At 54.7% G+C, this 57036-nt stretch carries 52 protein-coding genes, 1 tRNA gene and 1 pseudogene (1 of these 54 only partly in view); 29 read left to right on the top strand and 25 right to left on the bottom strand.

All coding sequences use genetic code 11. From position 1 onward, the window contains the following. The 3 genes from ACT3UM_RS20930 to ACT3UM_RS20920 form a co-directional block, all read right to left on the bottom strand. A protein-coding gene (locus tag ACT3UM_RS20930) for an AAA family ATPase (protein WP_498902002.1) crosses the window boundary here: on the bottom strand, positions 1 to 5 show its 5' end (the start). 3061 nt of this gene lie to the left of the window's left edge; the window shows 5 of its 3066 coding nt (coding positions 1-5); it begins with the start codon at positions 3 to 5; the stop codon falls past the left edge of the window. After that, on the bottom strand, positions 2 to 1147 hold the full coding sequence (locus tag ACT3UM_RS20925; RefSeq protein ID WP_498902001.1) for an exonuclease SbcCD subunit D: 1146 nt from the start codon (positions 1145 to 1147) through the stop codon (positions 2 to 4). Before ACT3UM_RS20925 ends, ACT3UM_RS20930 begins: the two co-directional genes overlap by 4 nt. A 126-nt stretch (positions 1148 to 1273) precedes the next feature. Then, positions 1274 to 2923 (bottom strand): DASS family sodium-coupled anion symporter, encoded by a 1650-nt coding sequence (locus tag ACT3UM_RS20920; protein ID WP_498902000.1) that lies wholly within the window; start codon positions 2921 to 2923, stop codon positions 1274 to 1276. A gap of 545 nt (positions 2924 to 3468) precedes the next feature. Here ACT3UM_RS20920 and ACT3UM_RS20915 point away from each other — a divergent pair. Continuing rightward, on the top strand, positions 3469 to 12072 hold the full coding sequence (locus ACT3UM_RS20915) for a GH36-type glycosyl hydrolase domain-containing protein (protein WP_498901999.1): 8604 nt from the start codon (positions 3469 to 3471) through the stop codon (positions 12070 to 12072). A 145-nt stretch (positions 12073 to 12217) separates the two neighbouring features. Further along, positions 12218 to 12538, top strand: coding sequence for a hypothetical protein (locus ACT3UM_RS20910; protein WP_498901998.1), 321 nt, complete (start codon positions 12218 to 12220; stop codon positions 12536 to 12538). Positions 12539 to 12655: 117 nt separating this feature from the next. Here ACT3UM_RS20910 and ACT3UM_RS20905 read toward each other — a convergent pair whose 3' ends face one another. After that, positions 12656 to 12985, bottom strand: a complete 330-nt coding sequence (locus ACT3UM_RS20905; protein ID WP_498901997.1) for a hypothetical protein — start codon at positions 12983 to 12985, stop codon at positions 12656 to 12658. Positions 12986 to 13203: 218 nt separating this feature from the next. Between ACT3UM_RS20905 and sstT the strand changes: the two genes are divergently transcribed. Next, a complete protein-coding gene (gene sstT, locus ACT3UM_RS20900) occupies positions 13204 to 14427 on the top strand; it encodes a serine/threonine transporter SstT (protein WP_498901996.1) in 1224 nt (407 codons plus the stop codon). Positions 14428 to 14536: 109 nt separating this feature from the next. Here sstT and ACT3UM_RS20895 read toward each other — a convergent pair whose 3' ends face one another. Next, the gene (locus ACT3UM_RS20895; protein WP_498901995.1) at positions 14537 to 15841 is read right to left on the bottom strand and encodes an MFS transporter; all 1305 of its coding nucleotides are present in this window, start codon (positions 15839 to 15841) and stop codon (positions 14537 to 14539) included. Between the two features lie 221 nt (positions 15842 to 16062). Between ACT3UM_RS20895 and ACT3UM_RS20890 the strand changes: the two genes are divergently transcribed. From ACT3UM_RS20890 to ACT3UM_RS20865, 6 genes are all read left to right on the top strand, one after another. Beyond that, positions 16063 to 16593 carry a helix-turn-helix domain-containing protein gene (locus ACT3UM_RS20890; RefSeq protein ID WP_498901994.1) on the top strand — a complete coding sequence of 177 codons (531 nt, stop codon included), beginning with the start codon at positions 16063 to 16065 and terminating at the stop codon, positions 16591 to 16593. Next, entirely contained in the window at positions 16590 to 17330 is a 741-nt protein-coding gene (locus tag ACT3UM_RS20885) for an AzlC family ABC transporter permease (RefSeq protein WP_498901993.1), read from the top strand. The genes ACT3UM_RS20890 and ACT3UM_RS20885 overlap by 4 nt, the downstream gene beginning before the upstream one ends. After that, positions 17327 to 17662: an AzlD domain-containing protein gene (locus tag ACT3UM_RS20880; RefSeq protein ID WP_498901992.1), complete on the top strand. Its 336-nt coding sequence runs from the start codon at positions 17327 to 17329 to the stop codon at positions 17660 to 17662. The genes ACT3UM_RS20885 and ACT3UM_RS20880 overlap by 4 nt, the downstream gene beginning before the upstream one ends. 72 nt (positions 17663 to 17734) lie before the next feature. Next, positions 17735 to 18715, top strand: coding sequence for an ABC transporter substrate-binding protein (locus ACT3UM_RS20875; RefSeq protein ID WP_498901991.1), 981 nt, complete (start codon positions 17735 to 17737; stop codon positions 18713 to 18715). Further along, entirely contained in the window at positions 18709 to 19713 is a 1005-nt protein-coding gene (locus ACT3UM_RS20870; protein WP_498901990.1) for a FecCD family ABC transporter permease, read from the top strand. The genes ACT3UM_RS20875 and ACT3UM_RS20870 overlap by 7 nt, the downstream gene beginning before the upstream one ends. Beyond that, the gene (locus tag ACT3UM_RS20865; RefSeq protein ID WP_498901989.1) at positions 19710 to 20747 is read left to right on the top strand and encodes a FecCD family ABC transporter permease; all 1038 of its coding nucleotides are present in this window, start codon (positions 19710 to 19712) and stop codon (positions 20745 to 20747) included. The genes ACT3UM_RS20870 and ACT3UM_RS20865 overlap by 4 nt, the downstream gene beginning before the upstream one ends. A gap of 84 nt (positions 20748 to 20831) precedes the next feature. Here ACT3UM_RS20865 and ACT3UM_RS20860 read toward each other — a convergent pair whose 3' ends face one another. Next, entirely contained in the window at positions 20832 to 22970 is a 2139-nt protein-coding gene (locus tag ACT3UM_RS20860; RefSeq protein WP_498901988.1) for a TonB-dependent receptor, read from the bottom strand. A 205-nt stretch (positions 22971 to 23175) separates the two neighbouring features. On the opposite strand from ACT3UM_RS20860, the gene ACT3UM_RS20855 reads away from it, so the two are divergent. Then, positions 23176 to 24018: an ABC transporter ATP-binding protein gene (locus ACT3UM_RS20855; protein WP_498901987.1), complete on the top strand. Its 843-nt coding sequence runs from the start codon at positions 23176 to 23178 to the stop codon at positions 24016 to 24018. Between the two features lie 185 nt (positions 24019 to 24203). Beyond that, positions 24204 to 26042 carry a 3'-5' exonuclease gene (locus ACT3UM_RS20850; RefSeq protein ID WP_498901986.1) on the top strand — a complete coding sequence of 613 codons (1839 nt, stop codon included), beginning with the start codon at positions 24204 to 24206 and terminating at the stop codon, positions 26040 to 26042. A 129-nt stretch (positions 26043 to 26171) separates the two neighbouring features. Here ACT3UM_RS20850 and ACT3UM_RS20845 read toward each other — a convergent pair whose 3' ends face one another. From ACT3UM_RS20845 to ACT3UM_RS20825, 5 genes are all read right to left on the bottom strand, one after another. Next, entirely contained in the window at positions 26172 to 26594 is a 423-nt protein-coding gene (locus ACT3UM_RS20845; RefSeq protein ID WP_498901985.1) for a type II toxin-antitoxin system VapC family toxin, read from the bottom strand. Further along, the gene (locus ACT3UM_RS20840; protein WP_498901984.1) at positions 26591 to 26833 is read right to left on the bottom strand and encodes a FitA-like ribbon-helix-helix domain-containing protein; all 243 of its coding nucleotides are present in this window, start codon (positions 26831 to 26833) and stop codon (positions 26591 to 26593) included. The genes ACT3UM_RS20845 and ACT3UM_RS20840 overlap by 4 nt, the downstream gene beginning before the upstream one ends. A 139-nt stretch (positions 26834 to 26972) precedes the next feature. Beyond that, positions 26973 to 29036: a TonB-dependent siderophore receptor gene (locus ACT3UM_RS20835; protein ID WP_498901983.1), complete on the bottom strand. Its 2064-nt coding sequence runs from the start codon at positions 29034 to 29036 to the stop codon at positions 26973 to 26975. A 188-nt stretch (positions 29037 to 29224) separates the two neighbouring features. Next, complete coding sequence (locus ACT3UM_RS20830) at positions 29225 to 29872, bottom strand: EAL domain-containing protein (RefSeq protein ID WP_498901982.1); 648 nt, start codon at positions 29870 to 29872, stop codon at positions 29225 to 29227. Between the two features lie 11 nt (positions 29873 to 29883). Continuing rightward, positions 29884 to 30372 carry a PAS domain-containing protein gene (locus ACT3UM_RS20825; RefSeq protein WP_498901981.1) on the bottom strand — a complete coding sequence of 163 codons (489 nt, stop codon included), beginning with the start codon at positions 30370 to 30372 and terminating at the stop codon, positions 29884 to 29886. 456 nt (positions 30373 to 30828) lie between these two features. On the opposite strand from ACT3UM_RS20825, the gene ACT3UM_RS20820 reads away from it, so the two are divergent. Together ACT3UM_RS20820 and ACT3UM_RS20815 are read left to right on the top strand one after the other, a co-directional pair. Then, on the top strand, positions 30829 to 31548 hold the full coding sequence (locus ACT3UM_RS20820; RefSeq protein ID WP_286902718.1) for a Crp/Fnr family transcriptional regulator: 720 nt from the start codon (positions 30829 to 30831) through the stop codon (positions 31546 to 31548). A 198-nt stretch (positions 31549 to 31746) separates the two neighbouring features. Further along, on the top strand, positions 31747 to 32460 hold the full coding sequence (locus ACT3UM_RS20815; protein ID WP_498901980.1) for a Crp/Fnr family transcriptional regulator: 714 nt from the start codon (positions 31747 to 31749) through the stop codon (positions 32458 to 32460). A 101-nt stretch (positions 32461 to 32561) separates the two neighbouring features. On the opposite strand, the pseudogene ACT3UM_RS20810 reads toward ACT3UM_RS20815, so the two are convergent. From ACT3UM_RS20810 to ACT3UM_RS20800, 3 genes and pseudogenes are all read right to left on the bottom strand, one after another. After that, positions 32562 to 32741 (bottom strand): annotated as a pseudogene (locus tag ACT3UM_RS20810) (amidohydrolase family protein); the annotation flags it as partial. Positions 32742 to 32892: 151 nt separating this feature from the next. After that, positions 32893 to 33855, bottom strand: a complete 963-nt coding sequence (locus ACT3UM_RS20805; protein WP_498901979.1) for a nucleotidyl transferase AbiEii/AbiGii toxin family protein — start codon at positions 33853 to 33855, stop codon at positions 32893 to 32895. Continuing rightward, complete coding sequence (locus tag ACT3UM_RS20800; RefSeq protein WP_498901978.1) at positions 33852 to 34268, bottom strand: DUF6088 family protein; 417 nt, start codon at positions 34266 to 34268, stop codon at positions 33852 to 33854. Before ACT3UM_RS20800 ends, ACT3UM_RS20805 begins: the two co-directional genes overlap by 4 nt. A gap of 407 nt (positions 34269 to 34675) precedes the next feature. On the opposite strand from ACT3UM_RS20800, the gene nadS reads away from it, so the two are divergent. Together nadS and ACT3UM_RS20790 are read left to right on the top strand one after the other, a co-directional pair. Continuing rightward, a complete protein-coding gene (gene nadS / locus ACT3UM_RS20795; RefSeq protein WP_498901977.1) occupies positions 34676 to 34960 on the top strand; it encodes a NadS family protein in 285 nt (94 codons plus the stop codon). Between the two features lie 64 nt (positions 34961 to 35024). Further along, a complete protein-coding gene (locus ACT3UM_RS20790) occupies positions 35025 to 35237 on the top strand; it encodes a hypothetical protein (protein ID WP_498901976.1) in 213 nt (70 codons plus the stop codon). A gap of 184 nt (positions 35238 to 35421) precedes the next feature. On the opposite strand, the gene ACT3UM_RS20785 is transcribed toward ACT3UM_RS20790, so the two are convergent. Both ACT3UM_RS20785 and ACT3UM_RS20780 read right to left on the bottom strand, forming a co-directional pair. Further along, positions 35422 to 35703 (bottom strand): helix-turn-helix domain-containing protein, encoded by a 282-nt coding sequence (locus ACT3UM_RS20785; RefSeq protein ID WP_498901975.1) that lies wholly within the window; start codon positions 35701 to 35703, stop codon positions 35422 to 35424. Beyond that, positions 35700 to 36047: a type II toxin-antitoxin system RelE/ParE family toxin gene (locus ACT3UM_RS20780; RefSeq protein ID WP_498901974.1), complete on the bottom strand. Its 348-nt coding sequence runs from the start codon at positions 36045 to 36047 to the stop codon at positions 35700 to 35702. The genes ACT3UM_RS20785 and ACT3UM_RS20780 overlap by 4 nt, the downstream gene beginning before the upstream one ends. Before the next feature lie 27 nt (positions 36048 to 36074). On the opposite strand from ACT3UM_RS20780, the gene ACT3UM_RS20775 reads away from it, so the two are divergent. After that, positions 36075 to 36275, top strand: a complete 201-nt coding sequence (locus ACT3UM_RS20775; protein ID WP_498902029.1) for a tyrosine-type recombinase/integrase — start codon at positions 36075 to 36077, stop codon at positions 36273 to 36275. Between the two features lie 227 nt (positions 36276 to 36502). On the opposite strand, the gene ACT3UM_RS20770 is transcribed toward ACT3UM_RS20775, so the two are convergent. The 3 genes from ACT3UM_RS20770 to ACT3UM_RS20760 all read right to left on the bottom strand — a co-directional run bounded on the left by ACT3UM_RS20770 (position 36503) and on the right by ACT3UM_RS20760 (position 38317). Further along, entirely contained in the window at positions 36503 to 37303 is an 801-nt protein-coding gene (locus tag ACT3UM_RS20770) for a DUF7946 domain-containing protein (protein ID WP_498901973.1), read from the bottom strand. Next, on the bottom strand, positions 37275 to 37967 hold the full coding sequence (locus ACT3UM_RS20765; RefSeq protein WP_498901972.1) for a DUF2726 domain-containing protein: 693 nt from the start codon (positions 37965 to 37967) through the stop codon (positions 37275 to 37277). Before ACT3UM_RS20765 ends, ACT3UM_RS20770 begins: the two co-directional genes overlap by 29 nt. A 65-nt stretch (positions 37968 to 38032) precedes the next feature. Further along, complete coding sequence (locus ACT3UM_RS20760; RefSeq protein ID WP_498901971.1) at positions 38033 to 38317, bottom strand: hypothetical protein; 285 nt, start codon at positions 38315 to 38317, stop codon at positions 38033 to 38035. A gap of 137 nt (positions 38318 to 38454) precedes the next feature. On the opposite strand from ACT3UM_RS20760, the gene ACT3UM_RS20755 reads away from it, so the two are divergent. From ACT3UM_RS20755 to ACT3UM_RS20705, 11 genes are all read left to right on the top strand, one after another. Then, the gene (locus ACT3UM_RS20755) at positions 38455 to 38661 is read left to right on the top strand and encodes a hypothetical protein (RefSeq protein ID WP_027958595.1); all 207 of its coding nucleotides are present in this window, start codon (positions 38455 to 38457) and stop codon (positions 38659 to 38661) included. Then, positions 38658 to 39272 (top strand): hypothetical protein, encoded by a 615-nt coding sequence (locus ACT3UM_RS20750; RefSeq protein ID WP_498901970.1) that lies wholly within the window; start codon positions 38658 to 38660, stop codon positions 39270 to 39272. Before ACT3UM_RS20755 ends, ACT3UM_RS20750 begins: the two co-directional genes overlap by 4 nt. Before the next feature lie 19 nt (positions 39273 to 39291). After that, entirely contained in the window at positions 39292 to 39501 is a 210-nt protein-coding gene (locus tag ACT3UM_RS20745; protein ID WP_498901969.1) for a hypothetical protein, read from the top strand. A gap of 387 nt (positions 39502 to 39888) precedes the next feature. After that, positions 39889 to 40224 (top strand): hypothetical protein, encoded by a 336-nt coding sequence (locus ACT3UM_RS20740; protein ID WP_498901968.1) that lies wholly within the window; start codon positions 39889 to 39891, stop codon positions 40222 to 40224. A gap of 219 nt (positions 40225 to 40443) precedes the next feature. After that, positions 40444 to 40704: a major coat protein gene (locus ACT3UM_RS20735; protein ID WP_498901967.1), complete on the top strand. Its 261-nt coding sequence runs from the start codon at positions 40444 to 40446 to the stop codon at positions 40702 to 40704. Between the two features lie 265 nt (positions 40705 to 40969). Beyond that, a complete protein-coding gene (locus tag ACT3UM_RS20730; RefSeq protein WP_498901966.1) occupies positions 40970 to 42490 on the top strand; it encodes a hypothetical protein in 1521 nt (506 codons plus the stop codon). Positions 42491 to 42501: 11 nt separating this feature from the next. Further along, on the top strand, positions 42502 to 42855 hold the full coding sequence (locus ACT3UM_RS20725; RefSeq protein WP_498901965.1) for a DUF5455 family protein: 354 nt from the start codon (positions 42502 to 42504) through the stop codon (positions 42853 to 42855). Continuing rightward, a complete protein-coding gene (locus ACT3UM_RS20720; RefSeq protein ID WP_498901964.1) occupies positions 42855 to 43919 on the top strand; it encodes a zonular occludens toxin domain-containing protein in 1065 nt (354 codons plus the stop codon). The genes ACT3UM_RS20725 and ACT3UM_RS20720 overlap by 1 nt, the downstream gene beginning before the upstream one ends. Continuing rightward, positions 43900 to 45324 (top strand): secretin GspD/PilQ domain-containing protein, encoded by a 1425-nt coding sequence (locus tag ACT3UM_RS20715; RefSeq protein WP_498901963.1) that lies wholly within the window; start codon positions 43900 to 43902, stop codon positions 45322 to 45324. The genes ACT3UM_RS20720 and ACT3UM_RS20715 overlap by 20 nt, the downstream gene beginning before the upstream one ends. 53 nt (positions 45325 to 45377) lie before the next feature. Then, positions 45378 to 46670 carry a phage replication initiation factor gene (locus ACT3UM_RS20710; protein WP_498901962.1) on the top strand — a complete coding sequence of 431 codons (1293 nt, stop codon included), beginning with the start codon at positions 45378 to 45380 and terminating at the stop codon, positions 46668 to 46670. Beyond that, positions 46667 to 47671: a phage integrase gene (locus ACT3UM_RS20705; protein ID WP_498901961.1), complete on the top strand. Its 1005-nt coding sequence runs from the start codon at positions 46667 to 46669 to the stop codon at positions 47669 to 47671. The genes ACT3UM_RS20710 and ACT3UM_RS20705 overlap by 4 nt, the downstream gene beginning before the upstream one ends. A 60-nt stretch (positions 47672 to 47731) precedes the next feature. Here ACT3UM_RS20705 and ACT3UM_RS20700 read toward each other — a convergent pair. After that, positions 47732 to 47808: transfer RNA gene (locus ACT3UM_RS20700), tRNA-Ile, on the bottom strand. A 112-nt stretch (positions 47809 to 47920) separates the two neighbouring features. On the opposite strand from ACT3UM_RS20700, the gene ACT3UM_RS20695 reads away from it, so the two are divergent. Continuing rightward, positions 47921 to 48511, top strand: a complete 591-nt coding sequence (locus tag ACT3UM_RS20695) for a hypothetical protein (protein WP_498901960.1) — start codon at positions 47921 to 47923, stop codon at positions 48509 to 48511. 17 nt (positions 48512 to 48528) lie between these two features. On the opposite strand, the gene ACT3UM_RS20690 is transcribed toward ACT3UM_RS20695, so the two are convergent. The 5 genes from ACT3UM_RS20690 to ACT3UM_RS20670 all read right to left on the bottom strand — a co-directional run bounded on the left by ACT3UM_RS20690 (position 48529) and on the right by ACT3UM_RS20670 (position 54530). Continuing rightward, entirely contained in the window at positions 48529 to 50358 is a 1830-nt protein-coding gene (locus ACT3UM_RS20690) for an ABC transporter ATP-binding protein (RefSeq protein ID WP_498901959.1), read from the bottom strand. 230 nt (positions 50359 to 50588) lie between these two features. Next, positions 50589 to 51404, bottom strand: coding sequence for an ABC transporter ATP-binding protein (locus tag ACT3UM_RS20685; RefSeq protein WP_498901958.1), 816 nt, complete (start codon positions 51402 to 51404; stop codon positions 50589 to 50591). Beyond that, complete coding sequence (locus ACT3UM_RS20680; protein WP_498901957.1) at positions 51401 to 52498, bottom strand: FecCD family ABC transporter permease; 1098 nt, start codon at positions 52496 to 52498, stop codon at positions 51401 to 51403. Before ACT3UM_RS20680 ends, ACT3UM_RS20685 begins: the two co-directional genes overlap by 4 nt. 38 nt (positions 52499 to 52536) lie before the next feature. Then, positions 52537 to 53505 carry a FecCD family ABC transporter permease gene (locus tag ACT3UM_RS20675; RefSeq protein ID WP_498902028.1) on the bottom strand — a complete coding sequence of 323 codons (969 nt, stop codon included), beginning with the start codon at positions 53503 to 53505 and terminating at the stop codon, positions 52537 to 52539. Between the two features lie 53 nt (positions 53506 to 53558). Next, positions 53559 to 54530, bottom strand: a complete 972-nt coding sequence (locus ACT3UM_RS20670; protein WP_498901956.1) for an ABC transporter substrate-binding protein — start codon at positions 54528 to 54530, stop codon at positions 53559 to 53561. Positions 54531 to 54786: 256 nt separating this feature from the next. Between ACT3UM_RS20670 and ACT3UM_RS20665 the strand changes: the two genes are divergently transcribed. Next, positions 54787 to 56919, top strand: coding sequence for a TonB-dependent receptor domain-containing protein (locus ACT3UM_RS20665; RefSeq protein WP_498901955.1), 2133 nt, complete (start codon positions 54787 to 54789; stop codon positions 56917 to 56919). The last annotated feature ends 117 nt before the right edge of the window (positions 56920 to 57036 follow it).

Raw genomic sequence — 57036 nt, 5'->3', positions numbered from 1 at the left:
GTCATTGCTGGGCCTCATCGCGCTGCAGTTGAGTAATTAACGCCGCCATGGCGCTTGCCTGCTCTTCGCTCATGGCTTTCCCACTGGTTTGATTAAAGAAGTCGCTGAACATATCCAGCGCATCAAAGCGCAGCCGCTCGCGATCAAGCTGCTGACTGCCGCGGGCGTCTAACATGCCGGGCTTTTCCAGGTGCAAGACGTTGGGATACACATCGCGCAGCTTGCCCATGGGGTCGAGAATGGCGTGGCGATCGGTAAGCCGCACCAGCAGATAGTCATCAGCGTTCGGGTCTGTTCGCCCCTGGGCTATCAATGCATCAATCTCGCCCTCTAGTATGCGCACTTCACGGCTGGGTATTAGCGGAATCTGTTCAATCTGGGTGACGCCAGTCGCGTCGATATCCACCAGCGTTACGCCTTTACGCTGACTGGCTTCGGAAAAGCTGTATTTGAGCAGCGAGCCGCTGTAGCGAATATGTTCGCCACCGCGATACTGCGGGCCGTGGAGATGGCCAAGTGCTACATAATCAAAGCCTTGCATGGGCTCCCAGGCAACGCTTTCGGCACCGCCCAAGGTCAACGGGCGCTCTGAGTCAGAAGCACTGCCGCCATCCACAAAACAGTGGCTCATCAACACACAGGGCCGTGTGGGGTGGCGCTGCTCGCTAATGCGCTCGACCAAATAGCGGTGGGCGCCGTCAAAGTCGCGGGCATCGACAGCAAACTGGCTGCGCACATGCTCAGGGTCAGCGTAGGGAATGCCGAATACATCGACTTCAACGCCCTTAATCGTCAGCGTGACGGGGGTGGCGAAATCGGCGAGGTCAGAAAGAATATGCAGCCCAGCTTGGCGTAGATGGCGGGCGCCGAAGCGCAGCCGTTCGGCGCCATCGTGGTTGCCTGAAATCATAACCACCGGCAGTTTGCGCTCTTCGCAGAGGGCGTGGAGCACTTCGTCCAGTAGCGTTACCGCCGCAGAGGGTGGCACCGAGCGGTCGTAGATATCGCCCGCAATCAGCACCGCATCGACGTGTTCGCGGTCGATGATCTCGATAAGCTGGTTGAGCACATGGCGCTGGTCATCCAGCAACGACAGGTTGTGGAACAGCCGCCCCAGATGCCAGTCGGCGGTGTGAAGTAGACGCATAACAGGCTCAGCAAAAATAGTGTATCGGCATGATAACAACCCGACACGCTATCTACTCACAAAACTCCATTTCAGCAAAAAAAAGCCCCGCACACGGGCGGGGCTAGGCGATGCTATAAAATCTTACTAACGACGGAAGGCGTCAGGGTAGCTGGTGAGGTCAACCCCCCACATAAGTGGCAGCATGAAATATACCGCTGCCACAATCAGCAGCATTGCAATGATGTTGATCCAGAAGCCGGTACGCACCATCTCTAAAATTGTGATTTTACCTGTAGCGAAGATAATCGCGTTAGGCGGGGTACCCACAGGCAGCATAAAGGCACAGTTAGCAGCCATCGCGGCTGGAACCATCAGTACAAAAGGATGGATATCCAGCGCCAGTGCCAGTGACGCCAGCACCGGTAGGATCATGGTTGCTGTGGCAGTATTCGAGGTGATTTCGGTTAAGAACAGCACCATGCCGGTCGCCAGCAGAATGACCAGCAGGAAGTTGACGCCTTCCAGCACACTCATCTGCCCACCGATCCACTCCGCCAGACCGGATGAGCCAAAGCCCGCGGCAATCGCTAAACCGCCGCCGAACAGTAGCAAAATACCCCAAGGTACATCTTTGGCGATATCCCAACCCAGCAGGCAGCCACCTTTGTTTTTGGAAGGGATCAAAAACAGCAGGAGCGCCGCGACGATGGCGATCATGGTGTCGTTAATGCCGGGGATATTAATGATCTGTCCCTGCCACAAAAACGACCGGGTGATCCACATAAAGGCCGCAAACAGGAAAACGGCCAACACCGCTTTCTCTTCAAAACTGGTGTTACCCAGGGCCGCTTTTTCCTTATTGATAAGCTCTCGGCCACCCGGCAAATGGCTAAACTCAATGCGGAAAAACACCCGCGTCAGTAGTAGCCAGGCGCTAAAAAGCAGCACCAACACAACAGGAAAAGCGAACATCAGCCAGCCGGCGAAAGAAATCTCGATGCCAAACAGCTCGTTCACTATCGCGGCAAGAATAATATTAGGCGGGGTGCCAATCAGCGTACCTAAACCACCAATGGTACCGCCGTACCCGATACCAAAAATCAGCGCTTTGCTGAATTTATCGATTTCGGCACTGTGATCGCCGTCACTTTTCGCCAGTTCCTGGCTAACCTGGTACACGATAGCGGTACCAATAGGCAGCATCATCATGACCGACGCGGTGTTGGAGACCCACATCGACAAAAAGCCGGTCGCGGCCATAAAGCCGAATACAATGCTGTTAATGCTGGTACCTAGCACGGCGATAATCGACAGCGCGATACGCTTGTGCAAATCCCACTTTTCCATTGCCAGGGCAATCATAAAACCGCCCAAAAACAGGAAAATAATCGGATTGCCATAAGCGGCCGTCACCGTACTGCCCTCCAGCGCGCCGGTAATCGGCAACAGCACAATAGGCAGAAGCGAGGTGGCGGGAATAGGAATGGCTTCGGTGATCCACCACACCGCTACCCACAAGGTAGTGGCCAGCACCATGCGCCCTTCAACGCTTAAGTCTTCAGGGTGAAAAAACAGCGCAACCAACGCGAACAGCAGCGGGCCAAGCACTAAGCCAACCTTCTGAGGAGTCGTGTAGGCAGGCGGCTTAGGTTGAGGAGAAGGGTTGCGCTTGGCATTGGAAGCCGCGGCGTTGGCGGCCCCACCCGTTGGCAGCGCGCACATCAATAGGTTTTTGGCTTGGTAGTGGGAGTGCCATAGCTGGTCCCATACCGTTGTCAGGGCAGTTTTATGCATACAATTTGCGCCACTTACGGTCAGAGTGAAAAGAACACATCGAGGGTCGGCATCCAGGCAAATAAGCACCCGATGGGCAACGCAGAACCTCCTTTGGCGCCCTTTATTAACTGCAATAGGCAATTAGTCCAGTTATTTGCCCATAATTACAACCAAAGTCTAACAACCTTTGGTTGTAATTATTAGCAAATGCTAACAGAGACATAGGCGTATGAACTACGTATGTTGGCATGACTATTCATTTAAAATTATCTATACCCGCTGAGAAGAACCGAGTGCTTGATCGCACAGACGTTGCATAACCAGAACATTGCCGCCGACCAAGTGATACTTTGCGCTTTTGTTATTGGACGCTGCGCAGATATAAAGCCAAATAAATAGACCAATTTGTAACAAAAGCCTTTAACAAAGTGATCTTCAGGGTTTACCGAAGCCAATTAATAAGCGCAATGTGCGGTATCGAACGGACTTACCCCCTCAGCACGACCATTGTTCTGGTAAGGAAGCTCCGCTTGTGCGGCTAAAAAAATCGCACTGCCACCAGGATGGAATCTGTGAATCAATTTTTCCGTTATGTGCGTAAGCATAGTGCGTTTGTAGCGCCGTGGAATTCCACCGCCACCGTTAGAGAGGAACTCTTTAGCGCAGAACGGCTTGAACAGCATGCCGGCAGTTTAGCACTTGCTCAAAAAGTCACTAACTCGCCACCCAAGGTAGCCTCGTTAACACGGCGTCTCAACGATAACGCTAAAACACTGTTGGTCGTTTATCGCGACAGCGCGACAGCGCTGGCAAACGGCCACGATATTGTGCCTGCTGCTGCATGGCTGCTCGACAATTACCATCTGATTGAAGCTCAAATTCGTGAGATACGCAGTGACCTTCCCCCCGGTTATTACCGCCAGTTACCGAAGTTAGCCAAGGGTCCTTTTGCAGGGTACCCCAGGGTGTTCGGTATCGCCTGGGCCTTTGTCGCACATACCGACAGCCATATTGACCTGGATAATTTGCAAAACTTTATAACCGCTTATCAGCGTGTTCAGCCACTGACTATTGGCGAGCTATGGGCGGTTGCGATCACGCTGCGTATTGTACTGATTGAAAACCTGCGACGACTTGCCGACCAAATCATCAGCGAACAAACGGCAAGGGATGAAGCCGATACATTGGCGGCTAAATGGCTAGCACCAGCCGATCAACCAATGCCCCAGGCAGGTCACGGCTTTAACATGCAGACCCGCACTGTTAACTTTCACACAGAGCCGCTGGCAGAACCCTTCACCGCACAGCTTGCTAAACGGCTACGTGGTTTAGACCCGCGCAGCAGTCCCCTAGCGGGTTGGCTTGATGAGCAGCTTAGCCACCAGGGTGTAACCATCGACGAGATGGTTCAAAACGCCCAGCAGCGCCAGGGCGCCGCCAACGTTAGCGTGCGCAATATCATTACCAGCATGCGCTTTGTTTCCAGTATCGACTGGGCCGAGCTGTTTGAGAGTGTCAGCTTGGTGGATAAGCGGCTAAGCCAGCAGAGCAACTTTGACCAGCTCGACTTCCCCACCCGCAATCAGTATCGCAGTGCCGTAGAGCAGCTTGCCCGAGGCTCTCAATACAGCGAGCTTGAGGTAGTGGAAGCGACGCTCGCTTTGTCCCACCAGGCACTGGCCAGTAATGGCGATCTTATCCAAGCTGCCCGCCTGGGCGACCCTGGCTATTTCTTGATTGGCTCAGGTCGCGCAAAGCTTGAACACCAGATCGCGTTTAAACCTTCCTATCGTCAGCGCCTGCGCCGCACCCTCATTCACCATGGCATTCGTAGCTATATCGTGATGATGGCCGCGGTGACGCTGTGCCTAATGCTGCTGGCGGGCGTAATGCTACTTTCGCTGCCACTGGCGATCGGCGAGGTGCCGTTACCCTGGCTGATGCTGCTGGGTGCGTTCGGTTTTCTGCCCATTATGGAAGTGGCAACGCTGATCGTTAACCGACTGATTATCTACTCTATCGACGCTCAGCCGCTGCCTAGCCTGGATCTCTCCAAAGAGGTTCCGACCCAGCTACGAACACTGGTTGCAGTGCCTACACTGCTGACCAGTGAAGAAGACCTGCGCGAACAGATTGAGCGCCTTGAAGTGCACCATTTATCCAGCGGTGAGGGAGCGCTTGGCTATGCGCTGCTGCTTGACGGCGTGGATGCTTCCAAGGCGGAGTTACTCCATGAAGCCGCGCTGTTAACGGCAGCTCAAGTAGCGGTGGAGCAGTTAAATAAGCGTTATTGTCCTCTCGCCCTCGATAGCGATAAACGTTTCTTTCTGCTGTACCGGCGGCGGGTATTTAACGCAAGCGAGAATACCTGGATGGGTTGGGAGCGTAAGCGTGGCAAGCTACATGAGCTAAACCGCTTGCTACGCGGCGCAACGGATACCACCTTTATCGACCCGCCGACGCTACCCAGGGACGTGCGCTACGTCATCACTTTGGACGCTGACACCCGCCTACCCCGGGGCGCGGCAAGCCGGTTGATCGGTAAAATGGCGCATCCGTTAAACCAGCCACGTGTGGATCTAAAGCTACGCCGAGTAGTGGAGGGATACGCGATACTGCAGCCTCGCGTCACTCCATCGCTGCCCGCCGGGGGCGAAGGCTCTATTTATCAGCGGTTATTCTCGGCACCAGGGGGCATCGACCCTTACGCCGCTGCTATCTCAGATCTTTACCAGGATCTGGTCGGTGAAGGCTCCTTCGCCGGTAAAGGTATATATGAGATTGATGCCTTTGAAGCATCGCTAGCTGGCCGGGTGCCCGATAATAGCCTGCTCAGTCACGATTTGTTTGAAGGTGTATTTGCCCGTGCGGGGCTTGCCTCCGATATCGAAGTGATTGAAGACTTCCCAGCCCGTTATGACGTGGCCGCCAAGCGCCAACACCGCTGGACACGCGGCGACTGGCAGTTGCTTCCCTGGCTCATAGCCTCTGCGCTACCGCTGACTGGGCGCCTAAAAATGCTCGGCAACCTGCGCCGCTCAGTGACGCCACCATTACTCCTGGCAAGCCTTGCCGTTAGCTGGCAATTGCCGCTGAGCATGGCCATCACCAGTACGCTGCTGCTACTTGCCGTTGTGGGCGCACCGGTGCTGCTCTCCCTGACAGCCTCAATCGTCCCCTTCCGTGCGTGGGCAAAACTACGCCACCATTACCACCTTTGGTTTGACGAGCTAAAGCTGGGTAGCGTACAAATTTTGCTACTGATCATTTTTTTGCCCGACCAAGCATGGCGCATGCTGGACGCCATCGCCAGAACCTTAGTTCGTGTGCTGATCACCCACCGGCGTCTGCTTGAGTGGACGTCTGCCGCCCAGTCGATGAAAAGCCCGCCGCTAACGATATTGGGCTTCTACCAGCGCATGGCACCCGGCACCTTACTGGGGCTAGCGGTGGCTATCAGTGCGCTCTGGACAGCCAGCCACACATGGCCAATCGCACTGCCCATGGCGCTGCTTTGGTTGGCTGCTCCGGCAGTGGCAGCTTGGTTGAGCAGCAGCACAAGCGTTGTTGTTCAACCCACCATCTCGGCAGAAGAAGCCATTGAGCTAAGGGCAATTGCACGGCGAACCTGGCGCTATTTCGAAACCTTTGTAACCACCACAGATAACCGCTTACCGCCGGATAACTTTCAAGAAGATCCGCAGCCCGTCCTCGCCCAGCGCACCTCGCCTACCAATATGGGGCTCTATCTACTCTCCACCCTGGCCGCACGGGATTTCGGCTGGATTGGCACCCATGAAACGCTTGAACGACTGGAAGCAACGCTGGGTGTGATGCTGGGACTACCCCGCTATCGGGGGCACTTTTACAACTGGTATGCCACCCACGACCTACACCCGCTTACCCCCCGCTATGTATCTACGGTGGATAGCGGCAATCTCGCCGGGCATCTTATCGTTATCGCCAATGCCTGCGAAACCTGGCAGGCGACAGGCTATCTAGCTGACCCGCGGGCAGGCATAGTCGACACGCTAAACCTGGCCCGTCAAACGCTCAAGCAAGCATCAACCTTGTCGGAAAAGTTCACGGTTCAACTTAGCCTGCAGTTGGAAGCCATAGACGCTGAGTTGAAGGGTGAAGCGATGCCATCGGTATGCTTGGCAAATATCGCCACGTTGACCGATAGCACCTTAACGCTGGCGCGCATGCCTCTCAACGAACATAGCGACCCCCATAGCGAAGACCTGCTGTTTTGGTTGCAAGCATTGCACGCCTCAGTAGCGCAACACTGCCATGACCGAGAAACCCAGCCAAGCCTTGAAGAGTGTGCACTCGCCCTGCGGCTGCAACAGCTTGCGGATTCAACGCGACGCCTAGCACTGGGCATGGATTTCGCTTTCCTGTTCAATAGTGAGCGCCAACTGCTGTCGATTGGTTATTCACTGGACGACAACTGCCTGGATACCAGCTGCTACGATCTGCTGGCTTCCGAGGCACGGCTGGCCAGTCTGTTTGCAATTGCCAAAGGTGATATTCCCACCCGCCACTGGTTCAGGCTAGGGCGTGCTGCCACGCCGGTTACCTTTGGCTCGGCGCTGATTTCCTGGTCGGGGTCGATGTTTGAATACCTGATGCCATCGCTGGTGATGCGCGCGCCGGGCGGCAGCCTGCTGGAGCAAACCAACCGGCTGGTGGTGAAACGTCAAGAGACCTACGCTGCCCAGCTCTCCGCGCCCTGGGGTATTTCTGAATCGGCTTATAACGCCCGGGATATGGAATTCACCTATCAATACTCTAATTTTGGGGTGCCGGGTTTAGGGCTCAAACGGGGGCTATCCGCTGACTTGGTGATTGCACCTTACGCCACAGGCCTGGCCACCATGGTTGACCCCAGCGGCGCCTGCCGCAATTTCAAACGCTTAACGGAGATGGGCGCACTAGGCCGCTACGGCTTCTATGAAGCGCTTGATTTCACTCGTTCGCGGCTGCCCGCTGGGGAAAGCGTGGTGATTGTGCGTAGTTTTATGGCCCACCATCAGGGCATGACCATCGTGGCCATCGCTAACACTCTGCACCACGGCCAAATGCGCGCCCGTTTTCACCGCGAGCCAATGATTCAAGCCAGTGAGCTACTGCTCCAAGAGCGGGTTCCCCGTAACGTGGCGATCGCCCACCCCCGCGCGGAAGAAGTGAAGTCAACGGCCAGCCAGAGTATTAACGAGGCCCAAACCATTCGCCGCGCCTCAATGGTCGCCGGTGGCCCGCCCGTTACCCATTTACTCTCCAACGGCTGCTATTCGGTGATGCTAACGGCCACCGGCGGGGGCTACAGCAGGTGGCGTAACATTGCCATTAGCCGCTGGCAGCCGGACGCCACCCGCGACCACTTAGGCAGCTTTATTTTTCTACGCGACAGCCAACACCCCGGCGTGTGGACCGCCACAGGACAAACGGCGGCACACCCAACCGACGGTAATGATGACCATAGCTATGCGATATTTGCCGAGGATTATGCTCGCTATACCCATCGTCACGATGATATCACCAGTCACATGGAGGTGCTGGTTTCCGGCGAAGACGACTGCGAAGTTCGCCACCTCTCGCTCACTAACAACAGTCGTCACCCCCGCGACATCACGCTTACCTCCTATTCAGAATTAGTCTTGACCAGCCCCAGTGCCGACAATGCGCACCCCGCCTTTGCCAAAATGTTTGTGGTGACCGAGTATCTGGAAGCCTTCAACGCGCTGATAGCCACAAGGCGGCGGCGCTCGCCCGATGAAGAGCAGGTGTGGGCGGCTCACTTTGCGGTGGTAGAGGGCGACATTGTGGGCAAGCTGGAGTTCGAGACTGACCGTGCCCAGTTTTTAGGCCGCGGCCGAAGCATGCTGCACGCCTCAGCGCTGGCAGAGGGGCAGCACCTTTCGAGCAGTGTCGGTAGCGTGCTGGATCCTATTTTTGCACTGCGTTACTGCCTGCGCGTGGCGCCTGGAAAAGCCACCCGAATTGCTTACTGGACGGTAGTCGCCTCCTCCCGTGAAGCACTGATGGATCTGATCGACAAACATCACGACCGCAGTGCTTTTGAGCGCGCCAAGACCCTTGCCTGGACCCAGGCACAGGTTCAGCTTCGTCATTTAGGCATTCAGCCTGAAGAGGCCGCCGACTTTCAGCGTTTGGCCGCCCCGATTCTTTACCCTGATGCCCGCTTTCGAGCGCCTGCCGTGGCCATTGAGCGCGGCGCCGGGCCACAGTCACAGCTCTGGCAACACGGTATTTCCGGTGATCTGCCAATTATTCTGATGCGCATCGATAGCATTGATGACATTGGCCAGGTACGCCAGCTACTGCGCGCCCACGAATATTGGCGCATGAAGCGGCTAGGCGTGGATGTGGTGATTATCAATGAACGCTCCTCCTCCTATATTCAGGATCTACAGCAAGCCATTGAAACCGCCGTGCTTAGCAGCCAAACCCAGCCTCGTTTTAAAAAGGATTTCGCTCAGGGCACTGTGATTGCACTGCGTGCCGACCTGATGAGTTTGGAAGTGCGCACACAGCTTCAGTCGATCGCATGCGTCGCGTTAATGGCCTATCGCGGCAGCATAGCGAACCAGTTAGCCCTGACACTGCCCGCACTCCGCACACCAACGCAGCTCCAATCGTTTATCAAACGTCCCCTACCCAAACACACTCCGCTCAATATCAGTGAGACGCCTCTCCCGGCACTTGAGTTTTTTAATGGGTTGGGCGGCTTTGCCCAGGATGGCCGCGAGTATGTAACGGTGCTTGAGGCGGGAAGCTCCACCCCCGCGCCATGGATTAACGTGATCGCCAACGCGGGCTTCGGCTTTCAGGTGTCCGCAGAAGGCGCCGGCTATGTATGGGCGGATAACAGCCGCGAAAACCAGCTGACAACGTGGTCGAACGACCCTGTTGTGGATCCGAGTGGCGATGTGATCTATGTCCGTGATGAAGAGTCGATGGCCCTTTACACCGCCACTGCCCGCCCTGTACGCGATCATGGCCGCTACATAGCGCGGCACGGCTTCGGTTATAGTCAGTTCGAGCATCAAGCGGATGGGATTGCCCTGGAGCTGCTGCACTTCGTACCGCTAGAAGCCCCACTTAGGGTGTCGCGACTACGTCTTAGCAATCACTCCGGGCGTCCACGTATGCTCTCCGTGACGGCTTATGCCGAATGGGTACTGGGTACCTCGCGCAGTGGCTCAGCCCCTTTTCTTATCTCGCACCCAGATGCCGATAGCGGCGCGCTGCTGGTCGAGAACCCCTGGAATATAAATTTTCCAGGCCGGGTAGCCTTTCTGGATATAGGCACTCAGCCCACTTCCTGGACGGCTGACCGCCGCGAATTTATCGGCCACGGCGGCAGCCTGGCAGCGCCAGCGGGGCTACGCAGCAAAACGCCGCTTTCTGGGGCTCACGGTGCGGGGTTGGATCCTTGCGCCGCGCTTAATCGTGGCGTAACGCTAGGGGTAGGTCAAAGCGTCGATATCGTTGTATTAATGGGGCAGTGCAGCTCAACTACTGAAGCGAAATCACTGATTGCGCGGTATCGCCAGGCGGATATTGACGCCGAGCTTGCGCTGGTCACTGCGCACTGGCAAACGCTGCTTAACGCGGTACAAGTGGCCACCCCTGATCGCGCCATGGACATCATGCTTAACGGCTGGTTGATGTACCAAACCATTGCCTGCCGAATTACCGCGCGCTCAGGGTTCTATCAAGCCAGCGGCGCCTATGGTTTCCGCGACCAGTTGCAGGACGGTATGGCGTTAACGTTCACTAGCCCCGACACCACTCGCGAGCACTTACTGCGTGCCGCTTCCCGCCAGTTTGTTGAAGGCGATGTTCAGCACTGGTGGCTGCCCCACTCAGGACAAGGGGTGCGAACGCGTATTTCCGATGACCGGGTGTGGCTGGCCTATGCCTGCGCCCGCTATATCGCAACCTCCCACGACGCCGCCGTGCTGGAGGAGCCGGTAAGCTTTCTGGAAGGCGCTGAATTAGCCCCTGGCGAGCACGACAGTTTTTTCCAACCGATGATTGCAGCGGAAACCGCCTCGCTGTTTGAGCACTGCGCCCGTGGCTTAGATCAGTGCATATCGCTTTCCGGCGAGCACGGTTTGCCGCTGATCGGTGGCGGCGATTGGAACGATGGCATGAACCGCGTTGGCGAAGCGGGCGAAGGCGAAAGCGTATGGCTTGGCTGGCTGCTGGTGCATACCCTGGAACTGTTTCTACCCTATGCCCAGCAGTACGAAAAACAAGCGCCTTCAGCCACACCAGATACACCACGCGCTAAGCGTTGGCGTGCCCATATCACTGCGTTGCGCGGTGCGCTGGAAAGCAACGCCTGGGATGGCCAGTGGTACCGACGGGCGACCTTCGATGACGGCACTTGGCTGGGTAGCAAAGAGAGCGACGCCTGCCAAATTGATTCGATTGCCCAGACTTGGGCGGTACTCTCGGGGGCAGCAGCCCCCAACCGCGCAGCCCTCGCCATGGCGTCACTGGAGCGCGAGCTGATCAGGCACGATGAGCAACTTGCACTGCTGTTTTGGCCCCCCTTCGATCAGCCCCAGCGCGACCCTGGCTATATCGGCGGCTACCCGCCCGGCATGCGCGAAAACGGTGGGCAATATAGCCACGCCGCGATGTGGGCAATTCTCGCCTTTGCCAAGCTCGGCGAGGGCAGCAAAGCGCATGCGCTTTTTGCGCTACTCAACCCGATCAATCATGCCCGCACCGCCGAAGAAGCCGCTCGTTATCACGTCGAACCCTATGTGGTCGCCGCGGATGTCTATTCTGTTGCGCCTCACACGGGGCGTGGCGGCTGGACTTGGTACACGGGCTCAGCGGGTTGGATGTACCGTGCCGGTATTGAGGGCATTCTGGGTATCCGTCGGGAAGGTGGCTGGCTGGTGATTGCCCCCTGCCTTCCCCATGACTGGCCAGGTTTTAGCGCAACGCTGAACGTTGCCGATACCCACTACGCGGTTAAGGTTACCACCACCGATGAGGCGCTTAACGCACAACTTGATGGCCGTCACCTCACACTCCAGCAAGGAGAGGTACGTGTCCCACTGGATGGCCAACACCACCAGCTTGAGGTGTTTATTCATCGATCACATAACCCATATTAACTAACTGTTTGTCAGCCATTTTTCACATTTGCTTCTTACTCACGGCTATATTAGTCTCAATCTCGCACGCTAAGCGTGCCATTTATCTTCAGGTGGTTCTGCCAGTTTAACCGCCGTCCCATTCGCAATCACACGGAGCCGTGATATGCATAGCGAAACATCAAACGACCTTTCCCAGGCGGGTCTTCATATCGCCATTCAAGACATCAAGGATGAACTGTTCGATACCCCCGAGTGCGACTACGCCGTAGCCCAACTGCTAACCCGCTGGGGTCAAGCTGAAAAAGCGGATCAAGTACTGGATGAGATGTTGATGAAGTGGGGCACTTCCCCTGAAGTGCTTGCTTTAACACAGCGTGGGTATACGGAGATGGTTGGCAGCAGTGAGCTATCTGCGGATAACGACGAAACCATCGGCAAGCCGCAAAAAACCACTCCTGCAGCTCTCGAGGTCGTGGCGGCTTGACCTAAAGGCTATTAAAGCCTAGATCGCCAAGGCACCTAGCATCATTTACCAATGCCCTGTACTAATGCCCCTGCCCTCTCATGAGGCAGGGGTATTTTTATTGCATGAATACAGACGTTAGTCCAAGTGATCCACCGTGACGATGAGGTCTTCTGTTGAGACATCCACGTTCCAGAAGGTATAACTGTCCTCATCCTCATCAACTAAGCGAATATCAAAAATGGGGTTGGTATAGCCCGATAGCGTAACTCGCTGGGTGTCGCCGCTCATTAATACATCGTTACCCAGCACGTCCTCTTCCCAGCTTTTCGAGTTTCCTGGGCTCACATACATATAGTAGATGGTGTAACCCGTCCGGTTGGTGACATCCACATAGTAGTCATCGGCCATCGCCAGTGATGAGGCACATAGCGCAACAAACGCAATTAACAACGTTCTGATTCGCATTGGAAAGTTCCCTGGTTTTTTTAGGAGCAAACAGCAAGTTGCGGGCTAAGTGCCAGACGATTATTCACACTCAACGGCAGGCGCAGTATATAGCCTGCGCGTTTTTTTACCTAGTCGCCCGCGTCATGCTTGTAGCTGGTAGAATACCGCCCCTTTCAAGCGCGTTAGCGGCTAAACGCCGCCACGCCACCCACCTTTTACTACCTGAGAGTTGCGCCATGATCGCCACCGCCCGCACCGTTTTCCGGCCACTTATACGGCTGGGCCTTATCCCGCAGATTTTAATCGGTATTGTTGCCGGGGTAGTGCTCGCCCTGTTTGCACCGGGCGTTGCAAGCGATGTCGCCCTACTTGGCCAGCTCTTTATCGCCGCATTGCAGGCGGTGGCGCCCATTTTGGTGTTTGTACTGGTAGCCGCTGCGATCTCTGCTCATCAAAAAGGCCAGCCGACCCACATTCGCCCCGTGCTGGTACTGTATGTAGTGGGCACATTGATCGCTGCATTAATTGCAGTGGCAGCCAGCTTTCTATTTCCCACCGAGCTTTCATTGAATGCAAGCCAGGTTGACGGCAACCCACCCGGGGATATTTTTAGCGTTCTGCGCGACCTGCTGTTGAACGCGGTGGCCAACCCGGTTAGCGCGCTGATGGAAGCTAACTTTATCGCTATTTTGGCCTGGGCCATCGGTCTGGGCTTGGCGCTGCGCCAAGCCAGCGACACTACCCGCGAAGCGCTGAGTGATTTATCCACGGCGGTCACCCGCATCGTCACGCTGGTGATTCGTTTGGCGCCGCTGGGTATCTTTGGCTTGGTAGCTGGCACCCTGGCGGAATCCGGCGTTGCGTCGTTGCTCAACTACGCCCAGCTGCTGGGTGTGATTGTGGGCTGCATGCTGTTTGTCGCGCTAGTGAGTAATCCGCTGTTGGTTTACTTCACCACCCGGCAAAACCCTTATCCACTGGTGTTTACCTGCCTGCGGGGCAGTGCCATTACCGCCTTTTTCACCCGCAGCTCGGCAGCCAATATCCCGGTCAACCTGGAGCTGTGCCGCCGCCTGAAACTCGACCCGGACACCTACTCCATATCCATTCCGCTGGGCGCGACGATCAATATGTGCGGCGCGGCCATTACGATTACGGTGATCACCTTGGCGACTACGCATACCCTGGGTATTAGCGTTGACTTCCCCACAGCACTGCTGCTGTGTGTGGTGTCAGCGCTGGCAGCCTGCGGTGTTTCCGGCGTGGCGGGCGGTTCACTGATGCTGATACCCATGGCTGCCAGCCTGTTCGGAATCTCTACAGAAGTGGCTATGCAGGCGGTAGCGATTGGTTTTGTGATCAGCGTGGTGCAGGACTCCACCGAAACCGCGCTCAACTCCTCGACCGATGTGCTGTTCACCGCCGCCGCCTGCCAGTCGCAAGAGGCGAAACGCCCTTAAGCGTTCGCCCTGGGGAGTGGCTGCTTATCACAACCACTCCCCGCGTACTTTTCTCCACTATTGCTCCCCACTGCTGTTCCCCACTACTGGTCTTCACTACGCTCCCACATTAACCGGTGGATGTTTTGACCAGCCTCGCCAAACGCTCCCGTTCATCCTCTTCATAAAAACTCGGGTCATCAAATAGGTCGCGCTGGGTATCATCGAAGATCATTTCCAACACCTCTGCACTACTTTGCACCATCGGCTCAAAGTGCGCGGTATGCGTGACCACTGCCCTGACGCGGCGGCGGCGATACAGCGCGTAGATACCCAGCAAGGTGAACACACAGGCAATATAGAGCGGCAGACCATGACTACCCACTACGCTCATCAGCGACCCCGCCGCTATCGGCGCCACGGCACAGCCCGCGCCGTGCATTACCAGCATATCCGCCGAGCCGGAGACAATTTCATCTGGGTGAAGCTGGTCGATCAACTGCGCTACCGCCAGCGGGTAGAGCGAAAATGCCAAGCCACCCCAGATAAAATAGAGCCCCAGCAGCAACTCGTGGCTAGGCGCAAAGGGCATGGCCGCGGCGATCAATGCCGCAAGCAGTACCACCCAGATCATCACCTTAGGGCGGTCGTGTTTATCGGAGAAGCGCCCAATGGGAATCTGTAGCAGCGCTCCGCCAATAATCGCCACGCTCATTACCAAGCCAACACCGCCAATATCAAACCCCAACTGAGTCGCGTATATCGGGGTCATCGACCAAAAGGCGCCCATGGCAAGCCCCGACAACGCGGCGGAAGCCACCGCCAATGGCGCAAAGCCTAACAACGCGCGCAGGCTACTTTTTGGCCGCTCAGGTATTTTGGGCTGCACGCGACGGGTCATGGTGATGGGTAACAGCGCCCAACTGATCAAAATAGCGATCACCACAAAGAGCAAAAACCCTTCCGGTGAAGAGAGGCGCAGCAACTGCTGGGCCAGTGCCAAGGCGCCCAGGTTAACCACCATGTATACCGCAAAAATACGCCCCCGTTCATGGCTGGCGGCTTGGCTATTCAACCAGCTTTCGATCACGGTAATTAAGGTAATAAACGCAAGCCCATAGATCACCCGCAAGGGTAGCCATACCCACGGGTTGATAAACACCAGGTGCAGCAGCGCCACCGACGAGCAAATGGAGGCGCAGAAGCCGAAGGTACGAATATGCCCCATGCGCCTAATTAACCGTCCGCTCCCCCAGGTGCCGCAGATAAAACCAACAAAGTAACCGGACATAATTAACCCCAGCAGCGCGCTGGAGAAACCTTCCGCCGTACCGCGCAGTGTAAGCAACGTGTTAAGCAGACCGTTGCCCAACAGCAAAAGCGCGACACTGCGCAAAATCGATTTAACCGGTTGAAGCATTGCCAATGAACGCATTGCGTTTCCTCGTCGCAAGTTCTTCACCTAAATATTCTTCTTAGCTTAAGTCGATGCATAAAGAGTGCCACTTAACGGCGCGCATCCATTGCCAACAGGTCGCGGCGTTAGCAAGCGGTGACGCTGGCAGATGAGATCATTGACAGGCGAGTGTTCTTTATATAGAACGTTCTATATACAGAACGGTACATTAACCACGACAAAGAACGGCGGGCAGCCTCATGGACAAGCTCTCACTCAACACGCTGGGCCAGCACCTTCAAGCACTGCGCCTTGAGCGGGGCTGGTCACTGTCGCAGTTGGCCAATGAGGCGGGCATCGCCAAATCCAATCTGTGTCGCCTTGAGCAAGGCAACGGTAATCCGACCATAGACACCATCTGGCGGCTGGCGGTGCGACTTAATGTACCTTTCGGCACCTTGGTCGCGCCGATCAACGTTCCGCTGGGTGAAGATGGTGTGCAAGTGCGCTTAATTGACCAAGGCAAGGACTCCCCCCAGGTGGACGCCTATTGGATGCGCTGCGCGCCGCATACGTTGCGCCATGCTGAAGCTCATACGCCGGGCACCCGTGAATCGCTTACGCTAATTAGCGGTTGGCTGGAAGCGGGGCCAGAAGGCGACACAACGCAGCTAACGCCGGGGAACACCGTAACCTTCCCCGCCGACCAGCCACATCTTTACCGTACTCAAGCAGCGGAGGCTACGTTGATAATGACCATCACCTACGGTGCAGAAGGCCAAACCCCATGAGCCAAGGTACCAGCCACTCTCCACTGCGCAGCGCGCTACAGGGCGTGCGAGAAGCTATCCCGCTACTCGGCGGCTACATTCCGGTGGCGCTGTCGTTTGGCTTGGTGGCCACCCAGGCAGGCTTTAGCACCCTGGAGGCCACGGCTATTTCAGCGCTAATTTACGCCGGCGCCTCGCAGTTCCTGTTTGTGGGCATGATCGCCACCGGCGCACCGCTGTGGCTGGTGGTGGCGATGACGCTGCTGATTAACGTTCGCCATGTGGTCTACGGCCCAAATTTGGCAGGACTGTTGCCGCGCAGCCGTCACTGGCCCTGGCTAATGCACGGCCTCACCGATCAGGTCTTTGCCCTGGCCTTAACCCGGCTGCCCCAGTTGCCCGAAGTAAAGCGCTTTAGTTGGTTTGTGGGTGCATCGCTGCTGGCCTGGGGCGCCTGGATCATCGGCACCGCGGTGGGCGCTACCGCGGGAGAGGCCTTTACCGCCCGCTGGCCGCTACTGGGTGAGATTATGCCCTTCGCGCTGCCCGCGCTGTTTTTGACCATGGTGGCACCGCGCTTTACCGACAAGCGCTGGGCAGTCGCCATGGGCTGCACCATTCTAGCCGCACTCTGTTTGACCCTGGTTGGCTGGAGCAACGTGGCGATCCCCCTCGCCGCCGCCTGCGGCGCGCTGTGCTTCTACTCCATGCAGTTCTATACGCAAAGATTTGCCACCAACAGGAGGCGCGAATCATGAGTACTGCACTTTGGCTAGCGGTAGCGGTTTCTGCCCTTGGCACGTTGCTGATGCGGCTAGTGCCGTTTTTATGGATGCAGCGCCGCCTCAACAGCGAAAGCGGTCTTAATAACATGCCCCAGTGGCTGGGCATTCTCGGCCCGCTGATGATTGCCGCCGTACTGGGGGTCTCCATTGTGCCGGTCAATCCCAGCGCGATTTCCTGGATCGCCACCGCCATCGGGCTTGCCGTTACGCTGCTGGTATGGTCGCGGGTACGCTCATTGGGCTGGCCGGTGGCGGCCGGGGTCGCGGTGTTTGGGATAGTAGAGGTCGCCGCCCTCATTTGGTAATGCTTTGCATTAGCTTTTACACCATGCCATCATCCTGGCTCTTCACTCCAGGCCAACCGTAAAGTGACATCAATGTTGAAAGCACACACCCATGGCAAGAAGGTTTTAATGTGTGTGTTGCTAGTAACGCTGACGGCGCTAATGCCCTTAATGGCAGCCGCCAACACGCCGAGCAGCCCTCCGGAATCACCCCGCATTGTGACGCTTTACCAGGGGGCTACCGACAGCGCCGTAGCCCTTGGGCTGACGCCTATTGGCGTCGTCAATTCATGGCTGGAAAAACCCATGTACCGCTACTTGCGTGACCAACTTGATGGCGTCGAACACGTAGGGCTGGAAACCCAACCCAATCTGGAAAAGATTGCCTGGCTTGATCCAGACCTGATAATTGCCAGCGACTTTCGCCATGCGCGCATAGCGCCGCTACTCAATGCTATTGCCCCCACGGTATCAGCGCCTACGGTGTTTAACTTCAAGACCACGCTGAACATAGTGGCCAATGCTACTGGCCGCCAAGCGCAGGCAAATGAGCTCCTTGAGCAATGGGATGATCGTGTCGCCGATTTTCGCCAGCAGATCGCCGTCAAACTGGGCGATGAGTGGCCGCAAAAAGTCGCCGTGGTGCGCTTTAAAAGCGACCATGTGCGTATCTATACCAGCGGCTTTGCAGGCTCGATTCTGAACGAGCTGGGCTTTGCGCAACCGGATACCCTGCAAAGCCAGAGCTGGGGAATGAAGCTTTCCAGTACGGAAAACATTCCCGTGCTGGATGCCGATGCCCTGTTTATTCTGCTGGAACCGGATGACCCCGCCATTGCAGATAATTACCGGCACTGGGCCTCCCACCCTCTCTGGCAACAGCTGTCAGCGGTACAAAGCGGGCGCGTTTTTGAAGTCGATCCGGTCAGTTGGATGATGGGCGGCGGCATACTTGCGGCCAACGCCATGCTGGACGATCTATATAGCCACTATAAACTGCCGCAACCGGAACCGACGCAGCATCAAGCTTGCCTGCCGGCCCCCTCCAGTCATGGGGAGCCGACTTCATGCTGAACAGCGTCGCCGCAAAAAGTATTGGCCTTCTGCTTGGGGCGCTGTTGGCGTTGAGTGCTTTTTTCGCCAGCGTAATGCTAGGCACAACAGAGATCGCCCTATCGTCTCTGTTCGGCTCGCTCGCCCATTACGACCCGACCAATATCGCCCACATTATTCTGCTAACCGAGCGCCTGCCTCGCGCGGTGATCGCCACTCTGGTGGGCGCCAGCCTGGCGATTGCCGGGGCGCTGATGCAGACCATGACGCGCAACCCGCTGGCATCGCCGGGCATTCTCGGCATTAACGCTGGCGCGATGTTTTTTGTGGTGGTCGCGGTTGCGCTATTGCCGCTGCACACGCCCGCCCACTACGTTTGGGCCGCACTGTTGGGCGCACTGGTGGCGGCCGTACTGGTAGTAGTGTTAAGCCGCGGCCGCCACGGAGAACTCTCCCCGCTGCGGGTTGTGCTGGCAGGTGTAGCGGTAACGGCGATGTTTGTATCGTTCAGCCAAGGGTTACTGGTCATTGACCAGCAAAGTTTTGAAAGCGTGCTCTACTGGCTGGCGGGCTCAGTGTCGGGGCGCGATCTTTCATTGATAGCGCCCTTACTGCCACTTTTCGGCGCAGCGCTGCTCCTCAGCGCACTGCTAACCCGCCACGCCAACGCGCTGCTGCTGGGCGATGATATGGTCACGGGGCTGGGCATGCAGGCCACCACCATCAAGCTGCTGCTCGGCTTAATTGTGATTGTGCTGGCGGGCAGCTCCGTGGCGCTGGCGGGCATGATCGGTTTTGTCGGCCTGATTGTGCCCCATATGGCACGGGGAATATTTGGCATCGACCATCGCTGGCTGCTACCTGCCTGCGCCCTACTGGGGGCTTGTTTGCTACTGCTGGCCGATCTTGCCTCGCGCTTTTTAATGCCCCCCCAGGAGATACCGGTCGGCGTCATGACTGCGCTGATCGGCACGCCCTTCTTTATCTACCTGGCACGACGCAAAATGGCTGGCCAATGAGACAAGCAGCAACGTTAACCCTCGATAGCGAGGCGCAGAACAACAGTAACCGCTTACTGCGCAGCATTCTAATGCTCAGCCTTTTATTGGTAGCCAGCGCCGTGCTATCGCTTTGTCTAGGCAGTTTTCCGACGTCGTTCACCCAGGTGCTACACGCACTAGCCGCTCCACAGAATAGCGATATCACGTTTATCGTTTGGGAGTTAAGGCTGCCACGTATTGCATTAGCGATACTGGTCGGTGCCGCACTGGCAATAGCGGGGGCAATTCTGCAGAGCATTGTGCGTAACCCGCTAGCCTCCCCGGATGTGATCGGCATTACCAGCGGCGCAGCACTGGCGGCAGTACTCTTCCTGGCACTGCTCAGCTCGACACTGAGCATCCACTTACTACCCTTTGCAGCCATGCTGGGGGCGCTGGTGTCAGCACTGCTGGTGGTTAGCTTGGCTTGGAAAAACGGCATCAGCCCATCGCGCATGGTACTGGTCGGCATTGGCCTTGCCGCCGCCATGGGCGCTGGCACCACCCTGTTAATCGTGATCAGCGATGACTCGGCCGCCATGACCGCCTATGTCTGGCTCACCGGCAGCCTTTACGCAGCGCAATGGGGGGATGTTCAGGGCCTGTTACCGTGGTTATTAATCACGGTACCGATCAGCCTAGCCTTCGCCCGACATGCAGACGCCATGGCGCTAGGCGACGCCGTTGCAGAAGGACTCGGGGTGGCGATTCTGCGTAGCCGTTTAGTCTTGCTTGCCTGCAGCGTGGCGCTGGCCGGTGCCGCCGTGGCGTTTGCAGGGAGCTTAAGCTTTGTGGGCTTAATTGCCCCCCACCTGGCAGCCAGGCTGGTGGGGCGCAATATGGCACAGCTGGTGCCCGCGTCAGCACTGGTCGGCGCGTTGATAGTGCTTTACGCCGACCTGCTGGGCCGAGTGGCCTTTTTACCCAAAGACCTGCCTGCGGGCATCTTCGTTGCCGGGATAGGCGCGCCCTTTTTTGTCTATTTATTGCATCGATCGAGAGCTCGCGTTTAGGGTCGATTGACGAAAAAAAGCGGCACCCTCGGGGCACCGCCAAACAGTATCGAGCATAAAAAATAGAAAGTAGAAAACGGCTGACTAGAAATCTAGCTGGTACCCCAGCGTGAAAGTGCGGCCACGCCCGGTGAAGTAGTACTCGTCGCTGATGCGTGCGGCTTGGGAGTAGTAGGTGATGTAGTCTTCATCGGTGAGGTTTTCGATACCCACTGACACCCTGCCGGTGGGCAGGCGATAAGCTAGAGAAGCATCCACTAAGCCGTAGCCGTCAAAATCCAGTTCAGGATTATCGACGCTGCGATCGAAGTAGTAACTACCCTGCAAGCGCGTAGAAACACGGTCGTTCCAGGTAGCGCTCCAGCCCAGTTTGAGCGTATCCGGGGCGATATTGATACCGGTGAGTTTGGTATCTACGCTACCGTCGCCATCCTGATCCGACTTACCTTCGGTGTGGGCATAAGAGAGCGACAGGTCATGCTTGTCGGCCACCTGCATGTCGCCGGTAATCTCAATGCCCTGGATCTCGGTTTTCTCTCGGCTACCGACCCAGGTGCCATTCTGCTCGGTAAGCCGCTGGCCGTAATCCGAGTTGGATTCGTAATAGCTGATCTCTAACCCGTAGCCATCCCAGTCGAAGCGCGCGCCAATCTCACGGTTATCGGTCACGATGGGCTGCAGCTGCAGCAGGGTATCCACATCCTGGCCCGCTGTGCCAATGCCGCGTAGCACCCGGCCCACATCGGGCATGCCAAAACCTTCCGAATAGTTGGCGTACAGCTGGGCCCAGTCGGTGGCTTGATAGGTTAAGCCGACGTTATACAGCGTTTCATCGAAGCTGGGCTTGCCACCGTCCACGGTGACGTTATCTTGGGTGACATTGCTGCGATCAATCGTTTGGAAAGTATCCACCTCAAGCTCGGCATGCTCGTGACGCACCCCGGCGTGCAGCGTGAGAGGATCCGCGAGTTTGAACTGGCCCTGCAGGAAAGGCGCCAAATTACGATAGCGGCTTTCCGGCACGTAGGTGCGCCCGGTATGCACCAGCATCTGGCTTGTTTCGTCTTCCAATATGTCCAAACCAACTGTCACACCCAAACGGTCATCCAGCATACCATCACGGTTCAAGGTGAATTTGGAGCCCGTTTTGTCAGATTCATTCCGCGTCTGGTCATACTGGGTATCCCCTGCACTATCCAGATAAGGGAAAAATGGCGTAGTGGCAAAGCGTGCACGGAAGCGCTGACGATACACTTGGGCGTCCAGCTCGTTGCCAAACCAGTTAGCGTGAGAGTAGGAAAGCCGCGCCGAGGTCACTTCGTTGAACCCAGGCTCGCCGTCACGACGGCCTTTGCGTGCCGTGGTGGGAACACCTGCGGAGCGGTCTCCGGTGACCGGTACGTAGTCGTTGCCCTCTTCCAAATCGAAGTGATTCAGCGAGAACTCAACATTCTGGTTGTCGTCGATCCAGTAGCCCAGCTTGCCGAAAAGATCGTAGCTTTCCGAGTTTTGCAGCTCGCCTGGGTAGGCAATACCAACCACCTCATCGTTGCCATCGTAAAAAACCCCGCGCTCCTGACGCGTCGCTGCGGCAACGAAATCCCAATCGCCTTGCTGCCCGCTAATGCGGTAGTCCAGCTTGTTGCCTAGCCCATCCGACTGGAGATCATCAGCCATGGTCAGGCTAATGCCCGCGTGTTGGCTAATGCCCCTGCCTTCGGCACGCCGGGTCACCAGGTTGATCAAGCCGCCGGTCGCACCTAAACCGTGCTCGGCGCTGGCCCCGTGGATCACTTCAATACGTTCCACCATGGAAAGGTCAATGGTATAGCTATCCCGGGAGCTGTCCCGCAGCGGGTTGGACTGCGGCACACCATCAATCAGAAAAAGCGCGTCGCGGCCGCGGAATGTTTCGCCCGCATTAGAGAGCTTTTGGCGACTGGGTGAGTAAGAGGGAATCAGATTGCTGAACACCTGGCCCGGGTCATCGGTAATCGCTAGCTGTTGCTCGATCTGTTCACGGCTGATGATCGTTACCCGCTGTGGCGTTTGACCTGCTTCGCTGTGGCTGCGGGTAGCGGTTACCACCATGGTCGAGTCGGCATCACTGGTGCCGCTTTGTGACTCTGCAGTTGTTGACTCCTGCGCGTGAGCTTGACTGATAGCCACCAAACCGGCGAGCGTCACCGTGAGCCACAATACTGGACGAGTCTTAATGCGCATTTTTTACCTTTTGAGTGAACGATTCCCAGAAAACGTAATACATATCTAAATGATAATGATTGTATTATGCACATAAAGACATAAAGGTCTACTCCACGTGGGAAAACCGGTGAGAGCAGCGATTAACTGCCAGTGGTAGATATTGAAAATGATAATATTTTGGCTTACGGTTCTGCCTGCGTTAACAACCTCAATGAGCCCTGCCATGACACACCCTTCTCACCAGTCTCCTCGTTTGACCGGAGAAGCCTTGCAAGCAGGTTACGACACTCGGCGTGTGCTGGATGGTGTGGATATCGCCATTGCGGAAGGCAAACTCACGGTGCTGTTGGGCCCCAACGGCAGTGGCAAGTCGACGCTGCTGAAAACCCTTGCCCGCACGCTCACGCCTAGCGGAGGGCATGTCTATTTGGATGGCAAGGATATTCATCGCAGCAAGACGCGGGAGGTCGCCAAGCGCCTGGGGATTCTGCCCCAGGGGCCAGTGGCACCCGAGGGGCTGAGCGTAAAACAGTTAGTGGGCATGGGCCGCTTTCCGCACCAGGGGTTATGGCAGAAAAATGCTCAGCAGGATGCCGAGGCCATTCGTGAAGCCATGGCTTATACCCACGTAACGGAGTTTGCCGAGCGCAACGTCGATGCGCTCTCCGGCGGCCAGCGCCAGCGCTGCTGGATTGCCATGGTGCTGGCCCAGCAAACCGACCTGATCCTGCTTGATGAGCCCACGACCTTTCTGGATCTGAAGGTACAGGTGGATTTGCTTGAGCTGCTTTCGCGCCTGGCTCATGAAAAAGGCCGCACCCTGCTGCTGGTGCTCCACGACCTGAACCTGGCCGCCGCCTACGCTGATCATTTAGTGATGATGTGCGATGGCCGTATTGTTACCAGCGGCGCGCCTAGCGAGGTTTTTACCGCCCCTAACCTTAAGCGCGTGTTCGACCTGGATGCCCATGTCATCCACGATCCCGAAAGCGGCAGTCCGATTTGTGTGCCGCGTAAACCACATCAAACCGTCACTGAGTTGGATGCGGTTGTTCAACAACGCTGAAGCTACCCACGCCCCGCTGCGGGCTGACAATTGGGTGTATCCCGTGTACTGGTAATCTCGCACCAAAATGAAAGGCGATAATAAGAGGTAATTAGTTGTGCCCTGCTCTCAGTGTTATTAAGATGATTTAGCAATCTCGCATCTAATAAGAAGCTGGCAATACCGCTTTTACGGAACACGACATTATGGCCACCATCCTTCCAGCGTTAAGCACTATTACCCGAATGACCAGCGGCGAACGTCGCTTTGGTCAACGGCTAGAAAGCCTTCTGGAAGATAACTATCTAGTTTGGTACGACATACCAATTGGGCGGCAGCGCCGTTATCCGGACTTTATTCTGCTATATCCCAGCCGTGGACTGCTCTTTTTAGAAGTCAAAGATTGGAAAATTGACACGCTGCGCTCGATGACGCCAGAACGGGCGGAACTTTTCACAAACGAAGGGTTTAAAACCGTTAGCAACCCTTTGCAACAAGCTAGGCAATGTTCATTTGCCGCCATTAACCAATTGGAACGAGACCCTCAGCTTACTCAAACCAACGCACGCTACCAGGGTAAACTTTGCTTTCCATACGGCCATGGCGTTGTATTCCCTAATATTACTCGCCGCCAGTGGGATCAGGCTGTCAGCGCAGAGGAGCAGGAACGCATACTCCCCGCCCATCGACTTATATGCAAAGATGAAATGCTATCCACGACCGACCCAGAAGCGTTTCAGCAGCGCTTGTGGGATATGTTTGAGTACAACTTTGGCGGGGAGCTAAGCGTACCGCAAATTGACCGGATTCGTTGGCAACTGTTTCCAGAGGTACGCATTGACTCGCCAACTCAAGATCTCTTTGACGCCGAAGAAGATACCCAGCACGCTATTGACATGATTCCGGATGTCGTACGCGTAATGGATCTTCAGCAAGAGCGGCTGGCACGCAATATGGGCGATGGCCATCGAGTGATTCATGGCGTGGCGGGCTCTGGCAAAACATTGATCTTAGGCTATCGCTGCCTGCACTTGGCTCAGGCGGTTCAAAAGCCGATGCTCGTGCTGTGTTTCAATATTACGCTTGCAGCGCGATTGCGCCAGTTCATTGCCGAAAAAGGCATTGCGGAAAAAGTGCAGGTTCACCACTTCCATGAGTGGTGTAAGCGGCAGCTTGATACCTACGATATCAAAACGCTGCCTGGCAGCCAGCCCGCTTACGAAAGGCAAGTAGAGAGCGTGATTAACGCGGTCGACGAAGGGTGGATTCCGCGCGCTCAATACAGCGCGTTAATGATTGATGAAGGCCACGATTTCGAACAGGCCTGGCTAAAGCTTGTAGTACAGATGATCGACCCCACCACCAACTCGTTATTACTTCTCTATGACGATGCTCAATCAATTTACCAGAAGCAGTCTTTAAAATTTCCGCTCTCTACAGCAGGCATCCAGGCTCGTGGGCGAACGACTATCTTAAAGCTTAACTATCGAAATACTCGGGAAATTCTGACTTTCGCCTACGACTTTGCTAAAGACTTTCTGCAAGCCCAAGATGCGGACGACGACCATATCCCGTTGATTGAACCGGAAGTGGCTGGTGTTAACGGCCCCACTCCCGCCTTTCGTCTGCGCCACAACAAAGAGGACGAAGCACGCTATATCGCTCACTGCGTGAAACGTTGGCATGAAGACGGCAGCGAGTTAAACAGCATTGCCATCATTTATGCCCACAACGCTCAAGGTAAGCGCTTTCATAGTGCTCTACAGAAAGCAGGCATTCCTAGTCGCTGTCTCCAGGATGCTGCCTCCAAGCGGGAGTATGACCCCATGGCCGATGAGGTAGTGCTGCTTAGTCGACAAAGCAGTAAAGGGCTGGAGTTTGATACTGTGCTGCTATGTGGCGTGGGTGAACTTGCCGACAATGAAGAGCGCCACGCCCAAGAGACTCGCCTATTGTACGTCGGCATGACGCGCGCGCGCCGTCGGCTCTTGATCACCAGCAGCAAATTAAATGCTTACACGGAAAGGTTGGCAGCTCTGGACTAAGGGGCATTCTCCAACAAATACTCAGCCACCGCTTTATAGGCTGGAAGCGAGGTGGATGAGCTCACAACTTCTTTAGGTCTGTAGATACAGATTGTTTAGCAACACTGTGCTTCGTCAGCCTTGAAGACGCTACCCGACTCTCCCGGGATCAATAATGGAGATGCCTAAATGCTCGAAGTCTTTCACATTGCGGGTGGCAAGCTGGGCGTGGTGCTGCTGACAAATGGCGGCGATTTGAGCATCAGCAGAATGCACTACCCGGCCTGAACGCTCGCTGTCAGCAACTAAAGTTGCATAATAGGCAGCGGCTACTTCATCAAAAGGTAAAATACGCTCAGTAAAGTCTTCTTCAAACATCTCGGCAGCTAGCTGTGCAAAGCGCTGCTTACGATTGCCATCAGGCAGACGTTCAATACCGTAAAGAATTTCGGCCACGGTAATAGCGGTTATCGTGACGCCGAGAGGCTCCTCAGCATTAAGCCAATTTACTACCCTCATATTGGGCGCCGGGCGCATCAATTCCGACAATATATTGGTATCAAGAATAATCACGACTCAAAGTCCGTGGCCCTTGGTTTTTCCTCACGTCTTGGCAACGCTAATTCCAATTCGATCTCAGCGGCAAAACGCTGATGTATACGACTTCCCAACCCACCCTGTTGTGGCTTTACTAGCGCCTGGCGAAGAATCACCCGCACCTCTTCTTCCATAGAGTGCCCATGGTTCGCCGCTTGAACACGGAGCTGCGCTTTGAGTTCATCATCCAAATTACGCACCGTTATAGTTGCCATTTTCACACTCTCCTTAATGCTATCACTAACATCATTGCTAGCAATAATAGCACGCTATGAAAATACTCCTTGATTCTAAAGCACCCAGAGACGCAAACGCCCGGCTAATATGGCCGGGCGATGTGTTAAGCAATAGGCTCTACCAGCTATATTTCACACTGCCAATCACACTGCGGGATTCGCCGTAGTAGCACCAGTATTCACAGCTGGCCACGTACTCTTTATCGGTAAGGTTATTAACGTTGACCTGGGCCTGCCAGCCGTCGGCAAACTCGTAGCCCACCATGGCATCAAGCAGGGTGTAGCTATCTACCTCAGTGTTGTCGGCGACACTGGTGTCAACGGTACTGCCTACATAACGCACGCCACCACCCAGCGTAACGCCATTTAGTGCGCCGCCAGTGAAGGCATAATCCAGCCAAGTGGAGGCTTGGTGACGAGGAATTAACGGCGCGCGATCATCGTCTTCCAAGCGAGAGTCGGTATAAGTGTAAGCCGCGGTGACTTTTAGCGCGTCGGTTAGATAACCAACCCCTTCCAGTTCAAAGCCTTGTGAAGTGCGCTTACCCTCTTGTACCTGAAAGCCCGCTGGGGAGTTCACCAGCGTGTTGCTCTCTTCCAAATCAAACAGCGCCGCGGTCACGTAGCCATCCCAACCAAAGGGCGCCACCTTCACACCGGCTTCCCACTGGCGGCCTTCACGAGGCTCGTAGAGGTCGCCCGCATCGTCAACCCGGCCCAACGGATCAAATGACTCAGTGTAGCTGATATAAGGGTTAACACCGTTGTCTCCCAGATACATAGCGCCACCCGACCAAGATACTTGATCATCATCTGAACGCTGGGTCGTTCCCGCCGTTAGGTTACTATTTTCGGTTTCTGCTTGGTCATAGCGCACACCGCCTAGCAGCACCCAACGGTCATCAATGCGCAGTTGATTTTGAGCATACAGGCCCGTCTGTTCTTTATCGATTTCACGGGTAAGCAGGTCATCCGCGCTCACCGGCGTGTAATTGCCATAAGTGGGGTCGAAAATATCGATGGGATCGCCGAACGGGAAAGGATCCGCTTCTTGGCCGCTCACGCCGAGGTTTTGATAATCCACCCCCAACAGTAGCGTGTTTTCGGTGCGGTCAGAGTACCAGGTACCCACCATACGGTTATCGACCGTCCAGCTATCGATGGTGCCATCGCGGTAGACATGCCCACGGGCTGCCTGCCGCTCATCGGCCATAAAGAAGGCGTAGGTGCTGCGTAGTTCTAAATCCAGCTCGCTGTAGCGCAAATCCTGCTCAAAACGCCAGGTATCGTTAACGTTATGGCGCAGTTCGTAGCCTAATGCCCACTGGGTGCGCTCATCTTTATCGTAACCAGGCTCACTGAGGTTGGTTTGTGGGTCGACACGACCAAAGGGCGTGTTCTCCACAGTGCCATAGGGCAGCTTGAAGGAATTCACCGGGACGCCATCGTCTTTTTGCACGCTGGCCAAGAACGTGACGGTCGTATCGTCGCTGAAGTCTACCGCCAGGCTCGGGGCAAAGTAGTAACGCTCGTTATCCGTGGCATTTAAATCGCCATCGCGCTCTTTATAGAGGCCCACTAGGCGGTAGCGTACATCCTCTGACTCGCCCACCGGCCCGCTGGTATCGATGCCTACTTGGCGGTGATTGCGGTTGCCAAGCTGCAAATTGACCTCACCTTGGGGTGTTTCGGTCGGGCGCTTGCTCACCGCATTAATCAAACCGCCGGGAGGCGCCTCACCGTACAAAATAGACGATGGGCCTTTGAAGACATCCACTCGCTCCAAGCCGAAGGGCTCGGGCAGCCACTGATAAAACCCCTCGCGGTAGATACGCAGGCCATCCTGGTAAGTGGACTGGTCAAACCCGCGCACCTTGAACCAATCGGTGTTGTTGTCGCTACCGAAATGACCCGACAACACGCCCGCACGGTAGCGGAAGGTTTCATCCAGCTGTTGAACGTTGCGGGTTTCCAGCTCTTCACGGTCAACGCTTGAAACTGGGCGAGGGGTTTCCACCAGCGGAGTGTCGACCTTAAGAGCAGTGGCCGTAACGACAACGGTGTCGTTGGAAGTAGTCTCTTCTTGAGCGTAGGCGGATGCGCAAAACAACACCGCGGTAACGGGAATCAGCGCGGAAATTGAGCGCGCCAAGGGGCGACGAGCAAACGGCAGACGAGGCATGGTGTAAGTCTCAGTTGGAATTAGGAGCAAAGAAGAAGCAGAGCAATAAGCATCATGATAATCGTTGTTATTAGTATTCATGATAGCGCTTTTGAATAGTTGCTTTCAATCGCATTGTGCGGGGTTTTTAACGCTTCACAGTGCTTATAAAAATGAGCGGGTGTTTACGAGGTAGGCAGTTAAGTGCCTTAGGTAAGCTCAACATTCAAATGGCTAAGTGGCCATTTAGGTCTTTCGGGGCTGAGTAGTGCGCGGAAATCTGTTGCCGAAAGCGGTTTACTGAACAAAAAGCCTTGGGCCCCATCGCAACCTTGCAACGTGAGCTGATCCAGCTGTGCTTGAGTCTCAACGCCTTTGGCAATGACCCGTAAGGCCAAGTTCTGACCAAAGTTGATAAGGGCCTTGATGAAACTAGTATTTTCTAAGCTGTCGAGCATATCATTAACAAAACAGGGAGCGATATTGAGCGTGTCGAGAGGAAAGCATTTCAAGCGCTTCAGGCTGGCACTCCCCGAGCCGAAGTCGTCAATGGCAATGCGTATGCCTAGTTGACTCAACTCAAACAGTGTCGCTATTGAAGCGTCATTTTCATGATAAATAAGGCTGCTTTCGGTCACCTCCAGTTCTAGAAAATGGGCTTCTAACCCCGTCTCAGACAGTATCTCGGCAATATGGGCAGGCAATGACTTATCGCGCAGTTCTATAGCCGACATATTGACAGCGATAGGCACGATCTCAACGCCCTGCGCTCGCCATGCCTGTAACCGTCGGCAAGTCTCAAGCAGCACCCAGTGGCCAATGGGACCGATAAGGCCACGGGCCTCTGCGATGGGCATCGGTACCGTGATCAGGATAAAGGCTGATGCCGATACTGGTGGTAATGCGCAGTTCGTGGGGATCGATTCGATAGGGTGCAGCCAACACACGAAGCATTTTTTCTGCCATCCTTACGAATCATCACGCAATCCATAGCGAGCCCGACAATGCGGTTACCCTCCATAGCACGCTGGGCAGGATTAGTGGCGGTAAGGAATGTGTGACTATCAACGAGGACAAGCACCTCGGCCAAGGGCTTACCCAGTGCATCGATACTCAACCAACCGGTCAGGCTTTCAGCGACACGGTTCAGGTAGGTAACTCGGCACGATAGGTCAGTCGTTATCACGGCATCGCCGATCGAGTTCAATGTCGCCTGAGCCCACTCCGCTGCATCCTGCAGGGCAGCTTCGGCGTTATGCAATCGCCTGTCTATATGATCCTGCTCGGCGATATCCTTATGTGTTTGCACGACACCTTGTCGGTAGTTAGCGCACAGTATGGGATGCTCCCGTTTCATTGACTCGCTCCTGACTTTATAACGGGAGCCTCCCCATTTAACAAACTGAGAGGAATCTTTTCTTGGCTATGAAAAAGCCGGTCTGAGCTTGAAGGTTTGAAAATAGAAGCGCTGCGCTCCTTGCAGTGCAAAGTGGAACATCCTGTATCGGCATATCCATTGCCTCACTCTATGCATCGTTACACGACCTCTCTGTAACTGATTGTACGCTCGCGTACATGAGGTGATGAAATGAACAAAAAAAACCTACTTTTAAACCATACGGTTCGTGTTATCTCATTATGGTGATACACCTGTATGTTCGATAGCGTACAGTCTCTACTGCGTAACGCTCTATAATTAATCGATATGCATCTAGGCTTTTGATATATAAGAATATTGTTACGTATAACGGTTACCCCACGTCGGCATTCTAATCATAAGCTGCGCGACAGCCAGCCATAGAGAGAGGGTTCTATGCTAAAAACTGAAGATTTGCAGCAGAATGCTTTGCTTGGCCTGCTGACCGAAGAAGAACTAATCTCTTTATCGCCAAATTTCGAGAAGGTGACGCTTACATTGGGTCAATCGCTGTCTGAATCAGGCAAACAAATGAGCCATGTCTACTTTCCTCTTGATGCCATCGTTTCACTGCTTTGCGTAATGGAAGATGGCGCCTCAACGGAAATCGCTGTGGTGGGTTACGAAGGTGTCGTTGGCGTATCGCTGTTTATGGGCGGTGAAACGACGCCTAGCCGCGCGATCGTTCAAAGCGCGGGGCAGGCTTACCGGCTCAAGGGCCAACTGCTTAAAAACGAGTTTTATCGCGCCGGTTCTATGCAGCGCCTGCTGCTGCGCTATACCCAAGCCTTGCTAACCCAGATGGCGCAGACTGCCGTATGCAACCGTCATCATAGCCTTGATAAACAATTATGCCGCTGGCTGCTGCTCAGCCTTGACCGGCTGCGAAGCAATGAACTGCTCATGACTCACGAATTGATCGCCAATATGCTGGGCGTTCGTCGTGAGGGAGTCACTGAAGCGGCAGGCAAGCTTCAGCGGGCAGGCCTGATCTCTTACAACCGGGGACATATTACGGTAACCGACAGGCCAGGCCTGGAGGCGCGCGTGTGCGAGTGCTACTCGGTGGTCAAGAACGAGTATGACCGCCTGCTCAATCATCATGCCGTAATGTGAGCGCCCAAGCCGGCCCACTCACCTAGCGTAAAACGCATTAGCACGTTGTGTGCGCTAGCGTGCCGACGCTTAAATTACCCAGGGTTAATGTGTAGGGCTACCGCGACAAGGCCTGATAGCGGTAACACTACAGCCGACATAAAAATGACAGAGAGTGTCAGTGTGCCGTTTGTCAGGTTCTGTTAACCGGAGAGGCACATGACGTCTGTTTTTCACGTTGCTGATGCCAATCAGCTACTGGCAGGGCTACCGACTACAGAGCGCGATGCTTTTATGGCTGCCTGTGAAACCATTGAGCTCGCATTTGGCGAGGTGCTGGCCCACCCCACTAGGACGATCAATCACGTCTATTTTCCCATCGATAGCTTCATTTCACTGATCGCCATGACCGATGCTGACAACCAGCTGGAAGTCGCGATGGCGGGGCGAGAGGGCATGCTGGGCATTTCCCTGGTGCTAGGCATCGAAGAAGCACAGCTGCTCGCGGTGGTTCAAGGTGCAGGGTCGGCCCTACGCCTTAACGCTGCCCTCTTTCAACAGCTACTGCTGAACAGCCCGGTATTACATCAGCGACTGAAGCGATATATCTATGTGGTAATGTGCCAACTGGCAACGTCTGCGGCCTGTAACCATTTTCATCAAATTGAAGCGCGCCTAGCCCGCTGGCTGTTGATGAGCCAGGATCGCGCAGGTACTGATCAACTGCATTTGACCCATGAATTTCTGGCCATGATGCTTGGGGTCAGGCGTGCGGGGATTACGCTAGCGGCAATATCGCTACAAACACGCGGCCTGATTAGCTATCACCGTGGTGAAATTACAGTGCTTGATCGGCCAGGCCTAAACGAGGCGTCCTGTGGGTGCTATGGCGAGGATTGTGCGCTTTACGCCAGGGTCTTACCGTTATTGTAAGTGGACAATTGGCATCTGCCTTGAACGGCCACTAAACGTATTGTGTTGGTTTTGTTTTGATATAGTTTAGTGGCCTACGCATTCAGTAATATTACCCCTGACTAGCGCACATTTTTGTAAGCCACTCCCCCTTTCATAATTAGCATAAGCTGCTCATCCGGCTTTGTAAGGACATTGATATCATCCAAAGGGTTGTCTTTGAGCACGATAATGTCCCCTCTTGCGCCTGGAATAATCTCGCCAAAATCGCCTGTGTGCCCATAGGCGTCGGCGGCGTGGCTGGTGGCTGCTCTTCAGCAACGACGACATGAGTCCAGCGGACTATGAATCGAGGCTACGACCAGCCGCTTAAAAAAGTGTCCGGAAAACTGTTGCCAGATCAATAAAACGTGATCAATAAATTACGGACGGTAATATTTGGAAAAGTAGGCACTAGCTCCCAGCATTACCGTCAGGCAGCAGCAGTTGAGCCAACTCGGCCACTGTCTGTAAGGCTTCATACCAGGTGGCAGGCTCATCATGATAAACCAAAGGCCCGATAAAACGCTCGTAGCGATCCTGATGAATCGGATTGACCTGTAAGCACCCAAGGCCATATAGCAGTTCATCTGCTGGGTTGGTGACAAATTCCGCATGCTGGTTGCCGAACTGAACCACATCCGTCTGTATTACCGCCTTTACCAACCTACGTAATGCGGCCACCTGATATCCGCCGGATGTTGCCATGTGAAGATCGTAGACGTGCCTCACCAGGGTTTCATCGTCTTTTCGAGAAGGGTCACGATTCACGTGAGCCGTGCGACGCAATAATGCCACCAGCTTCTCGCTGATCGTGGCATGTAAGCTAACCACCAGAAATGAAACTACCTCTGGGGGTAACTTAAGAACATCGGCATATAAAGAACTGACAGAGCACAAAACGGCGGGCTCATAAAGTTCTGATGCTGTGACATCTAGCTTTAAGCCAGGTCTAAGCGCTGAAATGTTTCCCTCAGTCCGAGGGTAACGAACGGTAAACTCTGCATACCGGTACTCGTTACGCTTCACGATCCCATCAACGGGATCAAGTTCTAGAATATGAGAGCGGTTAATGATTGCCTCTATCTCGGTCAGCACCGCCTTTCTGGCTGTCTTAAGCGCCGTCTTAGACATGCCCGCTACTACCTCATCGCGAGGCACTAGCTTGATATCAATATCCTCTGACATACGGAAAAGCTTGAGGTGGGCTTTTGCTAGGCTGGTGCCCCCTGCGAATACTAGCTCAAACGTTTCCAAATGCAGCTCAGCAAGCAGACTCAATAACAGGACGGCATACACGTCTTTTTCCACAATAGCGGGGCTGTCGATACCCAGCGCATCCGCCACATCGGGAAATAATCCCGGATCGATACTCATGGAGAAGCTCGCTCGATACCCAAGCGATATTTGCCGTAGGCAATCTGCCGATTAAATGGGCCTTTTACTTTGACCACCACTCGCGCAGGAATTTGTGTGCGGCCGGCCTGATAAGCCTTTTCTGCACTGGCTTGCTCCCACTGAACCCCTAGGCGATTCAATGCCTCTTTGGCAGCCTGGTCAAAGCCACCGGGCGCCGCAATCATTGGTTTGCCAGTGATACGGTTTTGGCGCGCTTTGGCGTATAGGCCCTTTCCAATACGGACTAATCTACCCTGCGCTTCTAATTGCCGAAGCACACGGCCAACTTGGTCATAACCACCCAGAGCAGCGAAATCATCACGTAGAAATACCATCCGCCGACTTTTGCGAATTTTGTCACGAATGCGTGACTCAAGCGTTTGAGTGGTCATGTAACGCCTCCAGCATCTGGATAATGATAGAATTTCACTCTATACCTTCAGACTTAAAAACACAAAAACACGACATCAAAAAAAATATAAAACTTATTTTTAATAAAAAAATCAAACAATTATGACTTAAATAAAAAATAAAAGCGCCGCACATCCTCTGCAGAACACCTCCTACTAGCGAGCCGATTAAAAGCAAGCAAGGTGCTGATACGGGAGCCTGCGAAAATCCGCATGGCATCGGATCAAAAAAAGTAAGAGCAGTGTCGCTCGGGTTATTTACTTTTATCGATGACAGAAAGAAGCTACCTGATACTGGTTTACCCCAAGAGCGCGAAGAACAGCTTAACGCCCGCTCAAAAGGCCGCTCTGAAAACACTGCCCCACCAACTGAAGGCGGAGATTTCCGAATGAGCATTTTTGACGAACTGCAATCATCACTACAGGAAGTCGTTGAGATCAAACAAAGCAAAGCGCATGCCAGCCGCCTCACACGCCATGAGGTGGCTGATGTAAAGGCCATTCGCGCCCAGCTACACGTCTCTCAGGCTGAGTTTGCCGAGGCTATGGGAACCAGCGTGGACACCATTAAAAGCTGGGAAACCAAGCGCCGTAACCCAACGGGGCTCGCCGCTAAGGTACTGGCGACGATTCAGGACAACCCCTCTTTTTACAATGAGCTTGCTTCGCACTAACGCTTATTCTATGAATTCAGGATTCAAAGACTATCGCAGCCCATTACAGTGCAGGTAATGACACATGGAAACGAGTAACGCGCCCCAGGTTCCGGCCACCGTGCCAACGATGACCATCGAACGCTTCTCGCAGCTCTCCGGCCTAGATGAAGGAGTGCTTCAAGGCCACATCCGCCGCGGCTGCCTCCTCACCATCAAGGTTGATCGTTACACAAGATTAACGCCGAGCACGTATCAAAGAAAATCGGTTAAAGCGTCGAAACCAGACATTACCTGATGATGAGCATTTGAAAATAATGTTGGACACGTTACTTAAAAGGATCACTGTTCAAGAGTGAAAAGGAGGCAGGGGGCGACGCTATCAAGTTTTGAAAAGTGCGGTGACGAACTTCAATAGCTCCTCAGCGTAGATTTACAGCAGCGTATGCCAATCCAGCTTATCTACAGTTTTCAATTATCCTCTATGCTGCCACGGTGACCCGCATTTCCACATGTAAGCCAGCTGCAGCAGCCATGTTCACCAGAGCATCCAGGCCGAACAAAGAGATCTTGCCACGCATCAAGTCGGAAACACGCGGTTGCGTGACACCAAACAGTTTGGCTGCTTGCGATTGATTCAAGCCAGCACGGTCGATGTGGTCTTTAAGAGCCATCATCAACGTTGAGCGTAGCTTCATATTTTCAGCTTGCGCTGGCGTGTCTTCAATGGCGTCCCACACACTTGCAAAGCGCTCATTGCTCATCGTTTATACTCCTGCGCTAGTACCCGGTAACGTTTTTCAGCCAAATCTAGGTCACGCTTGCTGGTCTTCTGTGTCTTCTTTTGAAAGCAGTGCAGCACATAAACAACATCACCGAATTTGGCCACGTAAATAACCCGAAATACACCGGCAACATCTCTGACCCGTATTTCCTTGACGCCCTGCCCAACGGACGGCATAGGCTTCCAGTCGTCCGGCTCACGACCATTTTGAACTTGGTCTAGCTGGTGACCTGCCTCGCTCCGAGCCGACGCTGGAAACATGCGCAAATCATCAAGTGAACTACCCAAGAATTCGATAGGCTTAGGTGCTGTGGGATTCGTCATGTCTCAAACATACAATATTTTATATAAATCTACAATTTTCCTAAGGGCCAACGCACGCACGTTCTACGCCACAGCTTGGCAAGCCACTTCGTTATTAATGGCGGCAACTTATTAACATTGCAGAAAATTTTAGGCCATCAAAGCATTCAAATGAACATGCGATGCGCGCATCTTACACCTGACCACTTAAAAGAAACGGTAACGCTCGGCCCGAAGGTATTCGGTTGACGCTTGATTGACACTTTGAGGAAAAGTATAGCGAGGGAGGGAATTTTGAAGTGTAAGTCATTGAAAAGTGGTGGGCCCAGTAGGACTTGAACCTACGACCAAGGGATTATGAGCCGTGTGAATAGCGTGCCAACAATCGCCTTTGGTCGTTTTTTCAACCATTTACCTAATACTTGCCTGCCTCTACTCGCCTATATTCTGCACCAGCGTTGACACTTTTTGGTCATTCAAGGCTTCTTAGATACTTTGTACACAATTATCCTTTTAATCACACCATCTACTGTTTCTATGGAACGAATATCAAGACTTAGCTTACCACCTCCTCTATTGTCATACGCCTCATCTAGAGACCAAGTAATTAAATATTTCTCAGGAGAGCTTAAAAACTCATCTATTTTAAAAGAATATGTTTTCGACATGCTATCAACATACATTCTACCATAACCCGTTAAGGTATTATATTTAGTTACATTACCAACTATACCCTCTTGCAAATCACTAACAACATCATTAAACAAGTACTCGCAAGTGTGTTTATCAAAATGAACTAGTTTTTTTCTTGAACTTCCAACATCAATAGTTACTTCTTCATTTTTCTTTATTGGCCTGTGCATTTCTTTTAAAGGCTCTTCTAAGGCCTCGTGCAACTGCCCGATAATGGGTTCTTTTCTTTTTAAAAGTTGCCTAACACGCTTTGTCTCAGGTTCGGCATTCTTCCCTGCAGCGATATTAAATGAATATTTAAGCATGTCATAAAAAACATTTGCAGTTATCCCACTGGCTACTGCTGTAGCAAGAGGATAAGCTTCAAAAATTTCAACAAAGCTTCCTTTCCTAGAAGCTTTTCTGTAAATAACAATGCCTTTCATAGCTGTAGCTTTATAAATAACCTCCTCATTTACAAGCACATGTGCAACTATACTAATTGCTCTAGAAAATCCATTTAAAGATTTAGAACCATCGTATAAATCACTTAGCCCTTCATCATACATCCCACCTTCATATGTAGTTTTTATCTCGAACCCCATACTCTTCCCCTTTTATTACTTCAATTTTCTTATTGGCATGATTTATACATAGTCTTTCTAAACGAACTTTACTATCTTTACATACAGCGTTCAAAATTCTGTCCCTTCGCTGTCGATCTGGACGTTCATGGCTAGTGTCATCCAGTTCTAACACACAGTAGATACGAAAGTCTTCTTTATGACACATCACATAGTCAAAATGCCACTGAGACACCTGCCTAAAAAGTGCCTTATACTCCTTTGTCCAAGTGTGATATTTCCTGGCATTCGGTTTTAAAACATCAACAACACGTACTTGAGCAAATATATAATACTTATCCCCATAAGCACGCTCTAAAACCTTGTAAACATCTCGCTCTGTCGGAGACATTAAAAAGTCGTTACCTGAGTACGCTCCTCCTTGTCTGAGCAGCATTTCAGATAACGACTCTGAGTTCATACCAGCTTCTTTTACTTCAGGCTCTTTTCTCCTATTTTTTGAGCTACCTTTTTTCTTATTTTTACCACTGACGCTATCGTCTTTTACCCCTTTTAAAAAGGCATTAAAAAAAGACTGCCATGCTTTCTCCCAAAAAAACAGCTCCAAAAATTTAAGCGCTATAATTCCAATCACAAATGTAAACAATAATGGTGGCAAGGCACTCAGTATATTCACATCTAACATCTTTCCCTGCCCCCTTTATCCACAATGCCTTCCCCCTGGATACCATCTATCCACAACCCTTTGGGCTAGTTGGTACCCGTCCCTGTTTGCTTCAACTCGCGGCGAGCCCTCTCTATTTCGGGGCTTACTTGTCCGCAACCCTCGTCCGTTTGCCCAGTCATTAGCCAGAGTGTGTACTTCGGCCATTGCTGGCAAATAGCTTCCAAAAGATCGCCTTTAGGCACCCTTCCTGTTTGCTCAATACCTTCTAATGTTTTCTTTGCAATTCCAATAAGTTGCGAAAACTCTCCTCTTCCTGAAGTTTCCACTTCACGAATTTGACGGATTTTTTTAGCAAGCTCGCTTGACATATACTCAACTCTGAGTAACCTTAGATATGAGTGTACTCTACTTTGAGTACACGCTAACAACACCCAAGCCCAGATTTTTGACGGAGTGTTGACAGCAATAAGCCTATCACAGCCCATTACAGTGCAGGTAATGACACATGGAAACGAGTAACGCGCCCCAGGTTCCGGCCACAGTGCCAACGATGACCATCGAACGCTTCTCGCAGCTCTCCGGCCTAGATGAAGGCGTCCTTCAAGGCCACATTCGCCGCGGCTACCTCCCCACCATCAAGGTTGGTCGTTACCGCATGATCAACGTGGCTCTCCTCAACGCCCAATGCCTGAACGCGGAGGAATGGTCATGAACGCCCTAGCTACTAAAGCCAATCAAAACGGCTCTATTTACACGTTAGGCGCCTTTAAAGCGCACACCCTAGACGTGATAGGCACTTTCTACGCCGCCTCTCTAGAGTGCGATGGCCGCTTCTACCGCGGTATCAATCAATATGGCTCTGTTAGCCTTCATGTTCGCCCTGACGGCTCCATCAAACTCTTCGTCCCAACCGATCACCTGCTCGCTCTCGATCTGTCAGGCGTCACCCCTGACGACTTGATGGGCCTAGATGATTGCGACGGCCAGCGTTACCGCATCCGCTTTGCTGACTACGACGCAGCATTTGCCTTCCTGGCACTGAACTACGGCGTTACCGACGCCCCAGAGAACCCCACAAGCACTACCCAGCACACCGCTGAGCCAACGCGCACCAAAGAAAAGAAAATCACCATTTCCATGATGGTAGAGCCTTCGCTCTACGAGGAAGTGAAGGGCTTAGCTGAGCTAAAAGGCCGCTCAGTCGGCGGCCAGATTCGCCACGCCATCAAGCAAAACCTACGACATTCAAAACATTTGCTTCCTGGCGCACCTATCCACACCCCCACGGCTAACGCGCCCACCGTTATCCACAACGGCCTTTAGCCCTTTTGGAGTTATCCACATGAGTAAAAAACAGCCCATCCGCGTGTTTCTCGACCCTGAAACACATAGCCGCCACCTCATCCAGGCGGGCACCAACGGCCTGACCTCCTCAGCCCTATCAGAACGCCTGATTGAGTACGGCCTTGCCCAACTGGAGAGCGGCGACAAAGCACCGCTGGAAGCCCTTTCCCGTGCGGCCTCCCCCGCTCCCAATGCCAACGAGGCTTGATCTATGTCCCCCTGCCCGTCATCCGTCGCCCTTCGGTCGCACGGCGTCCTTAGCCAGCAGCGGACAGACTGTCAACCCCTTTTTGTGGGGTTAAAAAAGGGGTTGACCGGCTGGCCGATGTTGGCTGCCGTGCAGAAAGACCGAAGGGCAAACGGAGGGCGGGAAGGGGGATCCCCCTGCCTCGATTCCCGAGCTCTGAGGGAGCGGGGCCAGCGGTGCCTCCACGGCCGGGACTATGCACGCGCCGCCACCTACTAAGCCCAGGCCGAATACCTGGCGCTGGTACAAAACGGCGTAACACCTGAAACCACTGAGCTATCCATTCTCGCGGACTACTGCCTAACCCAAGCCGCCAGAATCTAACGCTAACGAAAAGGAACCACCACCATGATCAACACCATTCAAGCCCACGTTATCGGTGCCTCTCGCTACAAGATGGATAACGGCGTCCAGGGCGCCAAAATTTCCATCATGCAAGCCGCCTCTGCTGAGAACGAAAACGCTATCGGCAATCAGGTCAGCGTTATGACAGCGCCCTATGACATTTTCGACCAGCTCCACGCCGCTGCCCCGCACATGCCCTGTGCAATGGAGCTGGATATTGAACTCCGCACCTCCTCCGCGGCGGCCGGTGGCAAAACCGTGCTTCACGTCATCGCCGCCCGCAAACCCAACGCCACCGGCAGCCAGCCACAACCGGCTACCGCTAGCGATAAAAAATAGGATTCTGAGCCATGGACACTTCTGAACTCTCCGGTCTGTGGCTCCTGGTTTATTGCGTCGGTCTCGTACTCGCGTTCGGGATCGGCTCAATAAATGGGGGGCAACGATGAACAATCCAAGCATCACGTTTGTGGTTGGCTCCCTTTTCGCGTCCTACGCCCTCGGTTGGGTGTTTGGACATTCAATCTTGATCTACAAACGTTTTATGGAGTCTGTCTCATGACCCTTAACAACATCGTACACCACGTAAAACAAGCCGCTACCACCACACGCGGCAAAGTCGCTGGCGGTGCTGCTCTACTCATGGGCTCGGCAGTTGCTCACGCACAAACGGCCCCCACTGGTGCAGAAGCGGCGTTCAATGAACTTCAATCACAAGCCTCTGACATGGCGGGTTACGCATGGCCTGTCGTGGTAGGGGTGGTCGGTTCACTGCTCGCTATCGGCCTGTTCAAGAAATTTGCCAACAAGGCCACTTAATACCGCGTTACCAGGATCAACCAAGGGGCGGAAACGCCCCTTTTTATATAGCGAGGGGAACATGATTAAAAAAGCCGTTTTACCAATCTTAGCAGCGCCTTTTTTAATGGTGTTTTCTCAAGCCTCTCATTCTGCATCAGGTGTTTACTACCAAGCAGGCAGTAGTGGCTCGCCAGCATCTTCCCCTTCTTCTGCTTGTTCTTCGGTTGGCGGTTCGGGCCCTGCCTCTACGGCAGCGGGCCTTTGGTGTACGGGTACTAACAGTATGGGGAATACAATTTACACCCACAAAATCACTTCTGGTTCTTGTGATTCTACGGTTTCATACTGCAATACTGACCCCGATTTCCCATCACTATTAGCTAACAACCCTAGCCTTTTACCCAAAAAAACCGATGAAGAGTGCTCTTCTAGTAATGGTGACACGATAAATGTTAGCGCTTCATCTGCTAATTATTTAAATAGCGGTGGTTCTGTTAAGACGCATGGCGGTGCCTGCTCGATTACCTCTGCTGGCGGTGTTACTGCTTGTACGGGTACGGATGACAACGTCGAATGTTCTATTTCTGTAGAGTCATCATCAACGGGTGACTATGGTGAATTTACCGAGGATTCATCATTAAACGGTGGTTGGGGTGAAGGCGATGGCACTTTTTCAGTCGTTGATTTTAATACCCCTGAATATCTAACCCCCCTCCCAGGCGGCTGCTCTGACCCGTCTAGCTGCGTCACGATTGGCGACACCTCTTATTTAGTCGATTGGGACTCCGCGCCTGATTACTTCTCCTATGTCGATTCCAATGGAACGACTCACTCCAACCCTTCTGGTGGTGGCGGTGGTGGTTCTGGCGGTGGTGATCCCACTGACCCAGGCGGTGACACGGGCGGCGATACCGGTGACGATACCGGTGGTGGTGATTCAGGTGGTGACGCAGGTGGTGGTGATGATTCCGGCAATGATGATTCTGACGATAACAACGGCGGCGGTGGCTCCGGTGGCGGTTCAACCGTGCCGGACTTCGAGTTTGATGAATCCGGTATCATTGAGGCTATCGGCTCCGCTGGCCAATCCAACCGTAACGCCATTAACGCGCTCTCCAATGATGTTACCGGCGCGATTAGCGACCAGACCAACGACCTGAACACGGCGACTACTGCCCAGACCGATGCGCTCAAAAGCACGTTAAATAACCAAACCGATAGCCTGACAAGCTCACTTGACGACCAGACCGACACTTTAACCGGCTCCCTGGATGCCCTGGGCACGTCCATTGCCGATGCGATTAACGGCCTTGGTGCTGACGAGGGGGAAGGTGAAGGTGAAGGTGAAGGTGACCAAGAAGGCTTCTTTGAAGGCTTGGTTGACAGTCTCGCGGATCGTTTTGATAGCAAGATCGATGGGGCACTTAACCCAGACGGCATGCCAGGTGATTCTGAAACCGCGGGCATGATCGACGGTGAAGGCGCTGCCGATAGTGTCATGGAATCCCTTGAGCAAGGCGCCGATCAACAAAACACCGCCATTTATGACGAATTCGAAGGCTTTTTCGAGGGCGGCGGGGTTATTGATGGAACGCTTGCCCCCCTACGCGACTTCGTTACCTCCTTTCTTCCCAACCTACCTACCGGTGGCTGTACCCCGCTCACCTTCGGCGCGGGTGAACGCTCATTCACCATTGATTGTGAAGGCTTCAATTTGTTGAAGGCCGCGCTTTCCTGGTTGCTGTTCTTCTTTACCGCCTATCAGCTTATTTCCATCCCTATGGATGCCCGTAAGAGTCAATAGGAGTTCTCACCATGGCCGCGTTACTTCGCCTTCTTTTAAGTCGCTTCGGGATCATGCTTACCGAGTTATTACGACACTTCGGCGGCTTATTTGTCCGTGCATATTTGTGGCTAAAAGTCGCAAAGTTTGGTGTTTTCACCATTAAGCTCGGCATTTTTTTGGGGCTCTTAAGCGCCATGATCAACGGTATTAAGTTACTGGGTAATTCAATCATGGTCGCCATGCCGTCAATGTTGGCCGATGGTATCACCCGCGTCATGCCAGATAACTTTTATGCCTGTGTCACGACCATTCTGTTGGCCAAGTTCATTGTTTATACCTTCCACATTAAAGATCGGGTCTTACACATGGGGAGCGATGTGTAATGGCCGTTTACGTCGTCACCGGCAAACTCGGCGCCGGTAAAACCCTGGTCGCCGTGGGTAAGATCAAGGACAAGCTGAACCGGGGCTGCAAGGTCGCCACCAACCTGGATCTGAACCTGGATAAGCTGATTGGCGAAAAAGCCAAGCAGACCCGCTGCTACCGCATTCCTGATAAACCCGTCCTGGCCGATCTGGAGTCCATCGGCACCGGTACCGAGGAGTACGACGAAAGCAAAAATGGCCTATTAGTCCTGGATGAATGCGGCACCTGGTTTAATGCCCGCTCCTGGAACGATAAGAGCCGACAGGACGTCATCAACTGGTTTCTCCATGCCCGCAAATTGGGCTGGGATATCATTTTCCTGATCCAAGACTTGTCGATCATGGACAAGCAAGCCCGCGTCGCCCTCGCTGAACACGTCGTTTACTGCCGTCGCCTGGATCGTGTCTCCTTGCCTTTTGTCGGCGCGATTTACTCGCTGTTTGTCGGTTCCAAAATCCCCATGCCCAAAGTGCATCTAGGCATCGTCAAATACGGGGATTCACCCACCTCCATGGTGGTGGAACGCTGGACGTACACCGGCCGCGCCCTCTACCCCGCTTACGACACCAAGCAAGCCTTCTCTGACCACTACCCCCACGGCACCTACTCCGTGCTGCCGCCCTGGCTCACCCACGGCAGGCTTCGTGTGCCTCATGACGCGAGGTTCTACATGAAAATGACCCGTATCTACTGGAAACGCTTTAACCGCCCGTTACTCTCCCTGGCCTCCTTTGTGCTGGGCTGCTTTATCACCCTGTCGGTACTCGTCGCCGACCGTGTGAACGCTCGATCACAAGACGACACCCCACCCGCGGCACCGCAAGAACTGCCCGACTTTAGCACCACCCGCATCGCCAGCTTTAGCCAGTTTGGCGACCGCACCACTTACCGCCTCATTGATAGCGACCGCCAGTCCCTCACTACCGACGATCTCGCCCGCCAAGGCTTCGGCATCGTCCCTGTGAGCGCCTGCCTAGTTCGCGTAGAAAATGGAGTTACCCATGCTGAAATTCGCTGTTAAAACCGCCGCGTCGTTCGCCCTGGCTACCGTCATCGCCACCAGCGCCCACGCCACCCCGATCCAGATGCAAGACACCGATATCCGCGACTTCGTACGCTGGTACGTCGACCAAAGCGGCTCCCCGTTGGCCATTCACCCCACGGCCACCGGCACGCTCACGGTTTACGCCCCCGATGTACCTGATCACCAGTTGGATGAATTCTTCCAGGGCGTGTTGCGTTCCCACGGCTACACCATTCTCCCAGGCAATCCGCCGACCGTTGCACCGGCCAGCCAAACAGCCCCAAAAACGCCAGGTGTTTTGCCCCAACAAACAGAACCCCACGACCCCGCCGCCGCGATCGCCAACGCACCAACGCTCACCCCGCCGCCAGAGCCCCAGGCCACGCACCTGTTCGCGTTTAACAACGTGCGCGCTGACGATATCGCCCCGCTGGTCACCACTTTCCTGACCCAGAACGCCCAGGACGGCTCTACCCTGCCCCGTGTGCAGGTACTCCATGCCTCCAATGCCATCTTAGCCAAGGGCCCAGAAAAACAGCTCACACAGCTCCAGGAGCTACTCCCGCAAGTGGACGTCGCCCACCCCCAACTCCTTATCCAAGCGGTTATCTTTGAAACCACTAACGCGGATACCTTCGATCTTGGCGTCTCGCTCGGCAGGTCAACCGGTAGCGGTGTCGCCGGTGGCTTCAACACCGCCAACCTCGGCACCTCTCTAGCCTCCTCCGGCGGCACCTTCGGGATCTTCGACGGCGATGTACTCGCGTTTGCCATCAACGCTTTACAGCGCGACTCAACGTCTAACGTGTTATCCACACCGCAAATCCTCACGCTCTCCGGTAAGCGTGGCACGATCTCCATCGGTCAGAATGTCCCGTTCGTCACGGGTCGCGTCACCGGCGAATCAGCCGACGTTAACAGCCCCTTTCAAACCATCGAACGCCGTGACGTGGGTATCCGCTTAAACGTGCTGCCCGTGGTCACTGCGTCGGGCCTAATCATCATGGATATCACCACCTCCGCCGACTCGCTCACGGATTCCCTGATCGCCTCTGACATCATCACCAACCAGCGCCAAATCAACACCACCGTGCAAATCCGCTCCGGCCAAACCCTGCTGTTAGGCGGCCTATCGTCCCAGGATGACCGTACCCAGGTCTCCGGCGTTCCAGGCCTCTCTAGCGTCCCCGTTGCCGGTCGCTTATTCCAAAACGAATCCACCTCTACCCAGCGCACCAACCTCCATGTCTTGCTCCAGGCGACGGTATTACCCCGCTATGACGCCAACCGCGTGAATACCCAAAAACCTGCTGCCGCCAGCCCGTTACTACCTGCGCAGCACGGGGTGACGGGCTGGCGGCAGCAGGTCGAGACCATCCCTGTAACACGTCTCGCAGAATAACGGTGAAACCGCCGAAAACCTGCCATTACCTGACAGTAAGGAACATTTGAAAAATGAAACGTTGGGAACGCTATTCACAAGACTCATTGATCAAGGGTGAACAGGATGCACGGGGCTCTTTGTTCATTTCCCAGAAGGGCCAAAAAGAGCTAGGTGATATCAAACTGCTGAATGCTGGCGTAGATACCGTTCGTCAGCTCTATCAAGGCAAACCCTGCTTATACCAGTTTGATCAAATTATAAGGGTCTACAACGAAGGCCACGGTGCCACCATGGAACTGTTCGACGTCACATGGTCGGTAGGGGCCGGCGCAGCCGGTTCAGGCTTCCGCTACCGTCTCCAAAATAACGAGCTAGGCGTCATCGTGTTCTTCCAGGCACGACACACCAAGGTGGAGAACATTGGTACTCATCTAAAAATCGAGCTCTCCCCCCACTTCATCCAAGAGCGCAGCCCCCAAGAGTGCCAAGACTTCATGTACAACATCGCCGCGCACATGCTTGCCTATGTGGAACCGGTCGGCTGTGCCATCCACCTTGCCTTAGACGTCCAGGGCTGGGAGCCCCCGAAAGACTTCATGCAGCGCTTTGTGACCCGCTCCAAAAAGATCATGCGCATCGACGGCATTGAAGAACTGGAGTTTGCCCACAACACCATTGCCACCACCTATGGCCGCGGTGAAACCTATATGTTTGGTACTGCTGGGGCGCTCCAATGCTCGATCTACAACAAGACACTGGAAGCCAAACACCGCGACAAAATGCACTTCTGGGAAGGCATCTGGAAACACGCCGTAAATGATGACCTCAGCTCCGCCTACGATCCTGAAAAAACCGTCTGGCGTATCGAGCTGCGTTTCCACCAATCGGTGCTTCGTGAGTTCGCGATGGGCATCCCCTGCAACGTCGATACCGGCGAAGTGCTGGACGCCTCCCACGGTTTCAACCGCTTTGTTGACGTAGTACCGCACCTCTCCGGCCTCTGGCGTACCGCCATGCAGTCATACCGCCTCAACCACAGCCGCGACCTTATCGACCCTGCTTGGCAACTTATGCAGGAAGACGCCCGCTTCTACTGCCATGAGCCTGCTTTCATGTACAAACGCGCTCGAAAAACACCTGGCTTAGGCAATGAAAAGAACGTCACCCTGGCGTTTGGCAACCTCATCAGCATCTACGCCCGCCAAGGTTTCCGCACCCATCAAGCGGTGCGGTTTCTCCAACGCTCTGGAATGTGGGACGACCTAGCAGAATACTACCGCCGTCGAGGCGTAGACTCCGCGCAATTCAGGCAGATCGTAGAGCAAAAACTGATAGAACGACGATTGGTAGGGAAAGCCGCGTGAGTATCAAAAAGGTCAAAGGTGGTTGGAAGGTCGATATATGGCCGGATGGCCGCTATGGCAAACGCGTCAGGAAAACGCTTCCCACCCAGGCAGAAGCAAAGCGGTTTGAAGCCCAACTGCTCACCAAAGCAGCCCAGGGGGAGGATTACACGCCGAAGAAAAAAGACCGCAGGCGATTACTGGAGCTAGTGCAGCTCTGGTACGACATGCACGGTGCCACACTCAAGGATGGCCAATCACGTCTCGCCAAGCTGCATCAGCTAGCGGGTCTTATGGAGAACCCTTATGCCTACACGATCCGTCCTGCAAGCGCTGCAAAATTCCGCCAATTTCGGCTTGAACAAGGACTCTCACCCAATACCGTTAACCACGATATCGCCTATCTCAGAGCGGTTTTTAACGTTCTCATACAGCTAGGAGAATGGAAGGGTGATAACCCTTTTGCCGCTATCAAAGCGATACGGCTACCAGAACGTGAACTTAGCTACCTCACCCATGAACAGATCAAAAGACTATTTGAAGAACTAAAGCAGTCACGTAACAAACACGTCACCCTAATAGCGACCCTTTGTTTGTCCACTGGAGCCCGCTGGAGCGAAGCCCAATATCTACGCGCTGAATTAGTCAGGGATGGCCGTGTCACCTACGTCGACACCAAGAATGGTCGTAGCCGTTCGGTACCGCTTGCCGATGACCTCTATCAACGTCTCAAGGCGCACGGCCCACAGATCGGACGCCTTTTCCCTCGTGATGCCTACCAAGCCTTTACCAATGCCATTAATAAAGCAGGTATTACACTGCCTAAAGGGCAACGAACACACGTACTAAGGCACACGTTTGCCAGCCACTTTATAATGAATGGCGGTAACTTATTAACACTGCAAAAGATACTCGGCCATCAATCCATACAAATGACCATGCGTTATGCACATGTCGCGCCTGACCACCTGACGGAAGCCGTCACATACGGGCCAAAATTTGAAGGTGTAGACACTTTGTAGACACTGGCGAAAAAAGGTACAGCGAGGAAGGGCATTAAGGCGGGTAAGTCTTTGATTTAATGGTGGGCCCAGTAGGACTTGAACCTACGACCAAGGGATTATGAGTCCCCTGCTCTAACCAACTGAGCTATAGGCCCGAAAAGCGTGCATATCATAGCGAATGTGGCGGTGTGAGGCTAGCCCCATTGCGCTATCTTGATGTCATTAGGGCACTTTATGTGGTTTGGATAGTCTGGTGAGTAGTTCTTTATGCGGAGACGCGCTGTGAAAGCATTGATTGCTCTAGTTCCTTTATTGTTGGTGCTGCCCGTGCACGCGGACTGGCAGCTTGACCCTGCCCATTCCCAGGTGCAGGCGTCGATTACCCAGCTCAACGGCGAGGCACCGCAAACCCACCACCATCAGGTGCGCGATCTGCAGGGGGATATCTCCAGCGATGGCACCCTGCGCCTGCCGTTAAAACTTAGCCAAACCGACGTGCTTGAACGCTTTGGCGAGCTACCACCTTGGATAGGTTTGCTGGCGAACACCACCTTGGTGACCCTAGAGGCACAAATGCCGCCAGAGCGGTTGGACGGTTTGGATATTGGCGAATCCCTGGTTGAGACGCTGACCTTTAGCGTTCAATCAGACATGGTTAACCAGCAGGAATCCGTGCCACTGCGGTTCACCCGTGAAGGCTTGAACGAGATACGTGTGACACACGCCGAGCCCATGGCGATGGATGGCCGAGCGCTGATGGCCAACACCACGGTGCGCACCGTACTATCGTTGCTGGGCTATAAGGAGATTGACGAGCATGTGCCCGTCACCCTCAATGCGCTGTTAGTTAATCGGTAGTCATTAACTGTTAAAGATTAACGACTGAGTACTTCCACATCCCCCGCCTGGGCCTCACCGGTTTGCACCCGCCACTGGGCGGCGTAGTGGCCGTTAGCTGCCAATAGACTTGAGTGGCTGCCGCGCTCAGCCACTTGGCCTTTCTCGATCACCACGATCTCATCGGCGTGCACAATGGTAGAGAGCCGGTGGGCAATCATAATCACCGTGCGGCCATGGGCGATGCGTTTTAGCGAACGCTGAATGGCCGCTTCGGTCTCGTTGTCCACCGCGCTGGTGGCTTCATCCAGCACCAGAATCGGCGGGTCTTTAAGCAGTGCCCTGGCCAGTGAAAGCCGCTGGCGTTGGCCACCGGAAAGGCGCACGCCCCGCTCGCCTACCGGTGTGTCCAAGCCTTGGGGCAGCGTTTCGATAAAGCTCCACGCTTCGGCGGTTTTGGCAGCATCGATAATCGCGGCTTCATCGGCGTCCGGCTTGCCGTAAGCAATATTGTCGCGAATGCTGCCTTCGAACAGGTAAACATCCTGGCTGACTAGGCCAATCGATTGGCGAAGTGAGTTCATACTCACTTCGGTGATGGGCTGCCCATCAATGAGCACGCGGCCGTTTTCGGGGTCGTAAAAGCGCAGCAGCAGTTTGATCAGGGTCGATTTGCCCGACCCGGTCGCCCCAACGAGCGCCAGCGTGTTGCCAGCGGGGGCGTGTAAATCAATGTTCTCCACGCCAACACCACTGGTGGCGTAATGAAAGCTCACATTATCAACCGTTACTTCGCCACGCACTGGCTGGGTAAGCGGCGTGGTGCTGTCGTCTTTAACGGTAATCGGCACTTCGAGCAGATCGAGAATCCGCCGGGTGCTGGCCATGGCGCGCTCGAACAGATCAATCACTTGAGCCAGGCCGGTCAGCGGCCAGAGCAGGCGCTGGGTCAAAAACACCAGCACGCCGTATGCCCCCACGTTTAGCGAGCCGTTGAGTGCCATCATGCCGCCCACGGTAAAGGTGGCCAGAAAGCCTGCCAATATTGCCATGCGGATCACCGGAATAAACGCGGAGCTCACCTTGATCGCCCTTCTGTTGGCGTCTACGTAGGCTTCGCTGGCATCGCGCAGGCGCTCGGCTTCGCGGTCTTCGCTGGTAAAGCTTTTAATCGTCGCGATGCCGCTAAGGTTATTGGATAAACGGCTGGCCAAGTCACCAACCTTTTCACGCACGTCGCTGTAGAGCGGCCCGGCTTTACGCTGGAAGAAGAACGCGCCCCAGATAATTAGCGGGATAGGCGTAAACGCCAACAGCGCAATCAATGGCGAAAGCACAAAGAAGACTGCGCCCACCGTCACCACGGTGACGACCACCTGAATAATCGAATTCGCCCCGCCGTCCAGAAAACGCTCAAGCTGGTTGACGTCATCGTTCATGGTGGCCACCAACTGGCCAGAGTTTTTCGACTCAAAGAACGCCATATCCAGCCGCTGGGCGTGCTCGTAGGTATCCTGACGCATATCCGCTTGCAGCCGCTGGGCCAAGTTGCGCCATAAGATTTGGAACAGGTACTCAAACAGCGACTCCCCCGCCCAGATAACAAACGTCAGCACCGCCAGCATGGTGATCTGCTGTTGGGGCGTCTCAAACCCCAGGCTGGCCACAAAGCTCTGCTCTTGATTCACCACCACATCAATCGCCACGCCAATCAGAATTTCCGGGGCAATATCAAACAGCTTATTGATAATCGAACAGGTAGTGGCGGCAATAATGCGCCGTCGATAGCCTTTGGCGTAGCGAAGTAGCCGCACCAGGGCTTGAAAGCTCTGATTCTGAGAACGGGGTGGAGAAGGAGCCACGAGCATTCCTTACTGAAGTTGTTGTAGGCCAATTAGGCTTTGTACGAAAACTGCCTGCGCTCGGCCATGCTGCGTTAAAAAACGGCTCAAAATGCTCATTTACACCCCGCAAACTCCGCTTTTTCGCCGTTTTTTGCCTTGCCTGACCTTCGCTCGCCGACTTTTCGTACAAAGCCTAGGTAGGCGCTAGCGTAATGAAATCAATGCTCCGGCTCAACGCATTACTGCTTGAGGCGTTAAGCAGGCGCCGGGGAGCGGCGCACATTGGCCAGCAATGGGCTGCCGGTATCGGGGTCTAGCAGCAGCGTGCACTCTACTTGATAGAGCGTACGCACTAGATCGGGCGTCACCACCTGAGCGGGCGGCCCTTCCGCCACAATCTGCCCTTCGCGCATGGCGATAAGATGGTCGGCATAGCGGCAGGCGCTGGCGAGATCGTGGAGCACCATCACAACGGTGCGGCCATGGCAGGCCAGGTCACGTACCAGCTCGAACACTTCAATCTGGTGGCCAAGGTCCAGCGCCGACGTGGGCTCATCCAGCAACAGCAGCGGGGTTTGTTGGGCGATGGTCATGGCAATCCAGGCACGCTGCCGCTGACCGCCGGAGAGTGCATCAATCGGTCTGTCAGCGAGTTGTTCAAGCCCTGCCGCCGCCAGCGCGTGCTGCACCACGCGCTGGTCTTCTGCTGACCACTGGCGCAGCCAGCCCTGGTGAGGCTGGCGACCAAAGCGAATCAGTTCGGTCACGGTAAGCCCTTCCGGCGCGACGGCCTCCTGGGGCAGTAGCGCCAGCTGCGTAGCGAGTTGGCGGGTGGGCAGGCGCTGAATATCGGCCCCGTCCAGTAATACAGCACCACTATCGGGCTTATGTAGCCGCGCAAGCCCAGCCAATAATGTCGATTTCCCGCAGCCGTTAGGGCCCACAATGGCGGTGACTTGGCCGCTGGGCAGGCTGATATCCAAGCCATTAATCACCTGCCGGGTGCCATAACTCATACCGAGCGACTGGGTGGCAAGAGAAGGCATCGTGGGTGTTGTCGATTGGCTCATGTGAAGCTCCGTTGCGGACGCATTAATATCCAAAGTAACCAGGGCCCGCCAACCACGGCGGTAACGATCCCCACCGGAATCTCGATCGGCGCCAGCAGCGTACGCCCGGCCAGGTCGGCAAGTACCATCACCAACGCCCCCGCCAGCGTAGCCGCCAACACCGGTACGCTGCGGGAACTCGACAGTGACCGAGCAATCTCGGGGCCAATCAACCCCACCATGCCCACTGGGCCAGCCACAGCAACCGCCAAACCCGTTAAGGCGACAGATAACAGCAACACTTCCAACCGGCGCCGCTTAACGTTCACGCCTAACCCGCTGGCGGTGGCATCCTTGAAACGCAGCAACGTTAGCGAACGGGCTAGCGCCAATGCCGTGGCCAGCCCTAAGACCAGGCCGAGCATCAGTAATTGAAGCGCCCCGCTGGGGCGGGCATTGAGCGACCCCACTGTCCATGGGTAGGCGGCATTGGCAGTATCAATTGCCACTCGCGCCAGCATCAGTTGAGTCACCGCGCCAAACACCGCGCCCACGCCAATGCCCGCGACGATAAAGCGATACCCCTGGGTGCCGTTGCCCGCGGCGAGCCCGAATGTGAGTACCGCTGCGGTAGTTGCCCCGGCTAACGCCATGGCAGGGGGCGCGATGGAAACGCCAAGGCCTACGATGGATGCCACTGCAAATGCTGTCGCGCCGTTATCAATGCCGATAATCCCGGGCGTCGCCAGGCGATTGCGGGCCAGGGTTTGCATTAGGATACCCGCTAATGCGAAGGCCGCCCCGGTACTTACGGCTGCGGCCAAACGTGGCAAGCGTAGCTCCTGCACTACAAAGCTCGCCATCATATCTGCATTGCCAAACAGCGCCTGCAGCACCGCCATAGGGGCGACCTTAACGCTGCCCAGGCTTAGGTAAATAACGCTGGTGACCAGTAGCGCGCCAAACAGGCCCAGGTTAACGGCCACTGCACGCTGCTCAAACAGCAGGCTGTTCGCACCGTTCCCGCTTCGCCAGGCGAATCGCCAATAACCTTGCGGTGGCGGTACGTTGTTATTGCCGTCCGCGCGGAACTGGTCTTCCGAAGAGCAAGGCATAGACGAGCTTTTTATCTGCGTGGTTTTCATTAGCGAATTCATAGCATTGGTAGGCGGCGCGCACGTACAACCGCTATCAGTACAGGGGCGCCGCACAGCGCCGTAAGTACGCCCAAAGGTAGCTCCGAAGGCGCAACCACCACGCGGGAGATGATATCGGCGGCGAGTACCATCAGTGGCCCAATGGGCAGGCAAAACAGCAGCGTACGGCGAATATCCGGCCCGGCAAACGCACGAGCGACAAACGGTACCACCAACCCCACAAAGGCAATCGGCCCCGCGATGGCGGTGGCAGCGCCGACCAATAGCGCCACGCAGGCGACCACCAACCAGCGAATTAGGTTGGGGTGGTGGCCTAAACCAGAAGCCACCCGTTCGCCTAGCGCCAGCGCAGCTAAAGGCCGGGCGATCAGCGCAACTATCACGGACGCCGCCAGCAGACTGGGCAGCACGGCAAACAGGTCGTCCAAGCGGCGGCCTGCCAAGCTGCCAATCACCCAGAAACGAATTTCATCAGCGGCACGCTGGTCGTATAGCAGTATCAATGAGGTCAACGACGCCAGCAGACCCGAAAATGCCGCTCCGGCAAGCACAAGCCGAATAGGGTCATTACCCACACCGCGAAAGCGTGCCACGCTTAATACGCAGACACAGCCCACCAAGGCGCCGAGCTGCGCGACTGAAATACGCAAGGTAGCAGCGCTGGCACCCAGCACTAAGGCCAATGCCACGGCAAACGCCGCCCCCGCGCTAACCCCTAAAAGGCCTGGCTCGGCCAGCGGATTGCGCGCTACCGCTTGCAGCAGCGCCCCCGCAACGCCGAGCGCCATGCCTACCGCAATGCCGATTAAGGTCCGTGGGGCGCGCAGTTCCCAAACAATAAAGCGCGCTTCGCTGTCCTGGGCGCCGCTTACCAGCGCCAACGCCCTACCTGGGCCAACGCTGCCCGCGCCGATTAATAGACTAACGCCACTCACCGCCACAAGGGCGGTGAGTAGCAGCAGCATTAACGTACGGGGAGTGGCGCGCCTAATGTCAGGCGTTGCAAAACGTGGAACCGTCACGGCAACAGCGCAGCCTCTATATCGTCAAGAATCGCCTGGGCGGCCAACGGGCCGTTGGCACTGCTCCACAGTTGGCCGTTCACAGGCACCACCTGCTCTCGCTGAACCACGTTAAGGCGAGTGAACGCAGGGCTCTGTTTAGCAGCATCCAAGGCTTGTTGACCATCTTCATTGAGGGTTGCCAGGAATAGCCAGTCGCCATCTACTTGGGCAAGGTTTTCCAGGCTAAGCACATCGCTGTGTACGCCGCGCTCACCAATCAGGTCCGCACCTTGTACATCCAGGCCAACCCGCTCTAACAGCCCTGTGGCAATCAGTTTTTCCGACATTACCATCGGGCCACCGGGCATCCAGCGCACTAAAAAGGCGGTTCCGCCTACGTCTGCAGCGGCTAATGCGTCGGCTAATTCCGTGGTGCGCTGATCAACCGCTGCAATGGCTTCTTCGATCGCTTCTTTACGGTTTAATGCTTCACCGTAAAGTCGCGCCTCAGCTTCCCAGTTATCCGCGGCTAACGGCTGAGTATGCGGCACAACGGTTGGCGCAATACGTGAAAGCAGTTGGTACTGCTCATCGGAAAGCCGGGCGGGCGCCAAAATAAGGTCCGGCTGCTGCGCCAGCACGGCTTCAATATTGATTTCCCTGACGACGCCCATAATGGCGGGACGATCATCGCCCAAATGGTCCTCCACATACTCGGCGACGTTATCGCCACCGCGTGTGGTGACGGCGCCTAATGGGGTAATACCGGCCGCTAGGGCGGCATCCAGCGCGCCTTCGTAAAGCGTTACTACGCGTTCAGGCGTTCCCTCCACCTCTACGTCGCCAAAGGCGGTATCCAGCGTGCGCGCTTGCGCGGTGCCTGCCACTAAAGCGCTGAGCAGAACGCTGACCACGCCTAAACGCGCACCTTTAGTGAGGATAGCTGTCATTGAGGTCGTTTTATCCAGCGCCGTTTTAACTAACATAAGCTTCTCTCGGTACGATATATTGCAAAGGATAATAACGATTCTCAAAAGCACTTGCACTACTATTCCTGGGAATAGCGTGTTCCATTTTATGCAACCCTTGCACCACACCTTACATCACGCTCCTGTTTCAGTTTACGCAACGTAACGTTCCATGATTACACCCTCGCGTTTGGGAACTTTTCTTTTTAGACTCTCGCCCCTATTTGACAATTAGTATCATTAGCTAATAATTATCGTCACCAAGGGGAATGACATGCCACGCTTTACTCGCACTGTTCTCGCTAGCGCCGTCACACTCGCTGTTTCTGCAGGCACCGCCTCCGCCCAAGAGGATCAACAGCTGGACAACATCGTTGTCTCGGCCAGCGGTTTTGAACAGGCAATGGTCGACGCCCCAGCCAGCATCTCAGTGATCTCCCGCGAGGAGCTTTCGCGTAAACGGGTTACCAGCATTGCCGATGCCTTGCGCGATGTTGAAGGGGTCGATGTGGGTGGGTCGGTAGGCAAAACCGGTGGTCGCAACATTAGTATCCGTGGCATGCCCAGCGACTATACGCTGATCCTGATTGATGGCCGCCGTCAAAACGCGGCGGGCAGCGTGACCCCCAATGGCTTTGGCGAAACCTCCACCAGTTTCTTTCCGCCCATTTCCAGCATTGAGCGCATTGAGGTGATTCGTGGGCCGATGTCGACACTGTATGGCTCTGACGCCATGGGCGGTGTCATCAATATTATTACCCGTCGGGTTGGCCGCGAGTGGACAGGCTCTATTGGGGTTGAGAATACCTTTAACGAGGATCGCGACTTCGGTGATCGTCGCGAGATCAACCTCTACACCAGCGGCCCTCTGGTAGAGGATACCCTGGGTCTTCAACTGCGCGGGCGGATTTATGAGCGTGACGCTTCCGAGCTTACCTATACCGATAACAACGGTGACCCTATTGAAGTCGACCAGCGCGGCCCTAGCCCAGTGGAAGGCGATACGTACAGTCTGGGTGGCAAGCTAACCTGGACACCCACTGACAGCCATGACCTATGGTTGGATGGTGAAGTGAGCCGCCAACGCTACGACAACGACGAGTGCCAGCTAGGCACCCTGGATGGTCGCACCCGTAGCTGTGCGCCCGACCCTGGCAGCGCCAATGGCTATTCGGATGAACTCCGTTTTGAGCGCGAGCAAATCGCCATTGGCCACACCGGCCGTTTTGCCTCGGGCACCTTGGAATCCAGCCTGATGCGCAACACCACCGAAACCAAAGGACGCACGATTCCTGGTGATACGGGCGTCGCGTATGAAGGTTTTCCTGGCATTGTCGGTGGTGCTCCACGGGAGCTGGAAACCACCAATACTGTGCTCGACAGCAAATTTATCATGCCGCTAGACAATCACATGGCTACCGTGGGTATGCAATGGTGGGATGCGGAGCTTGACGATGGCTTGGCCGGTGAAACTTTTGAGCAGACCACCTGGTCACTGTTTGCGGAAGATGAGTGGCTGCTACGGGACGATTTAGCGCTAACCCTAGGCGGCCGTTACGATCACCACGACGCCTTTGGCAGCCAGTTCAGCCCGCGCGGCTACTTGGTGTGGAACACGACGCCCAACTGGACATTGAAAGGTGGGGTGAGTCGCGGCTACAAAACGCCATCGCTTAATGATCTGCATGACGGCATTAACGGTGTAACGGGCCAGGGCACGATACTCACGATTGGTAACCCGGATCTTGAACCGGAAACCAGCACCAGCAGCGAGATCGGTGCGCATTACGATAACCAACAGGGTTTCACTGCCAGCGCCACGCTGTTCCACAACCAGTTTGACGATAAGATTGCCAGCGGCAGCGATATTCTAGTGGAAAACGACCCGCTAATTCCTGACGGCACTTACAGCCAACAGGTCAACGTCGACGAGGCGATTACCCAGGGGGTGGAGCTCTCTACCAGCTACCAATTCGCCCCTGATTGGCGCATCAATGCCAACTATACCTATACCGATAGCGAACAGAAGAGTGGCGACAACAAGGGCGAGCCGCTGACGGACACCCCCGAACACGCCATTAACGCCACCCTGCGCTGGCAGACAACGGCCAAGCTGGATACCTGGCTCTCAGCAGAGTACCGCAGTGAGCGCTACCGTAACCGCGAAAGCGTGCGCGGAGCCCCCTCGTTTGATGACCTGGGCGACTTTAAAGCCTATTCGCTGTTTCACTTGGGCGGTAATTACGCGGTTACCAATCAGCTTAATCTGAGCGCGACCATCTATAACCTGTTCGATAAAGACTTTGTCGACTACCGCGCTTATGGCGATGGCACCAGCTTTGGCAACGTTTACGCCAATAGCGAAGAGGGCCGCCGTCTGTGGTTATCCGCCCGCTACGAGTTCTAATCGGGTTCAGCTCGCTACTGTTTCGATGTTCTGTTTTGAACTTCTCTTTCTGCCCCGGCCATGCGCTGGGGCTTTTTTGTTTCCGCGTCCTGCACCCTCCCCCTTTCCTAAGCCGCT

The organism is Halomonas sp. AOP13-D3-9, assembly GCF_052379125.1.
GTDB lineage: Bacteria > Pseudomonadota > Gammaproteobacteria > Pseudomonadales > Halomonadaceae > Vreelandella.
This window is presented reverse-complemented; position numbering and strand designations above follow the sequence as displayed.

Bases quoted from the DNA above. Each gene is read 5' to 3' on its own strand.
- ACT3UM_RS20910 (WP_498901998.1), top strand. From the start codon at position 12,218: ATGCATAGCGAAACATCAAACGACCTTTCCCAGGCGGGTCTTCATATC.
- ACT3UM_RS20720 (WP_498901964.1), top strand. From the start codon at position 42,855: ATGGCCGTTTACGTCGTCACCGGCAAACTCGGCGCCGGTAAAACCCTG.
- ACT3UM_RS20830 (WP_498901982.1), bottom strand. From the start codon at position 29,872: ATGCCCATCGCAGAGGCCCGTGGCCTTATCGGTCCCATTGGCCACTGG.
- ACT3UM_RS20725 (WP_498901965.1), top strand. From the start codon at position 42,502: ATGGCCGCGTTACTTCGCCTTCTTTTAAGTCGCTTCGGGATCATGCTT.
- ACT3UM_RS20815 (WP_498901980.1), top strand. From the start codon at position 31,747: ATGACGTCTGTTTTTCACGTTGCTGATGCCAATCAGCTACTGGCAGGG.
- ACT3UM_RS20730 (WP_498901966.1), top strand. From the start codon at position 40,970: ATGGGGAATACAATTTACACCCACAAAATCACTTCTGGTTCTTGTGAT.
- ACT3UM_RS20710 (WP_498901962.1), top strand. From the start codon at position 45,378: ATGAAACGTTGGGAACGCTATTCACAAGACTCATTGATCAAGGGTGAA.
- ACT3UM_RS20770 (WP_498901973.1), bottom strand. From the start codon at position 37,303: ATGGGGTTCGAGATAAAAACTACATATGAAGGTGGGATGTATGATGAA.
- ACT3UM_RS20905 (WP_498901997.1), bottom strand. From the start codon at position 12,985: ATGCGAATCAGAACGTTGTTAATTGCGTTTGTTGCGCTATGTGCCTCA.
- ACT3UM_RS20670 (WP_498901956.1), bottom strand. From the start codon at position 54,530: ATGTTAGTTAAAACGGCGCTGGATAAAACGACCTCAATGACAGCTATC.
- ACT3UM_RS20790 (WP_498901976.1), top strand. From the start codon at position 35,025: ATGGAAACGAGTAACGCGCCCCAGGTTCCGGCCACCGTGCCAACGATG.
- ACT3UM_RS20780 (WP_498901974.1), bottom strand. From the start codon at position 36,047: ATGACGAATCCCACAGCACCTAAGCCTATCGAATTCTTGGGTAGTTCA.
- ACT3UM_RS20740 (WP_498901968.1), top strand. From the start codon at position 39,889: ATGATCAACACCATTCAAGCCCACGTTATCGGTGCCTCTCGCTACAAG.
- ACT3UM_RS20785 (WP_498901975.1), bottom strand. From the start codon at position 35,703: ATGAGCAATGAGCGCTTTGCAAGTGTGTGGGACGCCATTGAAGACACG.
- ACT3UM_RS20835 (WP_498901983.1), bottom strand. From the start codon at position 29,036: ATGCCTCGTCTGCCGTTTGCTCGTCGCCCCTTGGCGCGCTCAATTTCC.
- ACT3UM_RS20735 (WP_498901967.1), top strand. From the start codon at position 40,444: ATGACCCTTAACAACATCGTACACCACGTAAAACAAGCCGCTACCACC.
- ACT3UM_RS20800 (WP_498901978.1), bottom strand. From the start codon at position 34,268: ATGACCACTCAAACGCTTGAGTCACGCATTCGTGACAAAATTCGCAAA.
- ACT3UM_RS20755 (WP_027958595.1), top strand. From the start codon at position 38,455: ATGGAAACGAGTAACGCGCCCCAGGTTCCGGCCACAGTGCCAACGATG.
- nadS (WP_498901977.1), top strand. From the start codon at position 34,676: ATGAGCATTTTTGACGAACTGCAATCATCACTACAGGAAGTCGTTGAG.
- ACT3UM_RS20875 (WP_498901991.1), top strand. From the start codon at position 17,735: ATGTTGAAAGCACACACCCATGGCAAGAAGGTTTTAATGTGTGTGTTG.
- ACT3UM_RS20870 (WP_498901990.1), top strand. From the start codon at position 18,709: ATGCTGAACAGCGTCGCCGCAAAAAGTATTGGCCTTCTGCTTGGGGCG.
- ACT3UM_RS20695 (WP_498901960.1), top strand. From the start codon at position 47,921: ATGCGGAGACGCGCTGTGAAAGCATTGATTGCTCTAGTTCCTTTATTG.
- ACT3UM_RS20895 (WP_498901995.1), bottom strand. From the start codon at position 15,841: ATGCGTTCATTGGCAATGCTTCAACCGGTTAAATCGATTTTGCGCAGT.
- ACT3UM_RS20925 (WP_498902001.1), bottom strand. From the start codon at position 1,147: ATGCGTCTACTTCACACCGCCGACTGGCATCTGGGGCGGCTGTTCCAC.
- ACT3UM_RS20860 (WP_498901988.1), bottom strand. From the start codon at position 22,970: ATGCGCATTAAGACTCGTCCAGTATTGTGGCTCACGGTGACGCTCGCC.
- ACT3UM_RS20765 (WP_498901972.1), bottom strand. From the start codon at position 37,967: ATGTTAGATGTGAATATACTGAGTGCCTTGCCACCATTATTGTTTACA.
- ACT3UM_RS20850 (WP_498901986.1), top strand. From the start codon at position 24,204: ATGGCCACCATCCTTCCAGCGTTAAGCACTATTACCCGAATGACCAGC.
- ACT3UM_RS20745 (WP_498901969.1), top strand. From the start codon at position 39,292: ATGAGTAAAAAACAGCCCATCCGCGTGTTTCTCGACCCTGAAACACAT.
- sstT (WP_498901996.1), top strand. From the start codon at position 13,204: ATGATCGCCACCGCCCGCACCGTTTTCCGGCCACTTATACGGCTGGGC.
- ACT3UM_RS20820 (WP_286902718.1), top strand. From the start codon at position 30,829: ATGCTAAAAACTGAAGATTTGCAGCAGAATGCTTTGCTTGGCCTGCTG.
- ACT3UM_RS20885 (WP_498901993.1), top strand. From the start codon at position 16,590: ATGAGCCAAGGTACCAGCCACTCTCCACTGCGCAGCGCGCTACAGGGC.
- ACT3UM_RS20690 (WP_498901959.1), bottom strand. From the start codon at position 50,358: ATGCTCGTGGCTCCTTCTCCACCCCGTTCTCAGAATCAGAGCTTTCAA.
- ACT3UM_RS20920 (WP_498902000.1), bottom strand. From the start codon at position 2,923: ATGCATAAAACTGCCCTGACAACGGTATGGGACCAGCTATGGCACTCC.
- ACT3UM_RS20855 (WP_498901987.1), top strand. From the start codon at position 23,176: ATGACACACCCTTCTCACCAGTCTCCTCGTTTGACCGGAGAAGCCTTG.
- ACT3UM_RS20715 (WP_498901963.1), top strand. From the start codon at position 43,900: ATGCTGAAATTCGCTGTTAAAACCGCCGCGTCGTTCGCCCTGGCTACC.
- ACT3UM_RS20865 (WP_498901989.1), top strand. From the start codon at position 19,710: ATGAGACAAGCAGCAACGTTAACCCTCGATAGCGAGGCGCAGAACAAC.
- ACT3UM_RS20760 (WP_498901971.1), bottom strand. From the start codon at position 38,317: ATGTCAAGCGAGCTTGCTAAAAAAATCCGTCAAATTCGTGAAGTGGAA.
- ACT3UM_RS20805 (WP_498901979.1), bottom strand. From the start codon at position 33,855: ATGAGTATCGATCCGGGATTATTTCCCGATGTGGCGGATGCGCTGGGT.
- ACT3UM_RS20825 (WP_498901981.1), bottom strand. From the start codon at position 30,372: ATGAAACGGGAGCATCCCATACTGTGCGCTAACTACCGACAAGGTGTC.
- ACT3UM_RS20880 (WP_498901992.1), top strand. From the start codon at position 17,327: ATGAGTACTGCACTTTGGCTAGCGGTAGCGGTTTCTGCCCTTGGCACG.
- ACT3UM_RS20840 (WP_498901984.1), bottom strand. From the start codon at position 26,833: ATGGCAACTATAACGGTGCGTAATTTGGATGATGAACTCAAAGCGCAG.
- ACT3UM_RS20675 (WP_498902028.1), bottom strand. From the start codon at position 53,505: ATGCTGCTGCTACTCACCGCCCTTGTGGCGGTGAGTGGCGTTAGTCTA.
- ACT3UM_RS20750 (WP_498901970.1), top strand. From the start codon at position 38,658: ATGAACGCCCTAGCTACTAAAGCCAATCAAAACGGCTCTATTTACACG.
- ACT3UM_RS20680 (WP_498901957.1), bottom strand. From the start codon at position 52,498: ATGCCTTGCTCTTCGGAAGACCAGTTCCGCGCGGACGGCAATAACAAC.
- ACT3UM_RS20915 (WP_498901999.1), top strand. From the start codon at position 3,469: ATGGAATCTGTGAATCAATTTTTCCGTTATGTGCGTAAGCATAGTGCG.
- ACT3UM_RS20685 (WP_498901958.1), bottom strand. From the start codon at position 51,404: ATGAGCCAATCGACAACACCCACGATGCCTTCTCTTGCCACCCAGTCG.
- ACT3UM_RS20665 (WP_498901955.1), top strand. From the start codon at position 54,787: ATGCCACGCTTTACTCGCACTGTTCTCGCTAGCGCCGTCACACTCGCT.
- ACT3UM_RS20890 (WP_498901994.1), top strand. From the start codon at position 16,063: ATGGACAAGCTCTCACTCAACACGCTGGGCCAGCACCTTCAAGCACTG.